This is a genomic window from Enterobacter hormaechei ATCC 49162 (assembly GCF_001875655.1).
GTDB lineage: Bacteria > Pseudomonadota > Gammaproteobacteria > Enterobacterales > Enterobacteriaceae > Enterobacter > Enterobacter hormaechei.
In genome coordinates, this window is sequence record NZ_MKEQ01000002.1 from 512,946 (window position 1) to 568,793 (window position 55,848).

At 56.3% G+C, this 55,848-nt stretch carries 61 protein-coding genes, 1 tRNA gene and 1 other RNA gene (2 of these 63 running past the window's edge); 38 read left to right on the top strand and 25 right to left on the bottom strand.

Annotated elements, in window-relative coordinates:
• The 4 genes in view from BH712_RS21520 to BH712_RS21535 are tightly spaced (at most 53 nt apart) and all read left to right on the top strand, a layout consistent with a single transcriptional unit that may run on beyond the window.
• Window positions 1-211: the 3' portion of a PTS sugar transporter subunit IIB gene (locus tag BH712_RS21520; protein WP_006811941.1), read on the top strand. It extends 101 nt beyond the left edge of the window; the window shows 211 of its 312 coding nt (coding positions 102-312); the start codon falls outside the window, past its left edge; the stop codon is at window positions 209-211.
• A 35-nt stretch (window positions 212-246) separates the two neighbouring features.
• Window positions 247-552 (top strand): PTS lactose/cellobiose transporter subunit IIA, encoded by a 306-nt coding sequence (locus tag BH712_RS21525; RefSeq protein WP_032674045.1) that lies wholly within the window; start codon window positions 247-249, stop codon window positions 550-552.
• 7 nt (window positions 553-559) lie between these two features.
• Window positions 560-1,417 carry a MurR/RpiR family transcriptional regulator gene (locus BH712_RS21530; RefSeq protein ID WP_006811940.1) on the top strand — a complete coding sequence of 286 codons (858 nt, stop codon included), beginning with the start codon at window positions 560-562 and terminating at the stop codon, window positions 1,415-1,417.
• Window positions 1,418-1,470: 53 nt separating this feature from the next.
• Entirely contained in the window at window positions 1,471-2,517 is a 1,047-nt protein-coding gene (locus BH712_RS21535) for a porin (RefSeq protein ID WP_006811939.1), read from the top strand.
• 317 nt (window positions 2,518-2,834) lie between these two features.
• On the opposite strand, the gene BH712_RS21540 is transcribed toward BH712_RS21535, so the two are convergent.
• Window positions 2,835-2,910 (bottom strand) — tRNA-Phe (locus tag BH712_RS21540).
• Between the two features lie 95 nt (window positions 2,911-3,005).
• Entirely contained in the window at window positions 3,006-3,719 is a 714-nt protein-coding gene (locus BH712_RS21545) for a DUF554 domain-containing protein (protein ID WP_006811938.1), read from the bottom strand.
• 181 nt (window positions 3,720-3,900) lie between these two features.
• Between BH712_RS21545 and BH712_RS21550 the strand changes: the two genes are divergently transcribed.
• On the top strand, window positions 3,901-6,036 hold the full coding sequence (locus BH712_RS21550; RefSeq protein ID WP_001303432.1) for an ornithine decarboxylase: 2,136 nt from the start codon (window positions 3,901-3,903) through the stop codon (window positions 6,034-6,036).
• Window positions 6,037-6,086: 50 nt separating this feature from the next.
• Here BH712_RS21550 and BH712_RS21555 read toward each other — a convergent pair whose 3' ends face one another.
• The 4 genes from BH712_RS21555 to mutY all read right to left on the bottom strand — a co-directional run bounded on the left by BH712_RS21555 (window position 6,087) and on the right by mutY (window position 10,182).
• Window positions 6,087-7,343 carry a nucleoside permease gene (locus BH712_RS21555; protein WP_006811937.1) on the bottom strand — a complete coding sequence of 419 codons (1,257 nt, stop codon included), beginning with the start codon at window positions 7,341-7,343 and terminating at the stop codon, window positions 6,087-6,089.
• A 286-nt stretch (window positions 7,344-7,629) separates the two neighbouring features.
• Window positions 7,630-8,706: a membrane-bound lytic murein transglycosylase MltC gene (mltC, locus tag BH712_RS21560; protein ID WP_003862427.1), complete on the bottom strand. Its 1,077-nt coding sequence runs from the start codon at window positions 8,704-8,706 to the stop codon at window positions 7,630-7,632.
• 124 nt (window positions 8,707-8,830) lie between these two features.
• The gene (locus BH712_RS21565; RefSeq protein ID WP_032674044.1) at window positions 8,831-9,103 is read right to left on the bottom strand and encodes an oxidative damage protection protein; all 273 of its coding nucleotides are present in this window, start codon (window positions 9,101-9,103) and stop codon (window positions 8,831-8,833) included.
• A 26-nt stretch (window positions 9,104-9,129) separates the two neighbouring features.
• The gene (mutY, locus tag BH712_RS21570; protein ID WP_169313206.1) at window positions 9,130-10,182 is read right to left on the bottom strand and encodes an A/G-specific adenine glycosylase; all 1,053 of its coding nucleotides are present in this window, start codon (window positions 10,180-10,182) and stop codon (window positions 9,130-9,132) included.
• 144 nt (window positions 10,183-10,326) lie between these two features.
• On the opposite strand from mutY, the gene trmB reads away from it, so the two are divergent.
• Genes trmB through BH712_RS21585 form a run of 3 tightly spaced genes read left to right on the top strand, consistent with a single transcriptional unit; the run spans window position 10,327 to window position 12,146 of the window.
• Window positions 10,327-11,046 carry a tRNA (guanosine(46)-N7)-methyltransferase TrmB gene (trmB, locus tag BH712_RS21575; protein WP_006811933.1) on the top strand — a complete coding sequence of 240 codons (720 nt, stop codon included), beginning with the start codon at window positions 10,327-10,329 and terminating at the stop codon, window positions 11,044-11,046.
• A complete protein-coding gene (locus tag BH712_RS21580; RefSeq protein ID WP_003862421.1) occupies window positions 11,046-11,372 on the top strand; it encodes a YggL family protein in 327 nt (108 codons plus the stop codon). The genes trmB and BH712_RS21580 overlap by 1 nt, the downstream gene beginning before the upstream one ends.
• 57 nt (window positions 11,373-11,429) lie before the next feature.
• Window positions 11,430-12,146: a YggN family protein gene (locus tag BH712_RS21585; RefSeq protein ID WP_006811932.1), complete on the top strand. Its 717-nt coding sequence runs from the start codon at window positions 11,430-11,432 to the stop codon at window positions 12,144-12,146.
• A gap of 173 nt (window positions 12,147-12,319) precedes the next feature.
• Here the strand turns inward: BH712_RS21585 and BH712_RS21590 are convergent, their stop codons facing one another.
• From BH712_RS21590 to BH712_RS21615, 6 genes are read right to left on the bottom strand one after another with little or no spacing between them, the layout of a single operon-like run.
• The gene (locus BH712_RS21590) at window positions 12,320-12,682 is read right to left on the bottom strand and encodes an endonuclease domain-containing protein (protein WP_006811931.1); all 363 of its coding nucleotides are present in this window, start codon (window positions 12,680-12,682) and stop codon (window positions 12,320-12,322) included.
• Between the two features lie 56 nt (window positions 12,683-12,738).
• Window positions 12,739-13,887, bottom strand: coding sequence for a radical SAM family heme chaperone HemW (gene hemW / locus BH712_RS21595; RefSeq protein WP_006811930.1), 1,149 nt, complete (start codon window positions 13,885-13,887; stop codon window positions 12,739-12,741).
• Window positions 13,880-14,473, bottom strand: a complete 594-nt coding sequence (locus tag BH712_RS21600) for an XTP/dITP diphosphatase (protein WP_006811929.1) — start codon at window positions 14,471-14,473, stop codon at window positions 13,880-13,882. Before BH712_RS21600 ends, hemW begins: the two co-directional genes overlap by 8 nt.
• 3 nt (window positions 14,474-14,476) lie before the next feature.
• A complete protein-coding gene (yggU, locus tag BH712_RS21605) occupies window positions 14,477-14,773 on the bottom strand; it encodes a DUF167 family protein YggU (protein WP_003860023.1) in 297 nt (98 codons plus the stop codon).
• Window positions 14,770-15,336 (bottom strand): YggT family protein, encoded by a 567-nt coding sequence (locus tag BH712_RS21610; RefSeq protein ID WP_006811928.1) that lies wholly within the window; start codon window positions 15,334-15,336, stop codon window positions 14,770-14,772. The genes yggU and BH712_RS21610 overlap by 4 nt, the downstream gene beginning before the upstream one ends.
• A gap of 21 nt (window positions 15,337-15,357) precedes the next feature.
• On the bottom strand, window positions 15,358-16,059 hold the full coding sequence (locus tag BH712_RS21615; protein WP_006811927.1) for a YggS family pyridoxal phosphate-dependent enzyme: 702 nt from the start codon (window positions 16,057-16,059) through the stop codon (window positions 15,358-15,360).
• A gap of 17 nt (window positions 16,060-16,076) precedes the next feature.
• Here BH712_RS21615 and BH712_RS21620 point away from each other — a divergent pair, with 17 nt between their 5' ends.
• Window positions 16,077-17,057, top strand: a complete 981-nt coding sequence (locus BH712_RS21620; protein ID WP_006811926.1) for a type IV pilus twitching motility protein PilT — start codon at window positions 16,077-16,079, stop codon at window positions 17,055-17,057.
• 10 nt (window positions 17,058-17,067) lie between these two features.
• Here the strand turns inward: BH712_RS21620 and ruvX are convergent, their stop codons facing one another.
• The 8 genes from ruvX to metK all read right to left on the bottom strand — a co-directional run bounded on the left by ruvX (window position 17,068) and on the right by metK (window position 24,208).
• Window positions 17,068-17,484 carry a Holliday junction resolvase RuvX gene (gene ruvX, locus BH712_RS21625; RefSeq protein ID WP_006811925.1) on the bottom strand — a complete coding sequence of 139 codons (417 nt, stop codon included), beginning with the start codon at window positions 17,482-17,484 and terminating at the stop codon, window positions 17,068-17,070.
• Entirely contained in the window at window positions 17,484-18,044 is a 561-nt protein-coding gene (locus BH712_RS21630) for a YqgE/AlgH family protein (RefSeq protein ID WP_006811924.1), read from the bottom strand. The genes ruvX and BH712_RS21630 overlap by 1 nt, the downstream gene beginning before the upstream one ends.
• A 74-nt stretch (window positions 18,045-18,118) precedes the next feature.
• Window positions 18,119-19,066 carry a glutathione synthase gene (gene gshB / locus BH712_RS21635; RefSeq protein ID WP_006811923.1) on the bottom strand — a complete coding sequence of 316 codons (948 nt, stop codon included), beginning with the start codon at window positions 19,064-19,066 and terminating at the stop codon, window positions 18,119-18,121.
• A 31-nt stretch (window positions 19,067-19,097) separates the two neighbouring features.
• The gene (gene rsmE, locus BH712_RS21640) at window positions 19,098-19,829 is read right to left on the bottom strand and encodes a 16S rRNA (uracil(1498)-N(3))-methyltransferase (RefSeq protein WP_017382923.1); all 732 of its coding nucleotides are present in this window, start codon (window positions 19,827-19,829) and stop codon (window positions 19,098-19,100) included.
• 51 nt (window positions 19,830-19,880) lie between these two features.
• A complete protein-coding gene (endA, locus tag BH712_RS21645) occupies window positions 19,881-20,588 on the bottom strand; it encodes a deoxyribonuclease I (protein ID WP_006811921.1) in 708 nt (235 codons plus the stop codon).
• 94 nt (window positions 20,589-20,682) lie between these two features.
• Entirely contained in the window at window positions 20,683-21,180 is a 498-nt protein-coding gene (locus BH712_RS21650) for a SprT family zinc-dependent metalloprotease (protein ID WP_006811920.1), read from the bottom strand.
• A 59-nt stretch (window positions 21,181-21,239) separates the two neighbouring features.
• Window positions 21,240-22,637, bottom strand: coding sequence for a galactose/proton symporter (gene galP, locus BH712_RS21655; RefSeq protein WP_006811919.1), 1,398 nt, complete (start codon window positions 22,635-22,637; stop codon window positions 21,240-21,242).
• A 416-nt stretch (window positions 22,638-23,053) separates the two neighbouring features.
• Window positions 23,054-24,208, bottom strand: coding sequence for a methionine adenosyltransferase (gene metK, locus BH712_RS21660; RefSeq protein WP_003860037.1), 1,155 nt, complete (start codon window positions 24,206-24,208; stop codon window positions 23,054-23,056).
• A gap of 425 nt (window positions 24,209-24,633) precedes the next feature.
• Here metK and BH712_RS25395 point away from each other — a divergent pair, with 425 nt between their 5' ends.
• The 19 genes from BH712_RS25395 (at window position 24,634) to BH712_RS21750 (ending at window position 41,470) form a co-directional block, all read left to right on the top strand.
• The gene (locus BH712_RS25395) at window positions 24,634-24,774 is read left to right on the top strand and encodes a hypothetical protein (protein ID WP_418757657.1); all 141 of its coding nucleotides are present in this window, start codon (window positions 24,634-24,636) and stop codon (window positions 24,772-24,774) included.
• A gap of 94 nt (window positions 24,775-24,868) precedes the next feature.
• Complete coding sequence (gene yqgB / locus BH712_RS21670) at window positions 24,869-25,000, top strand: acid stress response protein YqgB (protein ID WP_057979949.1); 132 nt, start codon at window positions 24,869-24,871, stop codon at window positions 24,998-25,000.
• Between the two features lie 8 nt (window positions 25,001-25,008).
• Entirely contained in the window at window positions 25,009-26,985 is a 1,977-nt protein-coding gene (speA, locus tag BH712_RS21675; protein ID WP_022649348.1) for a biosynthetic arginine decarboxylase, read from the top strand.
• 219 nt (window positions 26,986-27,204) lie between these two features.
• A complete protein-coding gene (speB, locus tag BH712_RS21680) occupies window positions 27,205-28,125 on the top strand; it encodes an agmatinase (protein WP_006811917.1) in 921 nt (306 codons plus the stop codon).
• Window positions 28,126-28,156: 31 nt separating this feature from the next.
• A complete protein-coding gene (locus tag BH712_RS25265) occupies window positions 28,157-28,288 on the top strand; it encodes a hypothetical protein (protein ID WP_006811916.1) in 132 nt (43 codons plus the stop codon).
• Window positions 28,289-28,774: 486 nt separating this feature from the next.
• Window positions 28,775-29,098 (top strand): Rieske (2Fe-2S) protein, encoded by a 324-nt coding sequence (locus BH712_RS21685; RefSeq protein WP_003860044.1) that lies wholly within the window; start codon window positions 28,775-28,777, stop codon window positions 29,096-29,098.
• Entirely contained in the window at window positions 29,095-29,403 is a 309-nt protein-coding gene (locus tag BH712_RS21690) for a recombinase-like helix-turn-helix domain-containing protein (RefSeq protein WP_006811914.1), read from the top strand. Before BH712_RS21685 ends, BH712_RS21690 begins: the two co-directional genes overlap by 4 nt.
• A gap of 10 nt (window positions 29,404-29,413) precedes the next feature.
• On the top strand, window positions 29,414-30,436 hold the full coding sequence (locus BH712_RS21695; RefSeq protein WP_006811913.1) for an aromatic ring-hydroxylating oxygenase subunit alpha: 1,023 nt from the start codon (window positions 29,414-29,416) through the stop codon (window positions 30,434-30,436).
• Entirely contained in the window at window positions 30,436-31,185 is a 750-nt protein-coding gene (locus BH712_RS21700; protein WP_006811912.1) for an SDR family oxidoreductase, read from the top strand. The genes BH712_RS21695 and BH712_RS21700 overlap by 1 nt, the downstream gene beginning before the upstream one ends.
• Before the next feature lie 12 nt (window positions 31,186-31,197).
• Entirely contained in the window at window positions 31,198-31,986 is a 789-nt protein-coding gene (locus tag BH712_RS21705) for an IclR family transcriptional regulator (protein ID WP_032674142.1), read from the top strand.
• Between the two features lie 78 nt (window positions 31,987-32,064).
• On the top strand, window positions 32,065-32,991 hold the full coding sequence (locus BH712_RS21710) for a VOC family protein (protein ID WP_006811910.1): 927 nt from the start codon (window positions 32,065-32,067) through the stop codon (window positions 32,989-32,991).
• Window positions 32,988-34,175 (top strand): NAD(P)/FAD-dependent oxidoreductase, encoded by a 1,188-nt coding sequence (locus BH712_RS21715; protein ID WP_006811909.1) that lies wholly within the window; start codon window positions 32,988-32,990, stop codon window positions 34,173-34,175. Before BH712_RS21710 ends, BH712_RS21715 begins: the two co-directional genes overlap by 4 nt.
• 25 nt (window positions 34,176-34,200) lie before the next feature.
• Window positions 34,201-35,457 carry an MFS transporter gene (locus tag BH712_RS21720; protein ID WP_006811908.1) on the top strand — a complete coding sequence of 419 codons (1,257 nt, stop codon included), beginning with the start codon at window positions 34,201-34,203 and terminating at the stop codon, window positions 35,455-35,457.
• A gap of 10 nt (window positions 35,458-35,467) precedes the next feature.
• Window positions 35,468-35,998, top strand: a complete 531-nt coding sequence (locus BH712_RS21725; RefSeq protein ID WP_006811907.1) for a cupin domain-containing protein — start codon at window positions 35,468-35,470, stop codon at window positions 35,996-35,998.
• A 10-nt stretch (window positions 35,999-36,008) separates the two neighbouring features.
• Entirely contained in the window at window positions 36,009-36,779 is a 771-nt protein-coding gene (locus BH712_RS21730; RefSeq protein ID WP_032674043.1) for an alpha/beta fold hydrolase, read from the top strand.
• A complete protein-coding gene (locus tag BH712_RS21735) occupies window positions 36,763-37,557 on the top strand; it encodes an SDR family oxidoreductase (protein ID WP_006811905.1) in 795 nt (264 codons plus the stop codon). The genes BH712_RS21730 and BH712_RS21735 overlap by 17 nt, the downstream gene beginning before the upstream one ends.
• Before the next feature lie 9 nt (window positions 37,558-37,566).
• Window positions 37,567-38,337 carry an aspartate dehydrogenase gene (locus BH712_RS21740; protein ID WP_006811904.1) on the top strand — a complete coding sequence of 257 codons (771 nt, stop codon included), beginning with the start codon at window positions 37,567-37,569 and terminating at the stop codon, window positions 38,335-38,337.
• A gap of 9 nt (window positions 38,338-38,346) precedes the next feature.
• Window positions 38,347-39,816: an aldehyde dehydrogenase gene (locus BH712_RS21745; protein ID WP_032674042.1), complete on the top strand. Its 1,470-nt coding sequence runs from the start codon at window positions 38,347-38,349 to the stop codon at window positions 39,814-39,816.
• Window positions 39,817-39,829: 13 nt separating this feature from the next.
• On the top strand, window positions 39,830-41,470 hold the full coding sequence (locus BH712_RS21750; protein ID WP_006811902.1) for a thiamine pyrophosphate-binding protein: 1,641 nt from the start codon (window positions 39,830-39,832) through the stop codon (window positions 41,468-41,470).
• A 45-nt stretch (window positions 41,471-41,515) separates the two neighbouring features.
• Here the strand turns inward: BH712_RS21750 and loiP are convergent, their stop codons facing one another.
• Window positions 41,516-42,274 carry a metalloprotease LoiP gene (gene loiP / locus BH712_RS21755; RefSeq protein WP_032674041.1) on the bottom strand — a complete coding sequence of 253 codons (759 nt, stop codon included), beginning with the start codon at window positions 42,272-42,274 and terminating at the stop codon, window positions 41,516-41,518.
• Between the two features lie 272 nt (window positions 42,275-42,546).
• On the opposite strand from loiP, the gene tkt reads away from it, so the two are divergent.
• The 7 genes from tkt (at window position 42,547) to BH712_RS21790 (ending at window position 50,946) form a co-directional block, all read left to right on the top strand.
• Window positions 42,547-44,538 carry a transketolase gene (gene tkt, locus BH712_RS21760; RefSeq protein ID WP_006811900.1) on the top strand — a complete coding sequence of 664 codons (1,992 nt, stop codon included), beginning with the start codon at window positions 42,547-42,549 and terminating at the stop codon, window positions 44,536-44,538.
• 366 nt (window positions 44,539-44,904) lie between these two features.
• Complete coding sequence (gene epd, locus BH712_RS21765; RefSeq protein ID WP_006811899.1) at window positions 44,905-45,924, top strand: erythrose-4-phosphate dehydrogenase; 1,020 nt, start codon at window positions 44,905-44,907, stop codon at window positions 45,922-45,924.
• 49 nt (window positions 45,925-45,973) lie between these two features.
• On the top strand, window positions 45,974-47,137 hold the full coding sequence (gene pgk / locus BH712_RS21770) for a phosphoglycerate kinase (RefSeq protein WP_003860077.1): 1,164 nt from the start codon (window positions 45,974-45,976) through the stop codon (window positions 47,135-47,137).
• Between the two features lie 92 nt (window positions 47,138-47,229).
• Window positions 47,230-48,309 (top strand): class II fructose-bisphosphate aldolase, encoded by a 1,080-nt coding sequence (fbaA, locus tag BH712_RS21775; protein ID WP_006811898.1) that lies wholly within the window; start codon window positions 47,230-47,232, stop codon window positions 48,307-48,309.
• 188 nt (window positions 48,310-48,497) lie between these two features.
• Window positions 48,498-49,352, top strand: a complete 855-nt coding sequence (mscS, locus tag BH712_RS21780) for a small-conductance mechanosensitive channel MscS (RefSeq protein WP_006811897.1) — start codon at window positions 48,498-48,500, stop codon at window positions 49,350-49,352.
• 143 nt (window positions 49,353-49,495) lie between these two features.
• On the top strand, window positions 49,496-50,131 hold the full coding sequence (gene argO, locus BH712_RS21785; RefSeq protein ID WP_006811896.1) for an arginine exporter ArgO: 636 nt from the start codon (window positions 49,496-49,498) through the stop codon (window positions 50,129-50,131).
• 92 nt (window positions 50,132-50,223) lie between these two features.
• A complete protein-coding gene (locus BH712_RS21790; RefSeq protein WP_032674040.1) occupies window positions 50,224-50,946 on the top strand; it encodes an oxidative stress defense protein in 723 nt (240 codons plus the stop codon).
• Between the two features lie 43 nt (window positions 50,947-50,989).
• Here the strand turns inward: BH712_RS21790 and argP are convergent, their stop codons facing one another.
• On the bottom strand, window positions 50,990-51,883 hold the full coding sequence (gene argP / locus BH712_RS21795; RefSeq protein ID WP_003860089.1) for a DNA-binding transcriptional regulator ArgP: 894 nt from the start codon (window positions 51,881-51,883) through the stop codon (window positions 50,990-50,992).
• Between the two features lie 127 nt (window positions 51,884-52,010).
• Between argP and rpiA the strand changes: the two genes are divergently transcribed.
• Window positions 52,011-52,670 (top strand): ribose-5-phosphate isomerase RpiA, encoded by a 660-nt coding sequence (gene rpiA, locus BH712_RS21800; RefSeq protein ID WP_006811894.1) that lies wholly within the window; start codon window positions 52,011-52,013, stop codon window positions 52,668-52,670.
• Window positions 52,671-52,936: 266 nt separating this feature from the next.
• Window positions 52,937-54,169, top strand: coding sequence for a phosphoglycerate dehydrogenase (serA, locus tag BH712_RS21805; RefSeq protein WP_032674039.1), 1,233 nt, complete (start codon window positions 52,937-52,939; stop codon window positions 54,167-54,169).
• A 153-nt stretch (window positions 54,170-54,322) separates the two neighbouring features.
• Here the strand turns inward: serA and BH712_RS21810 are convergent, their stop codons facing one another.
• From BH712_RS21810 to zapA, 3 genes are all read right to left on the bottom strand, one after another.
• The gene (locus BH712_RS21810) at window positions 54,323-54,919 is read right to left on the bottom strand and encodes a 5-formyltetrahydrofolate cyclo-ligase (protein WP_006811892.1); all 597 of its coding nucleotides are present in this window, start codon (window positions 54,917-54,919) and stop codon (window positions 54,323-54,325) included.
• Window positions 54,920-54,943: 24 nt separating this feature from the next.
• Window positions 54,944-55,127: non-coding RNA, 6S RNA (gene ssrS, locus BH712_RS21815), on the bottom strand.
• 41 nt (window positions 55,128-55,168) lie between these two features.
• Window positions 55,169-55,498, bottom strand: coding sequence for a cell division protein ZapA (gene zapA / locus BH712_RS21820; RefSeq protein WP_006811891.1), 330 nt, complete (start codon window positions 55,496-55,498; stop codon window positions 55,169-55,171).
• A gap of 167 nt (window positions 55,499-55,665) precedes the next feature.
• Between zapA and BH712_RS21830 the strand changes: the two genes are divergently transcribed.
• A protein-coding gene (locus BH712_RS21830) for a YecA/YgfB family protein (RefSeq protein ID WP_072265689.1) crosses the window boundary here: on the top strand, window positions 55,666-55,848 show its beginning. Its footprint extends 396 nt past the window's final position; 183 of the gene's 579 nt are visible here — the first part of the coding sequence; it begins with the start codon at window positions 55,666-55,668; the stop codon falls past the right edge of the window.

Consider the following 55,848-nt stretch of genomic DNA (forward strand, 5'->3'; position numbering starts at 1 on the left):
TGAAGCGCACGGCGTAGATGTTCTGAAAGATGTTATCGCAAAATATGATGTTGTCCTGGTTGCCCCACAGATCCGATTCAAGCTGGCTGAAATACAAAAGCTGGCGGAGATGCATGGCAAGAAATCAGACGCCATCAACCCATTACAGTATGGGGCGATGAATGGTGAAAAAGTGTATCAACAGGCCATTGATCTGATTTCTTCGAAATGAGTCGTATCCACTGAACCTGAAACGGGATGATAAAAATGAGCTATGAAGATGATGTTATGTCGCTGATTATTGCCGCGGGTGAAGGGCGTAGCTGTGCCATGGAGGCGCTCTGTTTTGCAAAAGCGGGTAATTTTGCAGAAGCGGAAGCTTCTTTGAGCGTTTCTGCGGATGCTTTCAGACAGGCCCACGAGATACAGACCCGGATCATTGGTCTGGATGAGGGCGTGGGTAAAGTACCCGTCACGCTGGTGATGGTGCATGCCCAGGATCACCTTATGACAGGTATGCTTTGCCGGGAACTTGTGACAGAATTGATAGAGATTTATAAAAAGATGGAGTGACTACTTAATGAAAACCCGAGTCGGCTTTAATACTTTAATTAACACCAGAATTAATGAATTAACCCAAACTGAAATACGAATTTATCAGTTTATTAAAAACAATCGTATGCGATTCATTGATATGAGCATTGCAAAGCTGGCTGATGCAATGAATGTTGGTGAGGCATCTATTATCCGGTTTTGTAAGAAACTGGGATATAAAGGGCTTTCGGAATTAAAGACGACTCTTCGCCTGGAAACAGATACAGACGATACATTGTTATCTAAAGTAACTTCTCTTGATGAGCAGACGAACTCCATGACAGGGATTGCACAGCAGCTGGCTAATAACAATTACTTTGCCATCAATGAAACGCTTGCTCTGCAAGATGAGCAGGCCCTGGTTCGTGCGGCTGATTATCTGAGCAATGCGGGGCAGGTGTATTTCTACGGAATTGGTATGTCGGCCATATCTGTTCTGTATGCCAAATATAGATTCATGAGAATTATGGCAAACGTCGATGCTCTGATCGATAACCACACAATGACCTTAAATTCCAATAACGTTGGGAAAAAGGATGTTGTGGTTGCCATCTCACACTCTGGTGAAACACGTGATGTTGTCGATGCGCTAAGAAGAGTGAAAGAGAAGGGGGCGGTGACTATTGTTATCAGTAAACTACAGCATTCCTCCTTAAGCCAGTATGCTGATGTTGTATTACTGACTGGAGGGACATCCAATCCCTATCAGTCAGATTCATCAACAATTACCGCTGCACAAAGTTTTATGGTTGATGTGTTATTCAATGCGTTATTGTTTATCAATCGGGGCGGTAATGTGGAGAAAATTATATCCTCACTGGATATTATCAATAAAACCAAATAATTTCATTTTCAATCCTTATTCTTTTCAGGTATGAAAATTACTGGGGGCAACTTATGAATAAAACAAGTAAAACCATTTTAATTTCTTTGCTTACGGCAGTGCCGACAATAGCAAATGCAATGTTGGTAGGAGGGCCAAAAGATTTTAATCTGGAAATCTACGGTAAACTCGCCATGTCCGTTTTTGCAACTCAGGCTAATGAGCGGAACTATGACTACACTCTTGATAATGAATCATACATTGGCTTTCGCGGCAATAAAGAAATAACCGAGGGAATAAATGTTATCTTTCAGATAGAAAGTGGCTATGTCGGTTATGAGGCCGAAGACTCTGGCCTGGGGAAGTTTGATACCTTCGTAGGATTCGAGGGTAAGTATGGCAAACTTCGCTTTGGTCGAATGAAGAGTGCGCTGTATGAAATCATTGACTGGCCTTATACCAACCCCGGCCTCGGTCGCGTTTTTGACTGGGGAGGGGACGTCAGATGGCATCAGAGTAATCGTATGTCGAATATGATGCGTTATGATGGCAGTCTGGTTACGGATGATTATGGAGCGTTTGATGTGGTGCTCAGCGTTAACCGGGACGACGCTACGATTTCGGGTTCAACAACCTACAGCTCGCGGATAACCTGGACGCCGTATTCGACGATAAAAGTCCATGCAGCATACGAGGAAACCCGCAACAAGTCCGATCAGCCAACTGATGATACGCTTAATAACAATCTGGAGGATGCCTCTGGCTATGTGCTGGGTCTCGAAGTACCCATTCCCGATCTTGGTCTACGGTTTTACGCAGGCTATAAAAATGGTCAAACGACCGATCTTAAAACCCATGTTAAAAGTACTCAGGATGCATATAGTTTAATTGGCGAATACTGGCACGGCATCTATGGAGCTAAGCTGGGATATGCCAAAAATAACGATTATAAAATTGATAATGTCGTACAGAAAGACACCGCCGATAAAGTCATATCGTTACAGCTAATGCTGAATATGGAAAACGGATTTCTGCCTTATATCCGTGTCGGTCGAACCGATGCCTATAACTCAACGAGCAACGACAACTTTTATCGCGCCGGTCTTGAATTCTGGTTTTAAATTTATTCAGTGAGTTTAATTTACTGTTCTGTTAAATAAGCTCGTTGTGGATTTTTAATTTATTTTTAATAGAAAATACATTCAGCGCATAACGATCTGAATCTTTTTTGTTTGACTAAAAAGACAGGATAGCTGCGTTCTGGTATTTAATTTAACGAAACTATAATACTGGACTATATCGGGTTTTATCTGCTTTCCGATACGGGGGCGTCTGCTCACCGTTGTATTGGTGTGAGCTACGCATGACCGGGTTGACCTGTGCAGGATGAGGTAACCGTAAAGCAAAAACCCGCCTCAAGGGCGGGTTTTCTGAATAGTGGTGCCCGGACTCGGAATCGAACCAAGGACACGGGGATTTTCAATCCCCTGCTCTACCGACTGAGCTATCCGGGCAACGGGGCGCATTAAACCCGATCCTCCCTCCGACGTCAACGAAATTTGTGGTTTTCGGTGCAGACTGCACACTCTCTCACCATTTCGCCGCAAACTTAAGCGAAAAAGTGCGTCCAGAGCGCGGAAAGCGGCATCGCGAGCAACAGGGCAGGGAGCATGTTCACCACTGCAAACATCTTGATGCCACAGATGCGCAGCCCTGTCGCCAGCAGCAGCAGGCCGCCGACGGCGGTAAAGTCTGCCATCATTGTTGGCGTTGTCAGTGGCAGGATGAGCGTGGCGCAGGTGGCCAGCGCTAGCTGAATAAGCAGCATTGGCACACATATCGCGGCGACAGCAATGCCGAGGGTGGTGGCAAAAATGGTGGCAGTAAAGAAATCCAGAAACGCTTTCGCAATCAATATGCTCGGATCACCGGTCATCCCTTCCTGCATCGAACCGAATATCCCCGTGCCGCTGGCGCAGAACAGAATAATGATCGCGACGTAATTCTGAATGAACGTTTCATGAGTGCCGTGCTTCGTCTTACCCGGTCGGGCAATCAGGTTTTTGGCTTTACCTACTGCGTTGTTGATGCCTTTTTCCAGGTAGCAGAACTCGCCGATCAGCGCGCCGAGCAGGGTCGCCAGTACCATCACCGGCAGGTTGGCGCATTTCACCACTAACAGGATACCAATCCCTAATGATGCCAGGCCAAAAATAGAGGGCATGGAGACACGAATACGCTCCGGCAAGCGCTGACTTAATACTGCACCAAGTACACCGCCCAGCAGTACGGCTCCCGCATTGATAAAGGGTCCAATCACCACGTTTAACTCCTGTTATTTAAGCACTGGCATTGCATGATTATGGCACGTCCGTCCCTGATTATGCTTAGCTTTGGGAGGCGTAACGCATACTGATTCCTTCTTGCACCTGAAAATAAAAGGTGACATGATTGCGCGAATTTTCTCCTTCCTGTCTCACCGTTCGGTGAGGGTATTTGCGCTTATGAAAACCATGAAAATTGCCGTCAGCCGTGAGCTGGTATCCAAAGTTTCGACGCATCGCGAAAAGGTTATGCTGGATAACACCGATTTCACCGATGTGGCGGCAGTCGTCATTACGGTTGTTGAAAGCTACAGCGGCATTCTCGCGTTGCTGAAGCGTACGGGCTTTCAGTTACCGGTATTTATGTTCTCAACAGAGCCTGGAGAAGTGCCCGAGGGTGTCACGGCGATCATCTCGGGTAAAGCACAGGAGTTCCTGGAACTGGAATCTGCCGCCTGTCGGTATGAAGAAAAGCTGCTGCCGCCCTTTTTTGACACCCTGAGTCAGTATGTTGCGATGGGAAACAGCACCTTTGCCTGTCCGGGACACCAGCACGGCGCCTTTTTCAAAAAACACCCGGCGGGGCGGCAGTTCTACGACTTCTTCGGTGAAAACGTGTTTCGTGCCGATATGTGCAATGCCGACGTGAAGCTCGGGGATTTGCTGATCCACGAAGGTTCTGCCAAGCACGCGCAAAAGTTCGCGGCCAAAGTGTTCAACGCGGACAAAACCTACTTCGTACTGAACGGTACGTCGGCGGCCAATAAGGTAGTGACCAACGCGCTGCTTACGCGCGGCGACCTGGTACTGTTCGACCGCAACAACCATAAGTCCAACCATCACGGGGCGCTGATCCAGGCCGGGGCAACGCCTGTCTATCTTGAGGCAGCGCGTAATCCGTTTGGTTTTATCGGCGGGATTGATGAACACTGCTTTGACGAGGCGTATCTCAGGAACCTGATCCGCGACGTCGCGCCGGATAAAGCCGCCGACGCGCGCCCGTTCCGCCTGGCCGTCATCCAGCTGGGCACCTACGACGGCACGATCTACAACGCCCGTCAGGTGATCGACAAGATCGGTCACCTTTGCGACTACGTCCTGTTTGACTCCGCCTGGGTCGGCTACGAGCAATTTATCCCGATGATGGCGGAAACGTCTCCGCTTTTGCTGGAACTGAACGAGAACGATCCGGGTATTTTCGTCACCCAGTCGGTCCACAAGCAGCAGGCCGGGTTCTCGCAAACGTCGCAGATCCATAAAAAAGATAACCATATTCGCGGTCAGTCGCGTTTCTGTCCCCACAAGCGGCTGAACAATGCGTTCATGCTGCATGCCTCCACCAGCCCGTTTTACCCGCTTTTTGCGGCGCTGGATGTGAACGCCAAGATCCACGAGGGTGAGAGCGGACGCAGGCTGTGGGCGGAGTGTGTCGAGCTGGGCATTGAAGCGCGCAAGGCCATCATCGCCAACTGCACTATGATCAAACCGTTTATCCCACCGGTGGTGGCGGGGCGGCCATGGCAGGATCACCCTACGCAGGCCATCGCCAGCGAGCGTCGCTTCTTTAGTTTTGAACCGGGTGCAAAATGGCACGGTTTTGAAGGCTATGCCCGCGAGCAGTATTTTGTCGATCCGTGCAAGCTGCTGCTGACCACGCCGGGCATTGATGCCGAAACAGGGCACTATACCGATTTCGGCATTCCGGCGACCATTCTCGCGCATTACCTGCGCGAAAACGGCATTGTGCCGGAGAAGTGCGATCTCAACTCCATCCTGTTCCTGCTGACACCTGCCGAAAGCAGCGAGAAGCTGGCGCAGCTGGTGGCAATGCTGGGGCAGTTTGAGCAGCATATTGAAGACGACACGCCGCTCGCGGACGTGCTGCCGACCATCTACCAGAAATACCCGGTGCGTTACCGCGACTACACGATCCGTCAGCTGTGCCAGGAGATGCACGATCTCTACGTCAGTTTTAACGTGAAGGACTTACAGAAGGCGATGTTCCGTCAGGAGAGCCTGCCCGCTGTGGTGATGAACCCGCAGGATGCCAACCAGGAGTACATTCGCGGGAACGTGGAACTGGTGCGAATTCGTGACGCCGAAGGGCGCATTGCCGCCGAAGGCGCGCTGCCATACCCGCCGGGTGTGCTGTGCGTGGTGCCGGGAGAAGTGTGGGGTGGTGCGGTGCAGCGCTACTTCCTGGCACTGGAAGAGGGCATTAATATGCTGCCAGGTTTCTCGCCAGAGTTGCAGGGCGTTTACAGCGAGAAAGATGCGGACGGGATTAAGCGGCTGTATGGATACGTGCTGAAATAACGCTTTTCCCAAACGTATGCCCGGTAAGCTTGCGCCACCGGGCACAACAATCAATGCGCGACTGGCTGCGCACCGTGTGGTTCGCGTACGTGCTTGTACTTGAACAGCGCGATGAACGCGAAGAACAGCACCAGCGAGTACCCGGCGAAGATCAGCCACACTGGCTGCCAGTTGGTAATGCCGTTGGTGGTATACATCTCAACCACTTTACCGCTCACCACGCCGCCCAGAATACAGCCGAAGCCGTTGGTCATCATCAGGAACATGCCCTGTGCGCTGGCGCGGATCTCTGGTTTTACCTCTTTTTCCACAAACACCGAACCGGAGATGTTGAAGAAGTCGAAGGCGCAGCCGTAAACGATCATCGACAGCACCAGCAGCACGGTGCCGAATGCGCTTGGGTCGCCGTAGGCAAACAGGCCGAAGCGCAGCATCCACGCGGCGATACTGATCAGCATGACGTTCTTGATACCGTAGCGGCTCAGGAAGAACGGAATGGTCAGGATGAACAGCGTCTCGGAGATCTGCGAGATGGACATCATCACCGACGCGTGTTCAACGATAAAGCTTCCGGCAAACAGCGGATCGTTATCGAAGCTGTGCAGGAAGGTATTACCGAACATGTTGGTGATTTGCAGTTCCGCGCCCAGCAGCATAGAGAAGATGAAGAAGATCGCCATACGCTTGTTTTTGAACAGCGCGAACGCGTCCAGGCCGAGCATGGTGCTCCAGCTCTGGTTTTTCTGCTGGTTAGACACCGGAATAGTAGGCAGCGTCAGGGTGAACAGCGCCAGCAGCACGGAGAGCGCGGCACCAATATACAGCTGCATGTGGCTCAGCTCGAAGCCCGCGAAACTCACGCCCCACATGGCCATGATAAAGCCGATGGTGCCCCAGATACGGATCGGCGGGAAGTCGGTGACGATATCCAGGCCCGCTGATTTCAGGCGGTAGTAGGAGATGGTGTTGATCAACCCAAGCGTTGGCATGTACGCCAGCGAGTTGAGCAGGATCACCATAAACATCGCCCCTGGCGTGGTCACTTCGGCCGCCATAAACAGCGTCCCCGCACCCACCAGATGGCAAAGCATATACAGCCATTTCGCGCTTAACCATTTATCCGCCACGATACCGAGCAGCGTTGGCATGAAAACAGCCGCAATACCCAGCGAGCTGTAAACGGCACCGATCGACGCACCATCGAACTTGAGCGTCACAAACATATAGGAGCCGAGTGTAGTCAGCCAGCTACCCCACAGGCAGAACTGCAGAAACGACAAGATTTTAAGCTGCAGCTTAAGGTTCATGTTACTTTCCTCACAAGTGAGCGGGAGATATGTTGTTATAGGAACATTCAGGGTTGTTATTTGATGCAATCTTATCAGTTGGCAACGATATGTTTTGTTACCTCCCGCAAAAAAATGCAATCCACATTAATTTGCAGTCTGGATTGTGATGCAAATAGCATTTTCGTATGGGTGGGGTGGGTGCGGTTTATTCCCCTCACCCTGCCCTCTCCCCAAAGGGGAGAGGGTGTTCAAGTTCCCTCTCCCCTTTGGGGAGAGGGTTAGGGTGAGGGGAAGATGTTGGTTTCTAGCGGCGACGATAGTTCTTCTGCGCCGTATTCACCTTATACAGATAGCGGCGGGATTCCGCAGACGGGTGGCGGGTGGTGAGGGTAGCGTACACATCGCCCGGCGCCATGCTGTTGATGATGTTCGCGGCCTGCACCTTATCGTTCGAGAAGACGCGCAGCACGCTGCCCGCCCCGCCGTTATAGGCGGTGATCACCGCATAGCGACGTGAGGTTGGGTTATCAATTCCGCCAAGATAGACATTGTTCAGCATCGCCAGATAGGCCGTGCCGGTATCAATGTTGCTTTGTGGGTCGAACAGGTAGCTACGGCTCGGCGTGCCGGATTTCCCCTGCGCGCGGAACACGTCTTTACCGGCGCTGTGCTGCACAACCTGCATCAGTCCCAGCGCGTCGGAACGGCTTACCGCGTAGGGGTTGAACGAGGATTCGGTCTGCATGATCGCCAGGATCAGCGACTCATCCACGCCATACTTACGCGATGCCTGACGCACCATGCCCAGATACTTATGCGCACGCTTGTCGAGGTGGTTCGGTACCAGGTTGATCGTGACGCTGTAGATCACCTTCAGGCCATTGGTGCGGCTTTTCAGGCGCGTTTGCAGCAGATAGTCGGCAAATTTCGTGGCGCGGCCTTCCCAGCGGATCGGCTGACCGGTCTGGTCTACGACCTGCCCATACAGGAATGGCTCTTTGGAGATGGTGATGTCATCGGCATCAGAGTAGAGGTCAATAGACCCTGGATCGTCGCCCATCAGCAGGGTTTTGATGATGGCCTGACGTAAATGCGCCGCAGGTTCAGTCCCCGCGATGGTTTCAACCGTAATCGTACCGTCATCGAAGTTGATGTGGCTACGGGTCTGATAGGCGTCGGTGTACTTAACGTAGTCCTTCGGTCCGGCAATCAGGACTTCGTTAAATCCCCATATATTCTCGATGTTGTGGGCAAACTGCCCCATCAAAATGTCAAAACCGTTGGTGTCCTTAACCCAGGCTTCGTTGTATTCATCGCCTTTTTTGGAAGAACAAGACACAAGCAACGGCGCAACAAGGGCTAGCGCTAAAAGTTTTTTCATCATTCCGGGAGTGCGTGTTGTGTTTGCTTTGGGGGTGCTGTTGCCCGGCGGCGCTGCGCTTGCACGGGCCTACGGTTTTGTAGGCCGGGTAAGCGCAGCGCCACCCGGCACCAGCAGCGCGATATTATTTTTCCGGTGGCGTATAGCCTTCGATGTGGACGTCTTTACCTTCGAACAGGAAGTTCACCATCTCCTGCTCCAGCAGTTTGCGGTGTTCCGGGTTCATCATGCTGAGCTTTTTCTCGTTGATCAGCATGGTCTGTTTTTTCTGCCACTGTCCCCAGGCGTCTTTGGAGATCTCGTTGTAAATGCGCTTACCCAGGTCGCCCGGGTAGAGCTGGAAATCCTGGCCTTCAGCGTCGCGCTGTAGGAAAGTACAAAAAATGGTTCTGGCCATACTCATTCCTCTTTGTCTTGCCGATGCTAAACCATTGCACCGACACGTAATTGCTGTAACAGGCGCTCCACGGGAGCCGCCAGCCCGACTGATGGCGGTTGCGCTAAGTTATACCAGAGAGCGGTGCCTTCATCCATGCACGACGTGAATGAGGACACGGGAAGCCACATCGGCACAATATCCAGATGGAAATGGCTGAAGGTATGACGGAACGCGTTGAGTTGCGTCAGGGTATCGGCCGCAATGCCGCGCTGTTCAAGCCATGCCCGAAGCGAGGCTTCATCCTCAAACTGTGGGAAGCAGTATAGACCACCCCACAGGCCACTCGGTGGTCGCTGGGCAAGAAACACCTCGTCACCATGCTGCATCAGGAGCATGTACCCGGTGCGTTCAGGCAGCGTCTGCTTCGGTTTTTTCCCCGGATACTGCGCCCAGGTGTGGTTCGCATAGGCCACGCAAAGGTTGTTTACCGGGCAGAGTTCGCACTTCGGTTTTGAACGGGTGCAGACCATCGCGCCCAGATCCATCATCGCCTGATTAAAACGCTCGACGCCTTTCGCCGGAGTGACCGCCTCACTGATCTCCCACAGGCGTTTCTCAACCTCTTTCTTGCCCGGCCAGCCCTCTACCGCGTAGCAGCGTGCGAGCACGCGTTTGACGTTGCCGTCGAGAATAGGGAAATGTTTGCCTAAGGACAGGGAGAGGATGGCGCCTGCGGTTGAACGCCCGACGCCGGGCAAATCCGCCACCTCGTCAAAGGTTTCCGGGAATTTACCGTTGTGGCGGGTGGCGACCTGCTGTGCGGCTTTGTGCAGGTTGCGCGCACGGGCGTAGTAGCCAAGCCCAGTCCACAGGTGCAGCACCTCGTCCAGCGGCGCGTTTGCCAGATCGGTGATTGTCGGGAAGCGCGCCATAAAACGCTCGAAGTAAGGAATGACCGTCGCGACCTGCGTTTGTTGCAACATCACCTCGGAGAGCCATACTTTGTAAGGCGTTTTTTCAATTTGCCAGGGCAGGGTTTTACGCCCGTATTTGTCGTACCAGTCCAGCACCTGGGCTGAAAATTGAGAGGCTTGCATGGTCATCGATTCGCTTAATCAGGGACGCAGATTGCAGCACAGCGTCAATCTGCTGTAAACCGGATCTTTCCCATGCTTGCATAGAAGCCTTAACTTTGGATAATGCCCGTTTCCCGAACACTCTCACAAGCAGACAACTCTTTTATGAAAAACGACGTCATTTCACCGGAATTTGATGAAAACGGTCGCCCGCTGCGCCGTATTCGCAGCTTTGTCCGCCGTCAGGGCCGCCTGACAAAAGGGCAGCAACACGCGCTGGACAACTACTGGCCGGTGATGGGCGTTGAGTTCAGCGAGCAGCCGCTCGACTTTACCGACCTGTTCGGTCGCGACGCGCCAGTGAAGCTGGAGATCGGTTTTGGTATGGGTACCTCGCTGGTGACCATGGCGAAAGCGTGCCCGGAGCAGAATTTCCTTGGCATTGAAGTGCATTCGCCGGGCGTCGGTGCCTGTCTCGCAACCGCTCATGAAGAGGGCGTTGAGAACCTGCGCGTGATGTGTCACGACGCGGTGGAAGTGCTGCACAAAATGATTCCTGACAATTCTTTGAACATGGTTCAGCTCTTTTTCCCTGACCCGTGGCACAAAGCACGTCATAATAAACGCCGTATCGTTCAGGCGCCGTTTGCCGAACTGGTGAAAAGCAAGCTGAAGCTGGGCGGCGTCTTCCACATGGCGACCGACTGGGAACCTTATGCGGAACATATGCTGGAAGTGATGTCGTCTCTGGACGGGTATAAAAACCAGTCTGAAAGCAACGACTACGTACCGCGTCCGGATTCACGTCCGGTGACAAAATTTGAACAGCGTGGCCATCGTCTTGGTCACGGCGTATGGGACTTAATGTTCGAGAGGGTGAAATAATGGCAAAGAATCGTAGCCGTCGTCTGCGTAAAAAGATGCACATCGAAGAATTCCAGGAAGTGGGTTTCTCCGTTGCCTGGCGTTTCCCGGAAGGCACCAGCGTTGAGCAGATCGATCAGGACGTTGATGCGTTCATCAACGAGGTGATCGAGCCAAACAAGCTGGCCTTCGACGGTAGCGGCTATCTGGCGTGGGAAGGTCTGATTTGCACCCAGGAAGTGGGTAAATGCACCGAAGAACATCAGGCGCTGGTACGCAAATGGCTTGAAGACCACAAACTGGAAGATGTCCGCGTCAGCGAACTTTTCGACGTTTGGTGGGACTAATAAAGCAAGAACGGGGCCAGCATTAGCTGGCCCATTTTGTCTGAGGGAGTGTTAACGATGCGCAAAACGTTGCTGGCTGTTGCTTTACTGGCAATCGGATCCACCGCTCATGCGGAGTATAAATGTAGCGTCACCCCGCGTGATGACGTGGTGCTGAGTCCGCAAACCGTGCAGGTTAAGGGCGAGAATGGCAATCTGGTGATTACGCCGGATGGCAACGTCACCTTTAACGGCAAACCACAAAACCTGACGGCCGCCCAGCGCGAGCAGGCGATGGACTACCAGGCCGAGTTGCGTACTGCACTGCCGTGGATCAACGACGGCGCGCTGACCCGCGTAGAGAAGGGACGTGTGGCGCTGGATAAAATCATCACCAAAGAGGTGGGTGAGAGCAGCAATATGCGCACCCGCCTGACGAAGCTGGATAAACAGCTGAAAGAGCAGATGAACCGTATTATCGAGACGCGCTCTGATGGCCTGACGTTCCACTATAAGGCTATCGATCAGGTGCGTGCCGACGGTCAACAGCTGGTGAACCAGGCGATGGGCGGCATTCTCCAGGACAGCATTAATGAGATGGGTGCTAAAGCCGTGCTGAAAGGCGGCGGTAATCCGTTGCAGGGCGTACTGGGTAGCCTGGGCGGACTGCAAACCTCGATTCAGAACGAGTGGAAGAATCAGGAAGCCGATTTCCAGCAGTTCGGCAAAGACGTGTGTAAACGCGTGGTGTCGCTGGAAGATAGCCGGAAGGCGCTGGTGGGGACGCTGAAGTAATTTACTTCGCCCCTCACCCTAACCCTCTCCCCAAAGGGGAGAGGGAATAGTTTGCGCCCTGTTCCCAAATGGGGGGAAGTATTGGTTTGCGCCCTGTTCCCAAATGGGGGGAAGTATTGGTTTGCTCCCTGTTCCCAAATGGGGGGGAAGTATTGGTTTGCTCCCTCTCCCTTTCAGGGAGAGGGCCGGGGTGAGGGTTGCAGCATTTGCAGCGTCTCAAGGATCCTCTCTAACACCGCCTCTTCATTATCCCAGAGTTCGTTGTTCCAGAAACGAATGACGTACCAGCCCTTTCGATTTAGCCAGAGCGTCCTTTGGCGATCGTACTCCTGATTCTCATCATGCTGTCCGCCATCCAGTTCAACGGCCAGACGAACCGCGCAGCAGGCGAAATCCAGAATGTAATTACCTAACGGATGCTGTCGACGAAATTTATAATTTTCGAAACGGCGGCTACGTAGTAAATACCAAAGCCGCCTTTCTTCTTTTGTCAGCTCGCGTCTGAGCTGTTTTGCGTAAGAACGAATAATTTCCATCCCCGTACTCTGCCAGCCTTTCCCTCAGTCGGCAGAACGGGATGCAAATTCCTGAATCAGCCTTCAGGATCTTCAGCGAGGAACAGCTCAAGAAGGGAGTTTAAGAACAGCTTGCCGTGCTCGGTGATCTGCCAGGACTCATCACTCTCGGTCAGATACCCCTGCGCCAGCGCTTCGTCAATCTGCGGACGAATCACCGACTCCGACAACCCGGTGTAAAGCGCAAACTCCGCGCGCGGCGCGGCTTCCAGCAGACGGAAGCGGTTCATAAAGAACTCAAACGGCTTATCCGCCGCCTCGACGTCGTGCTGACGCTCCAGGTAGCGGCCTTCCATATACCCACGCGGATGGCGGGTTTTGGCGGTACGCAGAATGCGCCCATCCGGGAAGGTCACTTTACCGTGCGCGCCGCAGCCAATGCCCAGATAATCACCAAAACGCCAGTAGTTCAGATTGTGCTGACACTGATAGCCCGGCTTCGCGTACGCCGAGGTTTCGTATTGCTTATACCCCGCAGCGGTCAAAAGCTGATGGCCCTGCTCGAAGATATCCCACAGCGCGTCATCGTCCGGCAGCACCGGAGGGCGTGATCCGAACAGGGTGTTCGGCTCAATGGTCAGCTGATACCACGACAGATGCGGCGGGTTCAGTTCAATCGCCTGACGCAAATCGTCCAGCGCTTCTTCGAGCGACTGATCCGGCAGGCCGTGCATTAAATCAAGGTTAAAGCTGCGTAGCCCAAGCCCCGTTGCCAGGTTCGCCGCGCGCTTTGCCTCTTCCGGGCCGTGGATGCGCCCCAGACGCTTCAGTTTTGGCTCGCTAAAGCTCTGCACGCCGATGGAGATACGGTTCACGCCCGCGCGCTGATACTCGACAAAACGGTCGGCCTCAACGGTGCCGGGGTTGGCTTCCATCGTAATTTCCGCATCTGCTGCCAGGTTCAGGCGTGCGCGCACGCCGTCCAGCAGGGTCTGCATCGCCGGGCCTGAAAGCAGGCTCGGCGTACCGCCACCAATAAAAATGGTCTTCACTTCACGTCCCTGTGCGTACGGGACATCGGCATCCAGATCGGCCAGCAGATGCGCGACGTAATCATCGTGCGGCACTTCGCCCTTCAGCGCGTGCGAGTTGAAATCGCAGTACGGGCATTTCTGCACACACCATGGGATATGAATATAAAGACTCAGAGGCGGCAAATTAGCCATTACGCAGTGCTTCCAGTAACAGTTTCAGGGCGCGTCCACGGTGGGAAATCGCGCTTTTCTCTTCGCGGGTCAGTTCCGCGGCGGTTTTGCCCTCGGTCGGGACAAAGAAAATCGGATCGTAGCCAAAGCCGCCGTTGCCCGCCGCTTCACGGGTGATCACGCCCGGCCAGCTGCCGTGACAAACAATCGGCGTGGGATCTTCCGCGTGACGCATGTAGACCAGCACGCAGTGGAACTGCGCGGTACGCTGATCGTCCGGTACGTCTTTCAGAGCAACAAGCAGCTTTTCCAGATTCTGCTGGTCGGTGGCGTCAACGCCGGAATAGCGGGCGGAGTAAATCCCCGGCGCACCGCCGAGAAAATCCACGGCCAGACCGGAGTCATCGGCAATCGCGGGCAGCCCGGTTACCTGCGCCGCATGGCGCGCTTTCAGAATGGCGTTTTCGATAAACGTCAGCCCCGTCTCTTCGGCGGACTCCACACCAAGGTCGGTCTGGGCCACTACATCCAGCCCAAAATCATTTAATAGCGAGGCCAGCTCGCGCACTTTTCCGGCGTTACCGGTGGCGAGAACAACTTTCTGCATGGTTTAGTCCTGTTCTGTCAGAGCCGCGACTTCCGTCGGGATAGATTGCGGATTGAGGATTTTTACCTGTTTATGCCGCCCAAGTTCACCTTTTTCTATGATGACCTGGCTTTTAGCGACGCGAAACTGTTTTGCCAGATATTTGGTCAGATGCGCGTTCGCCTGACCATCAACCGGCGGGGCGGTGATGGCGACTTTTAACTCGTCGCCATGCAGCCCAACAATGCTGTCGCGGCTGGCTTTCGGCTGAATATACAGCCGTAAAACCAGCCCGTCGGCGCAGGGGCTTACTGCACTCATAGCGCCATCCACAGCCCCGGCAGCAGCATATTACCCGTCGCCTGTAACAGCTCCGCGATACCCATGTTAAGCACGTACAGCAGCAGAACGAGGAGCATCGGGGAGAAGTCGATTCCGCCCATTGCCGGGAGCAGGCTGCGAATCGGACGCAGCAGCGGTTCCGTCAGCTGAATCAACGCGTATTCCACCGGGCTACGGCCCCGGCTTACCCAGCTCATGATTGCCATCACCAGCAGGACCCAGAAGATCAGCGAACCGACGGTTTTCACAAGGATCAGTACGGCGGCAATCCAGATAATCGGCTGGAAAGTGATGACCATAAACAGCACGATCGCTTTGATAACGCTAAGAATAAACGCCATCAGCAGAGATGAACTGTCAATCGGCCCCATTGCCGGAATAACGCGGCGAAGCGGCCCCACAACAGGCTGCGTGATTTTCACGATGAATTGTGAGAATGGGTTGTAAAAATCACAACGGGCCCACTGCATCCAGACGCGCAACAGCAGCGCCATCGTATACAGTTCAATGACCGTTGAAAGCAGGAAAGTCAACGTCTTCATGGCGTTCCTCAGGTTTCCTTATTATTGGGTGTAATCGCGCGCACCGAAAATTGCCGTGCCGATGCGCACCATGGTACTGCCTGCCGCGATGGCGGCTTCCATATCGTCCGACATGCCCAGAGAAAGCGTGTCTACCGTGTCATAGCGCGCTTTAAGCGCCTCAAATGCTACAGCCATTTGCTGTGCCACGGCAAACTGCCTTTCATAACTTGACTCTGGTGCCGGAATGGCCATCAGCCCGCGCAGGGTTAAGCGCGGCAGCGCCGCCACGTCAGCCGCCAGCTGATCCAGTTCGCTCAGCCTAATGCCGGACTTGCTGTTTTCATCACTGATGTTGATTTGAATCAGCACGTTAAGCGCTGGCATCTCCATAGGACGCTGGTCGCTCAGACGGGTAGCAATGCGCAGACGATCGAGGGTGTGACACCAGTCGAAGTGCTCTGCGACCAGTCGGCTTTTGTTCGACTGTAGCGGACCGATAAAGTGCCATTGCAGATCTGTATTTCCCCGCTCCCGGAAAGCACGGATCTTATCCACGCCTTCCTGCACATAGTTTTCACCAAAGGCGCGATGACCGGCGACTATCGCTTCTGCGATGGCGCTCGCAGGCTTGGTTTTGCTGACTGCAAGCAACGTAACTTCTTCTGAAGCACGGCCGCAACGCGTTGCTGCGGCTGAGATTTTGTCCCGGACCTGTGCCAGGTTATGCGCAATGTCGTTCATTTTCCGAGGAGTAGTCTATGGATGTGGAAGAAATTGTGGCCCTTAGTGTAAAGCATAACGTCTCCGATCTACACCTGTGCAGTGATTCGCCGCCGCGCTGGCGCAGGTCAGGCCGTCTTGAACCAGCGCCGTTTCCGCCCCCGGATGTGGAGGCGTTATTAAAAGCGTGGCTCAACGACGAACAGCAGGGCGCATGGTGGGCAAACGGGCAGGTGGATTTTGCCGTTACCCTCGCAGGCCGTCAGCGGCTGCGCGGCAGTGCGTTTAAGCATATGCACGGCGTTTCGATCGCGCTGCGGCTGTTGCCGCTGACGTGCCCGCAGCTCTCTGCGTTAGGTGTGCCGCGAGCGATCCCGGAACTGCTGTCCAATGACAATGGCCTGATTCTGGTCACCGGCGCCACCGGCAGCGGGAAATCGACCACTCTGGCCGCGATGGTGGATTTCCTCAATCACCACACGGACGGGCATATTCTGACCCTGGAAGATCCGGTGGAGTTTATGTACCAGAGCGAACGGTGTCTGATCCAGCAGCGGGAAATTGGCCAGCACAGCCCCTCCTTTGCCGAGGCCCTGCGCAGCGCGCTGCGTGAAGATCCGGATGTGATTCTGCTGGGTGAGTTGCGCGACAGCGAAACAATACGCCTGGCACTGACGGCGGCGGAAACCGGCCATCTGGTGTTAGCCACGCTGCACACGCGCGGTGCAGCGCAGGCGATTGAGCGCCTGGTCGATACCTTCCCGGCGCAGGAGAAAGATCCGGTGCGCAATCAGCTGGCGGGAAGCCTACGTGCGGTACTGGCGCAAAAACTGCGTCAGGATGTCCAGGGCGGGCGCGTGGCGCTGTATGAGCTACTGGTGAATACGTCGGCGGCGGCAAACCTGATCCGCGAAGGCAAAACCTGGCAACTACCGGGCATTGTTCAAACGGGGCAGCAGGCGGGGATGCAGAACTTTGAGCAGAGTCTGGCGGAGCGACGGGCGCAGGGGCGGCTGTAGGCCCCGGCGCTCAGTAACCCTGTTCGAAATAGCTTTCGAGGATAATAACGGCTGACGCTGAATCCACGCTGCCTTTGTTCAGCGCCCGGAAGCCACCGTGCTCGAACAGGCCAGCGCGCGCTTCAACGGTGCTCAGACGTTCATCGTGCAGCTTAACGGAGACGCCAAAGCGGCCATGGATTTTGTTCGCGAACTTGCGCGCGCGGGCGGTAAGCGGCTGCTCGGTGCCGTCCATGTTCAGCGGCAGGCCGACAATCACGTCGTCCGGCTGCCACTCTTTGAGCAAGCGCTCAATAAGGTTCCAGTCTGGCGTGCCGTCATTGGCTTTCAGCGCCGTGAGTGGGCGAGCGGTGCCGGTGATCCGTTGACCTACGGCGACGCCGATGCTTTTGGTGCCGAAGTCGAAGGCGAGAAGGGTGCCGCTCATTACGCGTGCCCCGCCACGCCAGGCATGGTCAGGATATCAATGCCAATCAGTTTTGCCGCGTCACGCCAGCGATCGGCGATAGGGGTTTTAAAGAGGATATTCATATCCGCAGGGGCTGTCAGCCAGGCGTTGTCCAGAATTTCTTGTTCCAGCTGCCCTTTTTCCCAGGAGGCGTAGCCGAGCGCAACCAGCACTTCAGAAGGCTGACTGGCAGTGCCCAGCGTTTCAAGCACGTCGCGAGAGGTGGTGACAACGGTGTTATCGGAGATTCGAATGCTGGACGAGAAAACCGGTGGGGTATGCAGGATAAAGCCACGATCTTCTGCAAGCGGGCCGCCGAGCATCACCGGTTTATCGAGGCGGATTTCCGGCAGTCGCGCTTCCGCAGGGATTTTCAGCTTGTCCAGAATCCCTTCCACCTGGAGGTTTTCCAGCGGTTTATTGATGATAATCCCCATCGCGCCGTCTTCGTTGTACTCGCAAATATAGACCACGGAGCGGCGGAAAATCGGATCCTGGAGAGCAGGCATGGCAATAAGAAAGTGATGCTGTAAATTCATTGTCAGAGGTACTGTTTCCTGGTTTAAAAAGCGACAGCGCCCAGTATGGGGATAAACACAGGCGCTGTCACAGGTTATTTCTGTAAACGTTTTTCGATAGCGTCCATCAGCATTCCGGTGATCGAGATCGGGAATTCCGCTTCGATTTCACGAATGCAGGTCGGGCTGGTGACGTTCACTTCGGTCAGACGATCGCCGATGATATCGAGGCCAACAAAGATCAGGCCTTTGGCTTTCAGCGTAGGGCCGACGCGGCGGGCAATTTCCCAGTCGCTTTCGCTTAACGGACGCGGCTCGCCACGGCCACCGGCGGCCAGGTTACCACGGGTTTCACCCCCCTGTGGGATACGCGCCAGGCAGTAAGGCACCGGCTCGCCGTCTACGACCAGCACACGCTTGTCACCGTCTTTAATGGCTGGCAGATAGTTCTGCGCCATGCAGTAGCGGGTTCCCAGTTCGGTCAGCGTTTCGGCAATTACGCCAATGTTCGGGTCGCCCTCTTTCACGCGGAAGATCGACGCGCCACCCATGCCGTCCAGCGGCTTCATGATGATGTCGCCGTGCTTCTGCCAGAACGCTTTCAGCTGCGTTTTGCTGCGGGTGACCAGCGTTTCTGGCGTCAGGTCAGAGAACCATGCGGTGTAGAGCTTCTCGTTACAGTCGCGCAGGCTCTGCGGTTTATTGACGATCAGCGTCCCTTTCTCTTCGGCACGCTCAAGGATATAGGTGGAGTAAATGTATTCGGTATCGAACGGCGGATCTTTACGCATCAGGATCACGTTGAGGTCGGCCAGGGCAATGTCCTGTTCGGTGCCGAATTCGTACCATTTTTCGTAGTTCTGCTCGACGTTAACGATGCGGGTGCGTGCGCGGGCTTCACCGTTGATCAGGTAAAGATCGTTCATCTCCATATAGTGGAGTTCATAGCCGCGACGCTGCGCTTCCAGCAGCATAGCGAAGCTGGAGTCTTTCTTGATGTTAATGTTTGCGATGGGGTCCATCACGATGCCGAGCTTAATCATCTTCTTCTCCGGTTATGGGTCAGGCTTTGCTTCAACCCAGATCGCCAAATCGCACCTGTAGCGCGGTAATGGCGGTGAGTGCCGTTGTCTCAGTGCGCAGAACGCGAGGTCCCAACAGAATATCAGTAAACTGGTAACGCGCCGTCATGGCAATTTCGTCAGCCGACAGACCGCCTTCCGGGCCAATCAGCAGGCGTACACGCTCAACGGGCAGCGGCAGCGTATTGATGCTGGCGCTGGCGCGCGGATGAAGATTGAGCTTAAGTCCGCTTTCTTCTTCTGCACACCAGTCCTCCAGATCCATCGCCGGGCGGATCTCCGGGATACGGTTGCGGCCACTCTGTTCGCAGGCCGCAATGGCAATTTTTTGCCACTGCTGGATCTTTTTGTTCAGACGTTCCGCATCCAGTTTAACGCCGCAGCGCTCAGAAAAAAGTGGCGTAATGAGGCTTACACCCAGTTCAATGGATTTCTGAATGGTGAACTCCATCTTTTCCCCACGCGACATCACCTGGCCCAGGTGAATGTGCAGCGGGGATTCCCGGTCATCCACGTCGCCACGCAGCACCTTCACGTGCACGCTTTTTTTGTCGGCGCGCGTAATTTCAGCGTCGAAAACCTGATTAGAACCGTCAAAGAGTTGAATCGCCTGGCCTGCGCCCATGCGCAGCACGCGGCCTACGTGGTTTGCAGCATCATCAGACAGGGCGATTTCGCCGCCTGGGGTAATCAGTTCAGGGTGATAGATGCGAGGGATGCGCATAGTCAGAAATTCCATGTGTCATGCGATATAAGCGAATTGCCGTAGTGTAGGTTAGCTCTTTTGCGCCTGGCAAGCCCGCTGGACGTACGGGTTGTGATTTCCCTGGACTTTGGCGATACGTTCGTCGCGCTGGCATTCCCAGTCCGTCACCGGGTAGAGCTTGTCCCAGGCATTGAAGAGCTGCGTCTGCTGGCGGGAAAGGTTGAGATCGTATCGGTCGCGCATATAGAAATAGGTACGGGCGATGCTGCCGCGCGCGCGGGCAGGCGGTTCGGCGACTTTCTCTTTGAAATCAACCTTCATGGCGCACTGACCGTACTGGCCTTCGCCTCCGTTCCACTGGCTGTACATGAAGTTACCGCGATCGCCATTGACTTCACCCACGGCGGGTTGCAGGTTGTGCATATCGCTTTCCATCTGGCGATAGACCGGATCTTTGGCGCAATTTTTACGTCCACCGTCCTGCCAGCACTGGCGCTGGTGACCAAACTGCCAGGCCGGAACCACGTGTTCCCATTCGATTCGGCTGGCGCGGTTCTCGTTCTTGCGCACCTTATAGCCGCAGGATGCCAGGTCCACGACCCCTTTTTTACCCTGCCAGTTAATTTTGCAGCCGCAGTAAAAATCACCCGGCACGTCGGCGTTAATCTTTACGCCTGCGGTTTTTGCCTGAGAAAAACTGTGAATACCGTCGGCCAGAGCATGGCCGGAGAGCGCTGTCGCCAGAAAAGCGACCGCGAGAGAAACATTACGGGACATCTTACACTCCGTGTCAAAACGAGCCCGCAACGTAACGAATGTTGTTCCCGTATGCAATCAGTCAGATCAGGAAAGTTCCTGATAGTTCAATTGATTATTCCGCAACCAGCGGTTCGCCGCACTTTACGCAGCGGTAGGTGGCCTCGCCACGCACCACGCGGTTGTGGCGGCGGACGGTAAGCTGGTGTTGCTGGCACTGGCAGCGATAGGGAAACGTATTGCGGCGCACCGATTCCAGCTCGAACTGATGGGTGCGACGTGCCGGAACGCCGAGCACCGCCTCCATCATCCACTTCCACTCTTTGCCGTGCGACGCGACGCGGCCAAAGTGTTTCCACACCAGAAGGTGGGCCAGCTCGTGCGGCACCACTTCTTCGACAAACGCCTGCTGATTTTCCATCATCAGTACCGGATTCAGGCGGATCTCGTAGGCTTCCAGCCAGGCGGTGCCTGCTGCGGTGCCTCGCTGCTGATACACCAGCTTCGGTTCAGGATAATTACGGCCAAGCTTCAGGTTGGCCTGGGCGAGTTTTTCCCGCAGGCTGCGCATAACGGCTTGCTGAATGGCGATGGGGAGACGGGGAGCTTTCATAGGGGCAGAGCATAAAGCGGGAAGCGGGGAGGCGCAAGAGGCGCCTCCCCGCAGGAGGATCAGTCGTGTGCGCCGATTTCGCGCAGAGGACGACCTTTCATCAGGTTACGTTCAATGTGTTCCAGTGAAACGTGTTTGGTTTCAGGAACCAGCCAGATCGTGAGAACAATAAAGAACAGGTTCAGACCGGCGTAGACCCAGAAGGTATTGGCGTTACCCAGGGTATTGAGCATGGTCAGGAACGTTGCGCCGACGATCATGTTGGCAATCCAGTTGGTCGCGGTAGAGCAGGTGATACCAAAATCACGCCCTTTCAGCGGCTGGATCTCAGAGCACAGCACCCAAATCAGCGGACCGGCGCTCATCGCGAAACCGATGATAAACATCAGCAGCATCGCCACGGCGAAGTATTGTGCCGTTGGGGAGTGAATGCCCATGTGCATCATAGTACCCAGTACGCCCATACCGACAGCCATGACCAGGAAGCCCAGCGTCAGGGTTGGCTTACGTCCCCAGCGGTCTACCAGACCGATGGCGATAAAGGTTGCCAGCACGTTGGTCAGACCGACGATCACGGTGCCCCACATCTGCTCGGTGGTGTTGGTGTAACCCGCCAGTTCGAAGATTTTTGGCGCGTAATACATGATGACGTTCATCCCGGTGAACTGCTGCATGATCTGTAACAGCACGCCGAGGAATACCGCGCGGCGGAAGTTGCTGTTCTCTTTGAACAGCGCCCAGCCGGACTGTTTCACCTTCAGGCTTTCGCGGATCTCTTCCAGCTCGTTTTTGGCTTCGGCGCTGGTATCACGCAGGCGTAAGAGCACGCGTTCGGCATCATGGAAGCGGCGTTTGGCGGCAAACCAGCGCGGGCTGTCCGGCAGGAAGAAGACGCCGATCAGCAGCAGAACGGCAGGAATGATGATCACACCCAGCATCCAGCGCCACGCGCCGCTGTAGCTGAACGCGGTATCGGAGAGATAAGCCCCCAGAATACCGATGGTGATCATCAGCTGATACATGGAAATCATGCTGCCGCGGATTTTTTCCGGCGCGATTTCGGACAGGTACAGCGGAGCAGTATAAGACGCCACGCCCACCGCCAGACCCAGCAGCACGCGGGAGAGGATCAGCACTTCAACGTTAGGCGCAGCAGCCGAGAACAGTGAACCGGCAACGAACAGGATCGCGCCGATCATCAGGCTCTTTTTACGCCCGAGCTTGAAGGAGAGCCAGCCGCTGCCGACCGCACCGACGGCGGCGCCGAACATCATGGAGCTAACCACCCATTCCTGAGTGTGTGCGCTAATCTGGAACTCATCGGTGATGAACGGTAATGCACCGGCAATTACGCCAATATCCAGGCCAAAGAGTAATCCTGCCAGAGCGGCAAGGAAGCAGACGAAGAACGTCATTGCCTTATTGGACGTACGCCCCTGTTTATTATTGTCAGGCATTATGCCCTCCAGTTGAGTTATCAGTTTTTACGATATTAAGGGTAGGTGAGCGACTCATAAAAATATGTGAGTCAAATCACAACGGTGTAATCGGTTACACTAGCCTGTAACCGTAAAAATAATTAAAGCTTTGAAAATATAGAGGTAAATTAATTGATGTGCATCGCGTTTGCACAAATTTCAGACTTAACTGAAAGGGAATGTAACAGCAGAAGAAATGCGATCATGCAAAGGGATTATTCTGAAAGCGAAGTATAGAGGGTGAGGTGTAAGCGGTTCCAAATATTGCCGGGTGGCGGCTGCGCCTTACCCGGCCTACAAAAACTCACTACTCGTAGGTCGGGTAAGGCATAGCCGCCACCCGACATAAAAAAGGCCAGCACAAAGGCTGGCCTGTTTAAGCTACTGTCAGTCGATTATTTCAGACCGGCAGCATCACGCAGCAGGGCGGCTTTGTCGGTTTTTTCCCATGGGAAATGTTCGCGACCAAAGTGACCGTACGCCGCGGTTTCCTGGTAGATTGGGTGCAGCAGATCCAGCATCTGAATCAGACCGTATGGACGCAGGTCGAAGAACTCACGCACCAGCAGGGTCAGCTGTTCTGAAGGCACTTTTTCAGTCCCGAAGGTTTCAACCATGATCGAGGTTGGCTCAGCCACGCCGATAGCGTAGGAAACCTGAATCTCACAGCGGTCAGCCAGGCCCGCAGCAACGATGTTTTTCGCCACATAACGTGCAGCGTACGCAGCAGAACGGTCAACTTTAGACGGATCTTTACCGGAGAATGCACCGCCGCCGTGACGGGCCATGCCGCCGTAGGTATCAACGATGATTTTACGACCGGTCAGACCGCAGTCACCCATTGGGCCGCCGATAACAAAGCGTCCGGTTGGGTTGATGAAGAATTTGGTCGCAGAGCTCAGCCATTCAGTTGGCAGAACCGGCTTGATGATCTCTTCCATCACCGCTTCTTGCAGGGATTTCTGGTCAATCTCTTCAGCATGCTGCGTGGAGAGAACCACGGCATCGATACCGACGATTTTCCCGTCGTCATACTGGAAGGTCACCTGGCTTTTCGCATCCGGACGCAGCCACGGCAGGGTGCCGTTTTTACGCACTTCAGCCTGACGCTGCACCAGACGGTGTGCGTAGGTCACAGGGGCTGGCATCAGCACGTCGGTTTCGTTGGTTGCATAACCGAACATCAGGCCCTGGTCGCCCGCGCCCTGTTCCAGCGGATCGGCACGATCAACGCCCTGGTTGATGTCGGGAGACTGTTTGCCAATCGCGCTCAGTACCGCGCAGGAGTTGGCATCAAAGCCCATATCAGAATGCACATAGCCGATCTCACGCACCGTGTTACGGGTGATCTCTTCGATATCAACCCATGCGCTGGTGGTGATCTCACCGCCAACCAGAACCATGCCGGTTTTGACATAGGTTTCACACGCTACGCGCGCCTTTGGATCCTGCGCGAGGATCGCATCCAGCACCGCATCGGAGATTTGGTCAGCAATTTTATCAGGATGTCCTTCTGATACGGACTCGGACGTAAACAGGTGTTTTGCCATGTTTTATTTCACCTAAGAGGAATTTGGTTAGCTCAAGCTGCTGTGTGGAATAGCCAAAGGAGATAATTCTACCAAGGCCTACAGGATTTTGACACTGGCAGTCTGAGTGTTAATCGGTATGGATGGATTAACATCTGGACGTCTATTTTAGGTCACTTCTTCACCCGATTTCCAGTTTTTTTTGATTCACCTCTCACTGCGTTGAAAACACGGCTGGAAATTTTTCCTGACGACGCTGGCAACCTGCGCATTTTTGTTTTGCTTTTTAGCGACCTTCTCGGTATAAAACGCGGCGCGCGGCTCATATAAAATAAGCGCTCGATGAACACATCGTGTCGCCACTTCCAGCCGGGTTAAGCAGTGAACTTTTAGCTTTGGCTTGTGGTCCGTTTCAACAGAGGCGGCCGTGGAGGTGATACGAGATAATGAACCATCGTTTTCCGCTCATTCAGCGTAGCCGTTCTGGCGCGCATGTGATTCCCACCCGCACTTCTGGTCTAAACACCTGCCGATGTTATACCCATCTCGGTGCTTCTCAGGATTCCAGAGCCGGTCACGCTTTGTGAAAACTGAACAAGGGCGCTCTTGTTAATACAGGAGTTTTCTCGTGGTTTCGCCGAACCTTGTCATACAGAGTTCGGATACGTGTTTTACAATGATATGAATAAGAAACCGGTCGCACGGTCTGGATTTCAGCATACTCTGCTGGGAAATGGAGCCGTTAATGGGTTGTTATCGCCGTATAACGCTGCGATAGTAGTCAACTGTTTTACACTTAATACAAAGAGTTGAGGTTCGCTATGTCTGACGACATGTCTTCGCTTTCGCCTTCGTCAGCAGGCGAACAGGGTGTACTACGTTCTATGCAGGAGGTTGCGATGAGCTCCCAGGAAGCCAGCAAGATGCTGCGTACTTACAATATTGCCTGGTGGGGCAATAACTACTACGACGTCAACGAGCTGGGTCACATCAGTGTCTGCCCGGATCCGGACGTCCCGGAAGCGCGCGTGGATCTCGCTAAACTGGTGAAAGCCCGTGAAGCGCAGGGCCAGCGCTTGCCTGCACTGTTCTGCTTCCCGCAGATCCTGCAACATCGCCTGCGTTCTATTAACGCCGCGTTTAAACGCGCGCGCGAATCGTATGGTTATAACGGCGACTATTTCCTCGTTTACCCGATCAAGGTAAACCAGCACCGCCGCGTAATTGAGTCCCTGATCCACTCCGGCGAACCGCTGGGCCTGGAAGCAGGCTCTAAAGCGGAGCTGATGGCGGTCCTGGCCCACGCGGGCATGACCCGGTCGGTGATCGTCTGTAACGGCTATAAGGACCGCGAATACATTCGTCTGGCGCTGATTGGCGAGAAGATGGGCCATAAGGTCTATCTGGTGATCGAGAAGATGACCGAAATCGCGATCGTGCTGGAAGAGGCCGAGCGTCTGAACGTGATCCCACGCCTTGGCGTACGTGCGCGTCTGGCCTCGCAGGGGTCCGGTAAGTGGCAGTCTTCCGGCGGTGAAAAATCCAAGTTCGGCCTCGCGGCGAACCAGGTGCTGCAACTGGTGGAAATCCTGCGCGAGCGCGGTCGTCTGGACAGCATTCAGCTGCTGCACTTCCACCTCGGCTCGCAGATGGCCAATATCCGCGACATCGCCACCGGCGTGCGTGAATCCGCGCGTTTCTACGTTGAGCTGCATAAGCTTGGCGTGAATATTCAGTGCTTTGACGTGGGCGGCGGCCTGGGCGTGGACTACGAAGGGACCCGCTCACAGTCTGACTGCTCGGTCAACTACGGCCTGAACGAATACGCCAATAACATCATCTGGGCGATTGGCGATGCCTGCGAAGAGCACGGCCTGCCGCATCCGACGGTGATCACCGAATCTGGACGCGCGGTTACCGCGCACCATACGGTGCTGGTTTCTAACATCATCGGCGTTGAGCGTAGCGAAATCACCGAAGCCACGCCTCCGGCAGACGATGCCCCGCGTTCTCTGCAAAGCATGTGGGAAACCTGGCAGGAGATGCACGAGCCGGGCACGCGCCGTTCCCTGCGCGAATGGCTACACGACAGCCAGATGGACCTGCACGATATTCACGTCGGCTATTCTTCGGGCACCTTTAGCCTGCAAGAGCGCGCATGGGCCGAGCAGCTCTATCTGAATATGTGCCATGAGGTGCAGAAGCAGCTCGACCCGAGCAACCGTGCGCACCGTCCGATTATCGACGAGTTGCAGGAGCGTATGGCGGACAAAATGTACGTCAACTTCTCCCTGTTCCAGTCGATGCCGGATGCCTGGGGTATCGACCAGCTGTTCCCGGTTCTGCCGCTGGAAGGGCTGAATCATGCGCCGGAACGTCGCGCGGTGCTGCTGGACATCACCTGTGACTCCGATGGCGCGATTGACCACTACGTCGACGGTGACGGTATTGCGACGACCATGCCGATGCCGGAGTACGATCCAGAGAACCCGCCAATGCTGGGCTTCTTTATGGTGGGGGCGTATCAGGAGATCCTGGGCAATATGCACAACCTGTTCGGCGATACCGAAGCGGTTGACGTGTTTGTCTTCCCTGACGGCAGCGTGGAGGTTGAGCTGTCCGACGAAGGGGACACGGTGGCAGACATGCTCGAATACGTTCAGCTGGATCCGAAAAAACTGCTCACCCAGTTCCGCGATCAGGTCAAAAACACCGGTCTGGACGATGCCTTGCAGCAGCAGTTCCTCGAAGAGTTTGAAGCGGGTCTGTACGGGTACACCTACCTGGAAGACGAGTAAGGCATTCGCCTTTCCCCTCTCCCCTTTGGGGAGAGGGTTAGGGTGAGGGGCAAAGACCGCACGATGCCCTATACTCACTTGAACCCGTATGAATTAACGGCGATAATTCGCCCCACTATGCGATTTACGAATCAATCCCTTCCTCGTCGGGTTTAACGACGCGGAGGGGATTTTTTTTTCATCTGTTTTTAATGTATCGACTTTATAAGAGGTCAGGACATGAGCACTCTAGGTCATCAGTACGATAACTCTCTGGTATCTAACGCGTTTGGTTTTTTACGCCTTCCGATGAACTTCCAGCCGTACGACAGCGATGCGGACTGGGTGATCACCGGCGTACCGTTCGACATGGCTACGTCCGGTCGCGCAGGTGGACGTCATGGCCCGGCGGCGATCCGTCAGGTCTCCACCAACCTGGCCTGGGAGCACAACCGCTTCCCGTGGAACTTCGACATGCGCGAGCGCCTGAACGTGGTGGACTGCGGTGACCTGGTGTACGCCTTCGGCGACGCCCGCGAAATGAGCGAAAAATTACAGGCGCACGCCGAGAAGCTGCTGGCGGCCGGTAAACGCATGCTCTCCTTCGGCGGTGACCACTTCGTCACTCTGCCGCTGCTGCGCGCCCACGCGAAGCACTTCGGTAAAATGGCGCTGGTGCACTTCGATGCGCACACCGACACCTACGCGAACGGCTGCGAGTTCGACCACGGCACCATGTTCTACACCGCGCCAAACGAAGGTCTGATCGACCCGAACCACTCCGTGCAGATCGGTATCCGTACCGAATTCGACAAAGACAACGGCTTCACCGTGCTCGACGCGGGCCAGGTGAACGATCGCGGCGTGGACGATATTCTGGCTCAGGTTAAGCAGATCGTAGGCGATATGCCTGTTTACCTGACCTTCGATATCGACTGCCTGGATCCGGCATTTGCGCCAGGTACCGGTACGCCGGTGATTGGCGGCCTGACGTCAGACCGCGCCATCAAACTGGTGCGCGGCCTGAAGGATCTGAACATCGTCGGGATGGACGTGGTGGAAGTGGCTCCGGCCTATGACCAGTCCGAGATCACCGCGCTGGCCGCGGCGACCCTGGCGCTGGAAATGCTCTACATCCAGGCGGCGAAAAAGGGCGAATAAGCCTTACGCGCTGATTGCTGCTGCGCGACGCATGCGCAGCAGCAATATTTTCTCCGGCCAGCAGGACGATCGCCTGCAACGTTACGTGCGTCAAAAAGACCCTACCGCTATCATCACCTTCGCCACCCGCATTCCTTGTAACATTCTGTTTTCATTTGGCTGAAAATCCCCGACCTATTTCCCGTTTAAAAATTATGGAAATGATATTTATCCATTCAGCGCAGAAAATAATAATGAGGAATAACAGTGCAAATGTACCTTCTCCTTTTGCCTGCCTTATGTATTATCCAGTGTGTTTTTTTATCAGTGTGATTGTCACGCAACTAAAATGGTTTACCTGTGAAACTCGTTGTTTAATAAGGATAAAATAAAGCATTGTTTCACAGGTGAAACAGCAAGGCTTTTGCCTTTTTATTTTTAAGGAATAAAAATAAAAGCCATCGATAAATCGTATTCTTTCACGCCGCAATAATGAAAATTTCATATCGCTGCATTTTTTCGTGATCCCTTGCACACTTAGTTAATTAATTGCCGATCAATTAACAAATTCGTCACATTGCCGCTTGACGAAACATTCACCGCTTTTATATTGACCGTATTAAATAAGAAACAGAGTTTCATATATGAAACAAAGGCCTGGAGGATCGTGATGAGCTGGATAGGCGTATGTGACGCAGAGCAAGTACAGGAAGATTTCCCTTTTAGTGGCAACGTCGACGGGAAAGAGATCGGCGTGTATTTGATTGACGGTGAATATTACGCGCTGGAAGACGTATGCCCACACGCTTACGCCCTGCTGAGCCAGGGCTTCGTGGAAGATGGCAAAGTGGAATGTCCGCTGCATGAGGCGGTGTTCGACGTCAAAACCGGCCAGTGTCTGCACGGCCCCGGGGGTCGCAACCTCAACCGTTACCCGGTTCGGGTCTTTGAAAACCAGATTCAGATTACCTTCGTTGAGGAGACCGTGGCATGAGCGACACGCTGAACTACAACCCGGCGCTGCCGGAAAGCCGCCAGTTTACCCCGCCGGCAGAAGGCGGTAATGGCGCCATTCACAAGCCGGGTGATTACCAGAATCTCATTTGGCAGACCCGCAGCCGCGAGCCGGAAAGCTGGGAAATGAACCTGATTGCGACGCTCGAAGATCTCTTCGAACAGGGCGTTGAAACCCTGCCGGAGCTGGTGAGCGGGCTGAACGCAGTGCGTATGCACGACCAGCAGGGCGAGCCGTGGAGCGACGCCAGCTTCCAGGCATTCTTACAGGTTAACGGCTACTGAGGGCAACGCGATGACGACTACCGTACAAAACTATCTGGATAAAGGTCTGCGCGGCCTCTGGTATCCGGTGCTGGCGAGCTGGGAAGTGCAGTCTGCGCCGGTGGGCATCACCCGCCTGGGTGAACAGATTGTGGTCTGGCGCAACAAAGACGGGCAGGTGCAGGCGCTGGAGGACCGCTGTCCGCACCGCGGCGCGCGTCTGTCGATGGGCTGGAATCTCGGGGACCGCATCGCCTGCTGGTATCACGGGGTGGAAGTGGCGGGTAACGGCGAAGTGAAAGACGTGCCCGCCGTGGACAAATGTCCGCTGGTCGGCCAGCAGTGCGTGCGCAGCTATAACGTGCAGGAGGCGCACGGCGCCATTTTCCTCTGGTTTGGCGTCACCGCGGACCAGCAGCCGGACGAGCTGACCTTCCCGGACGAACTGGCCGACACGGAAAACTTCAGCAATTTCCTCTGCACCGCCGCGTGGAAATGCAATTACCAGTACGCGCTGGAAAACGTGATGGATCCGATGCACGGCACTTATCTGCACTCCTCCTCACACTCGATGGCGGAAGGGGACCGCAAGGCCGACATGGTGCTCCAGCCGACGAAAACCGGCTTTATTTTCGAGAAGAAGGGGCAGAGCGGCGTCAACTTCGACTGGGTAGAGCTGGGCAACAGCGGCACCTGCTGGATGCGCCTCTCCATTCCGTATAAGAAGCGTTTCGGACCGGGCGGCCACTTCTTTATCGTCGGCATGGTGGTGCCGGAAGATAACGACAACTGCCGCGTTTTCTTCTGGCGCATACGCCGCGTACAGGGCTGGCAGCGTGATATGTGGCGCTTCATGTACCGCAACCGCCTGGAAAAACTGCACTGGGAAGTGCTGGAGCAGGACCGCGTGGTGCTGGAGAGCCTGGCGCCCAACGCGCGCGACCATGAATACCTGTATCAGCACGACGTTGGCCTCTCTCGCCTGCGCCGCATGATGCAAAAGGCCGCCAAAGAGCAGCTGGCGATGCGCGAAGCACAGCAGGGAGCCGCCTGATGAACGGGCTGCTGAGTGGCAAACGCATTGTAGTGACCGGCGCCGCGCGCGGGCTGGGCTACCACTTTGCCAGAGCCTGCGCGGAGCAAGGCGCGGCGGTGGTGATGTGCGACATCCTCAAAGGCGAACTGGCCGAGAGCGCCCACCGGCTGCGCGAACAGGGCTATGCGATCGAATCGCACGTTATCGATCTGGCCGATCCGCACTCCATCGAGCAGGTGTTCAGCAGCGTTGGCGAGCAGGGGCAGATTGACGGTCTGGTGAACAACGCGGCGATGGCGACGGGCGTGGGCGGCAAAAACATGCTCGATTACGACCCGGATCTCTGGGATCGGGTGATGAGCGTCAACGTCAAAGGCACCTGGCTGGTGACGCGCGCCGCCGTGCCGCTGCTGCGTGAAGGGGCAGGCATTGTGAACGTGGCGTCTGACACCGCGCTGTGGGGCGCGCCGCGCCTGATGGCCTACGTCGCCAGCAAGGGGGCAGTCATTGCCATGACCCGCTCCATGGCGCGCGAGCTGGGTGAAAAACGGATTCGCATCAACGCCATCGCACCGGGGCTGACCCGCGTCGAGGCCACCGAATATGTGCCCGCCGAACGACATCAGCTCTACGAGAACGGACGCGCGTTAACCGGGGCACAGCAGCCGGAAGATGTCACCGGCAGCGTGGTCTGGCTGTTAAGCGATTTGTCGCGGTTTATTACCGGACAGCTGATCCCGGTCAACGGCGGTTTTGTCTTTAACTAAGGTAGGGCGATGATGGCAAACGATCAGGAAGTGAAGTATCTGGTGCCGGGGCTGGAGCGCGGTTTACAGCTGCTGTTGGCCTTTGGCGAGCAGCATCGCGATCTGACCTTTGCCGAACTGCACCGGCTGGTGGATATGCCGAAGGCCACTGCCTATCGCGTGGTGCAGACCCTGGAGTACATGGGATTTCTGGAGCGCAACACGCGCACCAATACCTTTTCACTGGGCATGAATGTGCTGCGTCTCGGCTTTGAGTACATCGCTTCGCTGGACGTGGCGCAGGTCGGCCAGCCGGTGATCGAGCAATTGCGCGACGTGAGCCAGTGCAGCAGCCATCTGGCGATCCGCGACGGGCGCGACATTATCTACATCGCCCGCGTCAGCGCCGCCGGGTCGCGCATCAACCAGGTCAGCATTGGCACCCGCCTGCCGGTGCACTGCACCTCGCTCGGTCGCATGCTGCTGACCGATATTTCCCACGCTGATTTTGAACAATTGTTCCCGCATGAGCGTCTGCCGGGCAACACGCCGGGGCAGCTTCATGATCGTGAAGCTCTGTGGCAGATGGTGCAGCAGGACAAAGCACGCGGGTTTGTCATCGGTGAATCCTTCTTCCGTCACGGCATCTCTTCCATCGTCTACCCGGTGTATGACCGAAGCGGACGCGTGGCGGCGGTGGTCAGCATTCTGGTGCCGTCCGAGGAGATCCCGCAGAGCGACCGCGAGCGCCTGCAAAACGAGGTTCGCCTCGCGGCGGATAAAATTTCTGGCTTCTTAGGGTATTTGTCACAGGCCAGTTAAATCAGTGAGTTAACGTCAGGCGCTTAACTGCGTCGGGCATGTTTTACGCCCAATTTGGGCCAGATGAGGCAACGAACGATGAGTGTAACCGGAATTGAAAAGCTGGAATTTGGCGTGGAAGACCTGACGCACTGCGCCAAATTTATGCGTGATTTTGGCCTGACGGGCGATGCCAGCGGCCAGCGTTTCACCACCCTGAGCGGCGCGCGCGTGGAGCTTAACCCCATCGACAGCCCCGACCTGCCGCCCGCGTTTGAAGCGGGCAACACCATGCGCCGAATGACCTGGGCGGTTGCCGCACAGTCAGATCTGGACGCGCTGCGCCCGAAGCTGGCGCAACAGCCTGGCTTTCGCGAAGTGGGCGACGCGCTGGAGTGCCTGGATCCGAACGGCATGACGCTGCGCGTGCAGGTCAGCCAGCAGACCGAGGTGGAGCTGAACGTCGAGCCGATAAACCAGTGGGGCGACGCCCGCCGTATCGATACCCCCAGCCCGGTTTACGATCGCGCCCAGCCGATCAACGTCGGGCACGTGGTGTTCTTCGTGGAAGAGCTGGCGGCAGTGGAGAAATTCTACCGCGAGGTGCTCGGCTTTCAGGTCTCGGACCGCTATATCAACCGCGCCGTGTTCCTGCGCTGTGGCGCGCGCGGCGGTCATCACAACCTGTTCCTGCTGCAACTGCCGAACCGCAAGCGCGGCCTTAACCACGTGGCCTTTACCGTACGCGACATCCACGAGGTGATCGGCGGCGGTATCGCGATGAATAAACATGACTGGAGCACCTTTATCGGGCCGGGCCGTCATCCGGTGTCGTCGGCGTACTTCTGGTACGTCAACAGCCCGACCGGCGGGGCGTTTGAGTATTACACCAACGACGATTACCTGACGGAAAACTGGCAGCCGCGCGAGCTGGAGCATTCGCTGGTCTCCTTTACCGAGTGGGCGGTGGAAGGCGGGATTGACCACGACACGCGCCGCCAGCAGAAAAAGCCGGAGGCGGTATGACGTCGCGCATTGTCATTATCGGCGGCGGTCAGGCGGGCGGCTGGGCAGCGAAAACCCTGCGCGATGAGGGCTTCGACGGCGAAATTTGCGTGGTGGCGGAAGAGGAATGGGATTTCTACGAGCGCCCTCAGCTGTCGAAAGCGTCTCTGCTGGAGCCGGACGCGGGGCTTCCGCGCCTGTTTAGCGACGAGGCACAGCAGGCCCTGAACCTGACCTGGTACCGGCCGCTGCGTGCTGAAGCGGTCGATCGCGATGAGAAAAAAGTCGTTCTTAGCAACGGCGAACAGCTTAGTTACAACATCCTTTTAATCGCTACCGGCGGGCGGGCGCGCCTGCCTTCGCAGGCGTGGGCCAGCCATCCGCAGGTCTATACCCTGCGCCACTGGCAGGACGCGCAGCGCCTGAAAGCGCGTCTCGCGGAAAGTCAAAAGCTGGCGATTGTCGGCGGCGGCTGGATCGGGCTTGAGATTGCCGCCTCCGCGCGCAAAAGCGGCGTGGCGGTCACCCTGTTCGAGCAGCAGCCTGCGCTGTGCATGCGCTCGGTGAGCGGCGAGGTTTCAAAGCGCCTGGAGGCCATCCACCGCGAACAGGGCGTGGAGATCCGTACCGGCTGCGGCGCGCTGGAGCTGGAGGACGATAACGGCCTGCCGGTCATCCACTGCGACGGCAACCGCGAAACCTTTGACGCGGTGGTGGTGGGGATCGGCGTCGATCTTAATCTTGAGCTGGCGCGCGACGCGGGGCTGAAAACCGGACGCGGGATCGTGGTGGATGCTCAGGGCCACACGTCGGATCCGTTCATCTTTGCCGCAGGCGATGTCGCCCAGCACCATCACTACGGCCTGTGCATCCAGTCCTGGGCCTTCGCCCAGAATCAGGCGGTGGCAACGGCGAAAGCGATGCTCAACCCGGATGCGCCAGGCTACGACGACGCGCCGTGGCTGTGGTCGGATCAATACCAGCACAATATTCAGATCCTCGGTATACCGCAGCCGGGAGGTAAAACGCTGGTGCGTGAAGATTCGCTGTTCTTCTCGCTGGACGAAAACGGGCGGCTGACGCAGCTGGTGGCGTTCAACGATGCGCGCACCGTGAAGCTGGCGAAGCGCTGGATGGCGGCGGGGCGGGATCTGTCGGACGTACCGCTTGCCGACCCGACTTTTTCACTGATGTCACTGCGATAGCTAACCCGCACCCGTAGGGGGAGAGATGACCACACTAGAGACTAACACCGCGCCCGTTGAGGCGAGCGGTGAGGGGACCTGCACGCCCGAAAAAGCGGTGCGCTGGGCCATCCCGCTGTCGCTGCTGGCCTGTGTGCTGCTGGCGTTTTTCGACAAAATCAGCATCGCGGCGCTCTTTTCTGATACCCATTTCCAGCAGGCGATGGGCATCGATTTCGATACCACGCGCCTCGGCATTCTGATGAGCGCCTTCCTGCTGAGCTACGGCTTCTCGTCGGTGTTTTTAAGCGGTTTAGGCGACAAAATCGCGCCGCTGCGTCTGCTCACCGGGATGATGGTGGTGTGGTGCGTGCTGATGGTGGCGATGGGCTTTACCCATAACTACACGCTGATGATCGTCCTGCGTATTCTGCTGGGCGTGGCAGAAGGACCGCTCTTCCCGCTGGCTTTCGCCATCGTGCGTCACAACTTCCCGCAGCATTTGCAGGCGCGCGCCACCATGCTGTGGCTGTTGGGCACCCCGGTGGGCGCGGCGATTGGTTTCCCGCTCTCCCTCTGGCTGCTGAACACCTTTGGCTGGCAGAGCACTTTCTTTGTGATGGCCATGCTTACCGTGCCGGTGCTTATCTTCGTGCGCATCGGTCTGCGCGGGATCCGCCTGGAGGCAAAACCCGGCACTTCACAGGCGTCTCAGGACGAGCGGCGCGCGGCACGGCGCGAGCTGTTTGTCAGCCCGCACTTCTGGATCATCTGCATCTTTAACATCGCGTTCCTGACCTACCTGTGGGGCATCAACGGCTGGCTGCCTGGCTACCTGATCAAAGGCAAAGGCATTCATCTGGAGCATGCAGGCTGGCTGTCGTCGATGCCGTTTATCGCCATGCTGGCGGGGGAAGTGATTGGCGCGTGGCTTTCGGACAGGGTCGATAAGCGCGCGGCGGCCTGCTTTATCTCGATGGCGGGGGCGGCGGTGGGGCTGGCGGCGGTAATGCACCTTGATACCCCGCTCGCCATCATCGCGGCGATGAGCTTCAGCACCTTTATGTGGGGCACCGGCGCACCTAACATTTTCGCCCTGCTGGCGAAGGCCACCCATCCCCGGGTGAGCGCTACGGCGGGCGGCATCTTCAACGGGCTGGGAAACTTTGCGGGCGCACTGTCGCCAGCGGTGATGGGCGCGCTTATCGCCTTCACCCACAGCATGGATTCCGGGCTGATTTTTCTGGCGGTGATGGCGGCGGTGGGCTGCGTCCTGTTACTGCCGCTGCTGAGACGTTACTGAGGAGAGTGTCATGACTGATTCAACCGTAACCCACAAAACCGGCATTAAACCTGACCATCTGACGATGGAAGAGTGGGTCGAGTCGCGCATCGCGCGCTTCGAAGGCCGGAAATACGACTGGAACGCGCTGAAGTTCCAGGCCGATTTTGACCCAAAATACCGCCGGGCGCAGATGCGCTACATCGGCACCGGCGCAACGGGCGTGGCGAACGACACCAACACCGTGCAGGCGGATCACTTTACCTTCTCCACCATGGTGCTGCCGTCGAAGTGCGAAGGGCCGCTGCACCTGCACGACGACGTGGAAGAGGTGTTCTTTATGCTCAAGGGGCAGATCACGCTGATGATCCAGGACGGCGACTGCTACACCGAAACCGTGCTGCGCGAGCGTGACCTGATCTCCGTCCCGCCGGGTATCTATCGCGGGCTGTTTAACCACGGGGAAGAAGAGGCGCTGATGTGCGTCATGCTGGGGACCAACAAGCCGGAAATCCCGACCTATCCGTCCGACCATCCGCTCTCGAAAGTGAAGCGGAACTAAGGGGGGCATGATGACGGGTTTTCGTGAACAGGGAAGCGGTATTCCGCTGATGCTGCTGCACGGGATCAGCTCCGGCGCGGCCTCCTGGCATAAGCAGATGGTGCTGAACGGTTTTCGCGTGCTGGCGTGGGACATGCCCGGTTATGGCGAAAGCCCGATGCTGGCCGTCGAGCGGGCGAACGCGGGGGATTACGCCGACGCGCTGGCAGCCATGCTTGACCGCGCGGGCGTCTGGCAGGCGGTGCTGGTTGGCCACTCGCTCGGCGCGCTGGTGGCCAGCGCCTTTGCCGCGAAATTCCCTGAGCGCGTCATCCATCTGGTGCTGGCGGATGCCGCGCAGGGTTACGGGCAGGCCGCGCCGGAGCAGCGGGAGCAGGTCTGGCGCAACCGCGAGCAGCAGATGGCGCTGGGTGGCGAGATCCTTGCCCAGACCCGCGCCGCGAAGCTGCTGCGCCCCGGCGCGCGCGCGGAAGATATCGCCACCGTCGCGGCGGGCATGCGCGCGCTGCGTTCCGAGGGCTACCTTGCCGCCGCGTGGATGCTGGCACACGACGACATCCACGGCTGGTTGAAGCGCTACTCCGGCACGTTTGAAGTCTGGTGCGGCGAGCAGGATGCCATCACACAGCCCGAGCTGGTACAGGGGCTGGCGCTGCGCTACGGCATGCCGTTTACCGCCATTCCGCAGGCCGGGCACGCCAGCTATCTCGATAACGACGCGTTTTTTAACCAACAGCTTTTACGCATTAACGAAGAGGTGCGCGATGAATGCACAAATTGACGGGCGTGTAGCGGTAGTCACCGGCGGATCTTCCGGCATTGGCTTTGAAACGCTGCGCCTGCTGCTGGGTGACGGGGCGAAAGTCGCCTTCTGCGGCCGTGACCCGGACCGGCTCGCCAGCGCTCATGCGACGCTGCAAAACGAATTCCCCCACGGGGAGATTTTCTCTTACCGCTGCGACGTGCTGAACGCCGACGACGTGCAGGCCTTTGCGGATGCGGTACAGGCGCGCTTTGGCGCGGCGGATATGCTGATCAATAACGCCGGGCAGGGCTATGTGGCGCACTTCCAGGACACCCCGCGCGAGGCGTGGCTACACGAAGCCGAACTCAAACTGTTTGGGGTGATTAACCCGGTCCAGGCGTTTCAGCCTCTGCTGGAGCAGTCCGACATCGCCTCTGTTACCTGCGTGAACTCCCTGCTGGCGCTACAGCCGGAGGAGCACATGATCGCCACCTCCGCCGCCCGTGCCGCACTGCTGAACATGACGCTGACGCTCTCGAAAGAGCTGGTAGGCAAAGGCATTCGCGTCAACTCCATACTGCTTGGCATGGTGGAATCCGGCCAGTGGCAGCGCCGCTTTGAAACGCGGGCGGACAAAAACCAGAGCTGGCCGGAGTGGACGGCGGACATCGCGCGCAAGCGCGGCATTCCGATGGCGCGCCTCGGCAAGCCGCAGGAGCCAGCGCAGGCGCTGCTGTTCCTCGCTTCGCCGCTGGCCTCGTTTACCACCGGCGCGGCGCTGGACGTTTCCGGCGGCTTCTGCCGCCATCTGTAAGGACACATCATGAAAAAGGTAATGTTGATTGGTTTTGGCGCCATGGCGCAGGCGGTGATTGAGCGCCTGCCTGCTGGCGTGGCTATCGGCTGGATCGTGGCGCGAGACTCTCACCATGCCGCCATTCACGACCAGTTTGGCGATGCGGTCGAGGCGCTGACGTCACCGACGGCGTGCGCACAAACGCCCGATCTGGTGCTGGAGTGCGCCAGCCAGCAGGCGGTGGCCCAGTACGGGGAAGAGATCCTGCGTCGCGGCTGGCATCTGGCCGTTATTTCCACTGGCGCGCTGGCGGACAGCGCGCTGGAGCAGCGCCTGCTCGCGGCGGGCGGCAAACTGACCCTGCTTTCCGGTGCGGTGGCCGGTATCGACGGTCTGGCAGCGGCGAAGGAGGGTGGGCTTGAGCGCGTCACCTATCAGTCGCGCAAAAGCCCGGCCAGCTGGCGCGGCAGCTATGCCGAGCAGCTTATCGATCTGAATTTGGTGTCAGAGGCAAAGGTCTTTTTTGAAGGCAGCGCCCGCGAGGCGGCGCGGCTGTTCCCGGCGAACGCCAACGTGGCGGCGACCGTGGCGCTCGGCGGCGTGGGGATGGATGAGACCCGCGTACAGCTGATGGTTGACCCGGCAACGAAACGTAACACCCACACGCTGCACGTGGAAGGATTGTTCGGCGAGTTCCATCTGGAGCTGAGCGGCCTGCCGCTGGCATCCAATCCTAAAACCTCCACCCTGGCGGCACTGAGCGCGGTGCGCGCCTGCCGCGAGCTGGCCCTGAGCTGAGGAGTGATGATGGACAATCTGAAGATTTTTATTGGCGGACAGTGGCGACACGGCGGCGGGAACCCGATGCAGAGCCACTTCCCGGCAGACGGAACAATCAACGCGACGCTGAACGCCGCCAGTCTGGATGATCTGGAGGAGGCGATAGCGGCAGGAGCGCGCGCCTGGCGCGAACCCGCATGGCGTAACAGCCTGCCGCATATGCGGGCGAAGATCCTGCATAAGGTTGCCGATCTCATTGAATCCCGCGTCGACGTGCTGGCGCAGATGCAGAGCCGCGATAACGGCAAGCCGCTGGCGGAAGCGCGCGGGCTGGTGATGAGCGCGGCGGGAACGGCGCGCTACTTTGCCGCCGCCTGCGAGCTGCTGGAAGGGGAACTCCCGACGCCGCGCCAGGCGGATCTGCTGACGCTGAGCCGCTACGAGCCGCTCGGCGTGGTGGCGGCCATCACGCCGTGGAACTCGCCGATTGCCAGCGAAATGCAGAAGGTCGCGCCAGCCATTGCCGCCGGGAACGCGGTGATCCTCAAGCCCGCCGAAGCCACGCCGCTGATGGCGCTGGAGCTGGCGCGGATATTTGAACAGGCCGGGCTGCCCGCCGGGCTGCTGAGCGTCCTGCCGGGCAAAGGCTCGGTAATTGGCGATGCGCTGGTGCGCCACCCTGAGGTGCGCAAAATTTCCTTTACCGGCGGCACCACCACGGGCCGTCATCTGGCGCACGTGGCGGCGGAAAAACTGATCCCGGCCTCGCTTGAGCTGGGCGGAAAATCCCCGACCATCGTGATGGAGGATGCCGATATCGAACAGGCCGCGCGCGGGATCTGCTACGGCATTTTCAGCTCGGCGGGGCAGGCGTGTATCGCCGGGTCGCGGCTGTTTATCCACGAAAGCCTGTACGCGCCGCTGATGGCGCGGCTGCTGGAGTTAACCCGCGGGCTGCGCGTCGGACACCCGTTTACCGACGGCGTTCATGTAGGACCGCTAATCAACGAGAAACATCGTCAGAGCGTGATCGAGTACGTCGAACTGGCGAAACGTGAAGGGGGCCGGGTGCTGTGCGGCGGCGAGATCCCCGCCGATCCCGCGCTGGCAAACGGCAGTTTCTTCCAGCCAACCATCATTGAAGGGCTGACCAACCGCGCCCGCGCCTGTCAGGAAGAGATCTTCGGCCCGGTGCTGGTGGCCATGCCGTTTCGCGATGAAGCCACGCTTATCCGCGAGGCGAACGACTCGGTTTACGGCCTGGCGGCGGGGATCTGGACGCGCGATACCGGACGCGCCCTGCGTCTCAGCGAGCAGCTGGAGGCAGGCACGGTGTGGATTAACACCTACAAAGTGTTTGCGATTTCGACCCCGTTCGGGGGCTTAAAAGAGAGCGGTCTGGGCCGCGAGAAGGGCATTCAGGGGCTGAAGGCCTGGATGCAACAAAAGAGCATTTATCTGGCGACGGGTAACAGCGTCAACCACTGGTGCGACTGAGAAAGGGTGAGCAATGAGCGAAATGATAACCGTCGGCGACGCCATCGCCAGAACGCTGGAGCAGTATCAGGTTGAGGCCATCTACGGCGTCATCTCCATTCACAACCTGCCGATCGCGGATGCGGTTGGGCAGCGGGGCACCATCCGCTTTGTGCCCGCGCGCGGCGAAGCCGGTTCCGTCACCATGGCCGATGCCCACGGACGTTTTTCCGGCCTCGGCGTGGCGCTGACCAGCACCGGCGCCGGGGCAGGTAACGCGGTAGGCGCGCTGGTAGAGGCGATGAACGCCTGCACGCCGCTGCTGCATTTAACCGGGCAGGTGGAGAAAGCCTGGCTGGACGCCGACACCGGGTTTATCCATGAGACCCGCGACCAGTTGACCTTCCTGAAAGCCAGCTCAAAACGGGCGTACCGGATCAGCAACGCGAATCAGGCGATAGCGATTCTGCATAAAGCCATCCAGGACGCGCAGACCCCACCGTGCGGGCCGGTCTCTGTGGAAATCCCGATTGATATTCAGGGGGCCAAAATTCCGCTGTCGCTGGTGACGAAGCCGGTGAAACCGGCTTCGGTTGCAGCTGTAGATCCCGCGACGGTTGACGCACTGTGGGCACAGCTCAAGCAGGCGAAACAGCCGCTGCTGTGGCTGGGGGGCGGGGCGCTGGGAAGCGCTGGTGCTGTGAAAACGCTGGCGGATGCAGGCGTGACGGTGATCTCCAGTACCCACGCGCGCGGCGTGCTGCCGGACGACCATCGCGCCAGCCTGCGCGCGTTCCACAATTCGCCGTCGGTGGAAGCGCTGATGGCGCAGTGTGATTTTACCCTGGTGGCCGGTTCACGCCTGCGCAGCAACGAAACCCGCTCCTGGACGCTGGAACTGCCGTCTCCGCGGGTGCAGATCGATATCGACCCGGCGGCAGCAAGCCGTAACTACCTGATGGATAGCACGTTGATAGCCGATTGTTCAGCGTTGCTTGGCGCGCTGGCTGAAAAAGCCCAGGGCCGGGAATGGGGCAACGCCCAGTGGGACGCGCAGGTACAGCAGGCGGTCGGGCAAGCTGAACAGGGGTTGCGCGAGCAGTGCGGCGTCTATGCGAAGCTTAACGACGCCATAGAAAAAGCGCTGCCGAAAGACGGCCTGCTGGTGCGCGATATCACCGTGTCCGGCAGCCTGTGGGGGAGCCGCCTGTTGAGGGCTAACGGTCCGCTGATGAACATACACTCTCTCGCCGGGGCGATTGGCATGGGGCTGCCGATGGCCATCGGCACCGCGATTGCCAACCCGCAGCGCAAGGTGGTGGGGCTGGTGGGCGACGGCGGCCTGAGCCTGAATTTAGGCGAACTGGCGACGCTGGCGCAGGAGAAAGCCAATGTGACGCTGCTGATCATGAACGACGGGGGCTACGGCGTAATGCGCGGCATTCAGGATAAATATTTTGGCGGACGGCAGTATTATAACGCGCTGCATACGCCGGACTTTACCCTGCTGGCGCAGGCGATTGGCCTTCAGGCCTGGAGCGTTGAGCGGGCCGAGGACTTTGATGCGGTCATGACAGAGGCGCTGGCGATGCCGGGGCCGTCGGTGGTGGAGGTGCGGATGGGGCAGATTGGCGCCCTTAAGTTTGCCGGGCCGCCACAGAAAACGCTGTACTGATTGAGCTTTGTTGCCCGGTAGCGCGGCGCGCACCGGGCCAGCGTATTATTTAATTCCGTCTGCCGCCATGCGGTCACGGATATGCTGCGCACGTTCAACGGAGGCCGGGTGATCGTCAAACATGGAACTCTGACGGCCTTCTTCCAGTTTCGCCAGTTTTTCGAAGCTGGTGGCTAAACCCGATGGATTGATGCCGCGTTTGCGCAACAGATCGTAAGAGTAGTCATCCGCTTCCGACTCCTGACGCTGGGAGAACTGGGAGTTCACCAGTTTCTCGCCCACATCGCCAAGCTGCGACTGGGACAGGCTGCCGACAATGCCACCCGCAGAGGCTGCCGCGGCACGCACGGCATTGGTGCCCAGCGCAACCTGCATCCCTTTCTTCACGTGACCCAGAGCAACGTGACCCATTTCGTGGCCGATTACCGCTTCCACTTCGTTGTCGGTCATCATGTCCATCAGGCCGCTGTAAACGCGGATACAGCCGTTCGCCATTGCGAAGGCGTTGACGTCTTTCGCCATGTACACCTTGTAGTTCACCGGCTGGCCGTTAATGTTGTCGCCCAGCGCGGAAGCAATCTTGTTCAGACGCTGCGTATAGGTGCTGTTAGCCGGGGCAAGCGTAGCTTTTCCATCCATATCCTTACAGGCCTGATCGCTCAGCGCTATGACCTGCGCATCGCTCAATGAGTAGGCCTGAAAAGCTTCTGCGCCTGAGGTCATCAGGCCGTTAGAATCCATATTCTGACAGCCGCTTAGCAGGAGCGTTGTTCCCACAGCCAGCCCGATTGCACGCATTTTCATGATGTTGCTTCCGTACTCGTTAATCTGAATTAATTCCGAAAAATGCACCGTCAACGAAGCCGGTGTCGGGCTAAGTATAAGGAATATCTACAGGGGCGGGCGAGCAGATTGCGCAACATGCGAGCATGATCCAGAGATTTCTTAAGCTGCAAAAGAATGCTCCATGTACATGCCCTGCGGCTTGGGTTACATTGTTGGCACTTTTTTCCGGCGTAGCCCAAAACGCGCTGTCGTCAAGGGCATGGCCTTTAACAGTCCGATCTGGAGTTAAAATGTCCTCACGTAAAGAGCTTGCTAATGCTATTCGTGCGCTGAGCATGGATGCAGTACAGAAAGCCAAATCCGGCCACCCGGGTGCCCCTATGGGTATGGCTGACATCGCCGAAGTCCTGTGGCGTGATTTCCTTAACCACAACCCTCAGAACCCGGCATGGGCTGACCGCGACCGTTTCGTGCTGTCTAACGGCCACGGCTCTATGCTGATCTACAGCCTGCTGCACCTCACTGGCTACGATCTGCCTATCGAAGAGCTGAAAAACTTCCGTCAGCTGCACTCCAAAACTCCAGGTCACCCGGAAGTGGACTACACCGCTGGCGTTGAAACCACCACCGGTCCGCTGGGTCAGGGCATCGCTAACGCTGTAGGTATGGCGATTGCAGAGAAGACTCTGGCGGCGCAGTTCAACCGTCCAGGCCACGACATCGTTGACCACTTCACCTACGCCTTCCTGGGCGACGGCTGCATGATGGAAGGCATTTCTCACGAAGTGTGCTCCCTGGCAGGTACCCTGAAGCTGGGCAAACTGGTTGCGTTCTATGACGACAACGGCATCTCCATCGATGGTCACGTTGAAGGCTGGTTCACTGACGACACCGCCGCACGTTTCGAAGCCTACGGCTGGCACGTTGTGCGCGGCGTTGATGGCCACGATGCTGACTCGATTAAACGTGCAGTAGAAGAAGCGCGCGCCGTGACCGACAAACCGTCCCTGCTGATGTGCAAAACCATCATCGGCTTCGGTTCTCCGAACAAAGCGGGTACTCACGACTCCCACGGCGCACCGCTGGGCGACGCGGAAATCGCACTGACCCGTGAAGCACTTGGCTGGAAACACCCTGCCTTCGAAATCCCGTCTGAAATCTACGCGCAGTGGGATGCGAAAGAAGTGGGCCAGGCGAAAGAAGCGGCCTGGAATGAGAAATTCGCGGCATACGCGAAAGCCTTCCCTCAGGAAGCCGCTGAATTCACCCGTCGTATGAAAGGTGACATGCCGTCCGACTTCGACGCGAAAGCGAACGAGTTCATCGCGAAGTTGCAGGCGAATCCATCTAAGATCGCCAGCCGTAAAGCATCGCAGAATGCGATCGAAGCGTTTGGTCCTCTGCTTCCAGAATTCCTCGGCGGTTCCGCTGACCTGGCGCCATCTAACCTGACCCTGTGGTCTGGCTCTAAGCCAATCAATGAAGATGCTGCCGGTAACTACATCCATTACGGTGTACGTGAATTCGGTATGACCGCGATTGCCAACGGTATCGCTCTGCACGGTGGTTTCCTGCCGTACACCTCTACCTTCCTGATGTTTGTTGAATATGCACGTAACGCCGTGCGTATGGCTGCGCTGATGAAACAGCGTCAGGTGATGGTCTACACCCACGACTCCATCGGTCTGGGCGAAGATGGTCCAACTCACCAGCCGGTAGAGCAGGTGGCTTCCCTGCGCGTGACCCCGAACATGAGCACATGGCGTCCATGTGACCAGGTTGAATCTGCGGTGGCGTGGAAATACGGCGTTGAGCGTCAGGACGGTCCAACCGCGCTGATCCTCTCCCGTCAGAACCTGGCACAGCAGGAGCGTACCCCAGAACAGCTGGCAAACATCGCGCGCGGTGGTTACGTGCTGAAAGATTGCGCAGGCCAGCCGGAGCTGATCTTCATCGCAACCGGTTCTGAAGTTGAACTGGCTGTAGCAGCATGGGAAAAACTGACTGCCGAAGGCGTGAAAGCGCGCGTGGTCTCCATGCCGTCTACCGATGCGTTCGACAAGCAGGATGCGGCTTACCGCGAATCTGTACTGCCTAAAGCGGTTTCCGCGCGTGTGGCAGTGGAAGCGGGTATCGCTGACTACTGGTTCAAATACGTGGGTCTGAACGGCGCTATCGTCGGCATGACCACGTTTGGTGAGTCTGCTCCGGCGGAACAGCTGTTTGAAGAGTTTGGCTTCACCGTTGAGAACGTTCTCGCTAAGGCGAAAGAACTGCTGTAATTGTTTGTCCGGTGCGGGCTGATGCCCTCACCCCGGCCCTCTCCCACAGGGAGAGGGAGTATAAAGTAGGCCGGGTAAGCGCTAGCGCCACCCGGCTTTTTTGTATGCACGATTCCTCAGACATGTAACTGCTCTGTAAATTATTCCACCCAAAATGTGACGCAAGTCATATAGCTCGCTTATTCATCTGGACAGAGATTCCTTTTATTCCCCGATTCGCTTATTCTTGCTGAAGCGTTTCAGTCGATTAAATGTTCGACAATTGACCAATCAATCGCAGTTTGTGACAGCAAGGATTCCCCTTCGGGCGTCGCTGGATTACTCTTTCAGCCACCTCAAACTCAGGGATAGCTTTGCAGGAGATCTATGACCGTACGCGTAGCGATTAATGGCTTCGGTCGCATCGGGCGCAACGTGGTTCGTGCTTTATATGAATCCGGGCGTCGGGCGGAAATCACCGTGGTGGCAATCAATGAACTGGCGGATGCTGCGGGTATGGCGCATTTGTTGAAATATGACACCAGCCACGGTCGCTTTGCCTGGGACGTTCGCCAGGAAAGGGAACAGCTGTTTGTCGGTGACGATGCTATCCGCGTGCTGCATGAGAACAGTATTGAAGGGCTGCCCTGGCGCGAACTGGGTGTGGATGTGGTGCTGGACTGTACCGGCGTGTACGGTAACCGTGAACATGGCGAAGCGCATCTGAATGCCGGCGCGAAAAAAGTGCTGTTCTCCCATCCCGGCAGTCACGACCTCGACGCTACCGTCGTATTTGGCGTCAACCAGCACGAGCTGAAAGCTGAACACCGCATTGTCTCCAACGCCTCCTGCACCACCAACTGCATTATTCCGGTCATTAAACTGTTAGACGATGCGTATGGCATTGAATCCGGCACGGTGACCACGATTCACTCCGCCATGCACGATCAGCAGGTTATCGACGCCTACCATCCGGATTTACGACGCACTCGCGCGGCGAGCCAGTCCATCATTCCGGTGGATACGAAACTGGCTGCCGGGATCACCCGTATTTTCCCGCAGTTTAACGACCGTTTCGAAGCGATTGCCGTGCGCGTGCCAACGATAAACGTCACCGCGATCGATCTTAGCGTGACGGTGAAAAAACCGGTAAAAGCCTGTGAAGTCAACCTGTTGCTGCAAAAAGCGGCACAGGGAGCATTTCATGGTATAGTTGACTATACGGAATTACCGTTGGTCTCAGTAGATTTTAACCACGACCCGCACAGCGCCATCGTGGATGGCACGCAGACGCGAGTCAGTGGTGCACACCTCATCAAGACGCTGGTCTGGTGTGATAACGAATGGGGCTTTGCTAACCGAATGCTCGACACCACGTTAGCCATGGCCGCAAAAGGTTTCAGGTAGAGCGCACCTTGCGCTTGCAAAACTTTAAGAATCAACGAGAGGATTCACCATGTCTGTAATTAAGATGACCGATCTGGATCTGGCAGGTAAACGCGTTTTCATCCGTGCCGATCTGAACGTACCGGTTAAAGATGGCAAAGTGACCAGCGACGCACGTATTCGTGCATCTCTGCCAACCATTGAACTGGCTCTGAAGCAGGGCGCTAAAGTGATGGTCACCTCCCACCTGGGCCGTCCAACTGAAGGCGAGTACAACGAAGAGTTCTCTCTGCTGCCGGTTGTTAATTACCTGAAAGACAAACTGTCCAGCCCGGTTCGCCTGGTGAAAGATTACCTGGATGGCGTGGAAGTTGCCGAAGGTGAGCTGGTTGTTCTGGAAAACGTTCGCTTCAACAAAGGCGAAAAGAAAGACGACGAAACTCTGTCCAAAAAATACGCTGCCCTGTGCGACGTATTCGTCATGGATGCATTTGGTACGGCTCACCGTGCGCAGGCCTCTACCCACGGTATCGGTAAATTCGCAGACGTCGCCTGTGCAGGTCCACTGCTGGCTGACGAACTGGAAGCACTGGGTAAAGCACTGAAAGAACCTGCTCGTCCAATGGTCGCTATCGTGGGTGGTTCTAAAGTTTCCACCAAACTGACCGTACTGGATTCTCTGTCCAAAATCGCTGACCAGCTGATCGTTGGCGGTGGTATTGCGAACACCTTCGTTGCTGCTCAAGGCCACAACGTCGGTAAATCCCTGTACGAAGCAGACCTGGTTGACGAAGCCAAACGCCTGCTGGGCACCTGTGATATCCCGGTACCAACTGACGTTCGCGTAGCAACCGAGTTCTCCGAAACCGCTACCGCAACCCTGAAATCTGTTAACGACATCAAAGATGAAGAGCAGATCCTGGACCTGGGCGACGTTTCTGCACAGAAACTGGCTGAAATCCTGAAAAACGCAAAAACTATCCTGTGGAACGGTCCTGTCGGCGTGTTCGAATTCCCGAACTTCCGCAAAGGGACTGAAATCGTTGCTAACGCTATTGCAGACAGCGAAGCGTTCTCTATCGCAGGCGGTGGTGACACCCTGGCAGCAATCGACCTGTTCGGTATCGCTGACAAGATCTCCTACATCTCCACTGGTGGCGGCGCATTCCTTGAATTCGTGGAAGGTAAAGTCCTGCCAGCAGTAGCAATGCTCGAAGAGCGCGCTAAGAAGTAAGCCATTCAGGGGCAGGGAAACCTGCCCAATTTTCAGCGCGCTTATCAGAGCACGCACCTTTTCTAACGGCCGAAGATACAGGACTAAGCAACATGTCTAAAATTTTTGATTTCGTAAAACCTGGCGTTATCACTGGTGATGACGTACAGAAAGTGTTCCAGGTAGCTAAAGAAAACAACTTCGCTCTGCCAGCAGTTAACTGCGTAGGTACCGACTCCATCAACGCCGTACTGGAAACCGCTGCAAAAGTTAAAGCACCGGTTATCGTTCAGTTCTCTAACGGCGGCGCTGCGTTCATCGCAGGTAAAGGCGTGAAAACTGACATTCCTCAGGGCGCTGCTATCCTGGGTGCTATCTCTGGTGCGCACCACGTTCATCAGATGGCTGAACACTACGGTGTTCCGGTTATCCTGCACACTGACCACTGCGCGAAGAAACTGCTGCCGTGGATCGACGGTCTGCTGGACGCAGGTGAAAAACACTTTGCAGCAACCGGTAAGCCACTGTTCTCTTCTCACATGATCGACCTGTCCGAAGAGTCTCTGGAAGAAAACATCGAGATCTGCTCTAAGTACCTGGCGCGTATGTCCAAAATGGGCATGACCCTGGAAATCGAACTGGGTTGCACCGGTGGTGAAGAAGACGGTGTGGACAACAGCCACATGGACGCTTCTGCTCTGTACACTCAGCCAGAAGACGTTGATTACGCTTACACCGAGCTGAGCAAAATCAGCCCACGTTTCACCATCGCAGCGTCCTTCGGTAACGTGCACGGCGTGTACAAGCCAGGTAACGTGGTTCTGACCCCGACCATCCTGCGTGATTCTCAGGAATACGTGTCTAAGAAACACAACCTGCCGCACAACAGCCTGAACTTCGTCTTCCACGGCGGTTCCGGTTCTTCTGCTCAGGAAATCAAAGATTCCGTAAGCTACGGCGTAGTGAAAATGAACATCGATACCGACACCCAATGGGCAACCTGGGACGGTATCCTGCAATACTACAAAACCAACGAAGCTTACCTGCAAGGTCAGCTGGGCAACCCGAAAGGCGAAGACCAGCCGAACAAGAAATACTACGATCCACGCGTATGGCTGCGCGCTGCACAGACGTCCATGGTGACTCGTCTGGAGCAGGCATTCAAAGAACTGAACGCGATCGACGTTCTGTAATTTGCGCTGCTGACAGCACATCAGAAGGCCCGCAGATGCGGGCCTTTTTTTATGCTTTTTCAATATCCTGCAATACCTGATTTTGTGATCTGTTTGGCATTACCCGCTCTTTTTGTTTACCCTTTACTGACCTGCCTGTCCCCTTAAGGGATAGATTTTGTGTTTTGGTTTAGCAAAAGGAAGAACAAATGGAACAACTTGATGTTGTAGACAGCATCAATCACGCGGGTAACTGGCTGGTGCGCAACCAGGCGCTACTGCTGAGCTACGCCGTGAATATTGTTGCCGCTATTGCCATCATCATTGTCGGGATGATCGTGGCGCGTATCGTATCCAACGCGGTCAACCGGGTGATGGTCGCACGACACATTGACGCCACGGTCGCCGATTTCCTCTCCGCACTGGTGCGTTACGGCATCATCGCTTTTACGCTGATTGCGGCGCTGGGGCGCGTAGGTGTGCAGACGGCATCCGTTATCGCTGTGCTCGGTGCTGCCGGTCTGGCCATTGGTCTTGCATTGCAGGGGTCGCTTTCGAACCTGGCGGCGGGCGTTCTGTTGGTCACCTTCCGTCCGTTCCGTTCCGGTGAATATGTGGATTTAGGCGGGATCGCCGGTACCGTGTTGCAGGTACAGATTTTCTCCACGACCCTGCGTACCGTCGATGGTCGTATTGTGGTGGTGCCGAACGGGAAAATCATTGCGGGCAATATCATTAACTTCTCCCGCGAGCCGGTGCGTCGTAACGAGCTGATCGTCAGCGTGGCGTACGATTCCGATATCGACCAGGTGAAGTCGCTGATCGCCAACATCATCGCTTCTGACGACCGCATTCTGAAGGACCGCGAGCAGACCATTCGTCTGAACGAACTGGGCGCGTCATCCATTAATTTTGTGGTGCGCATCTGGAGCAAAAGCAGCGATCTGCAAAACGTGTACTGGGATGTGCTGGAGCGCATTAAGCGCGACTTCGACGCCAACGGCATAAGCTTCCCATACCCGCAGATGGACGTAAACGTCAAAAAAGTCAAAGAAGCCGAGTAACGTCACCCGTAGGCCCGGTAAGCGCTAGCGCCACCGGGCTTTTTTGTATTAGCCATATTAATCGCCAATTAATATTATCAATTTCCTCTAATGTCATTCCCGCAGTATAGTCTGCCTCCAGGAAACTCTGCGAGAATTACGTTATGTTATCTTATTATTTTCAAGGGCTTGCGTTAGGTGCGGCCATGATCCTCCCTCTCGGTCCACAAAATGCGTTCGTGATGAACCAGGGTATTCGCCGCCAGTACCATCTGATGATTGCCCTGCTGTGCGCGGTGAGCGATCTGCTGCTGATTTGCGCCGGGATTTTTGGCGGTAGCGCCCTGTTGATGCAGTCCCCGTGGCTACTGGCGCTGGTGACCTGGGGCGGCGTGGCGTTTCTGTTATGGTACGGATTCGGCGCTCTGAAAACCGCCATGAGCAGCAATCTTGAGCTGGCCAGCGCCGAAGTGATGAAGCAGGGACGCTGGAAGATTATCGTCACCATGCTCGCCGTGACGTGGCTTAACCCGCATGTTTATCTTGATACCTTCGTGGTGCTCGGCAGCCTGGGGGGACAGCTGGACGTTGAGCCGAAACGCTGGTTTGCGCTCGGTACGGTCAGCGCCTCCTTCCTGTGGTTCTTCGGACTTGCGATCCTGGCAGCGTGGCTGGCGCCGCGACTGCGTACCGCCAAAGCGCAGCGCATCATCAATACCCTGGTGGGGCTGGTGATGTGGTTTATTGCCTTCCAGCTGGCTAAAGAGGGGATCCATCACGTACAGGGATTGCTCAACTAAGCGTTGTCTTATGGACATCTGAACAAGACCCGCTAAGCTTGCTGGCATGAGCCCTGTTAACAGGGCACTCTTCGCAACATGGAGGAATGACAGTGAAGTTTAAGGTGATGGCCCTGGCGGCATTAGTAAGTTTAGGTGCGGTGTCGGTGCAGGCGAATGAACTGCCAAACGGCCCGCACATTGTCACTTCAGGTACGGCAAGCGTGGATGCGGTACCGGATGTTGCAACCCTGGCAATTGAAGTGAACGTGGCGGCGAAAGATGCTGCTTCCGCCAAGAAACAGGCAGACGATCGTGTTGCGCAATACCTCTCTTTCCTGGAACAGAACGGTGTCGCGAAAAAAGACATCAGCTCTGCGAACCTGCGTACCCAACCGGATTACGACTACCAGAACGGCAAAAGCATCCTGAAAGGCTATCGCGCCGTGCGTACTGTTGAAGTGACTTTACGCCAGCTTGATAAGCTCAACTCATTGCTGGATGGTGCGCTGAAGGCAGGGCTGAACGAAATCCGTTCCGTCTCGCTGGGCGTTGCGCAACCGGAGAAATATAAAGACGAAGCGCGTAAAGCGGCGATTGATGATGCCATTCATCAGGCGCAGCAGCTGGCATCCGGCTTCAAGAGCAAGCTCGGTCCGGTTTACAGCGTGCGTTACCACGTTTCAAACTACCAGCCAAGCCCGATGGTGCGGATGATGAAAGCGGACGCCGCGCCGGTTTCTGCTCAGGAAACCTATGAGCAGCCAACCATTCAGTTCGACGATCAGGTGGATGTGGTGTTCCAGCTGGAGCCGACTGAAAAGCCAGCTCAGTAACCCGTAGGCCGGGTAAGGCGTAGCCGCCACCCGGCTTTTCTTTTTAATCCTGCCTCAAAACCTTATGCCCAAATGCCAGCAGCGCGTCAGTGACGTTGCGCATCATACGGCTTTCCGGCGCAAAACGGTGCCAGTACAGCATCCGGCGCTGATACAGCCCCGGGGTTAAATCAATCAGCTCACCGCTTTTCAACTCTTTCTCAATCTGCAAATGCGGGATCATGCAGCAGGTGGTTCCCTGACGTGCAAGCTGCACAAAGGCTTCGGACGAGTTAACGATATGACACGGCACGCTGCCCGGCGGCAGATCGAAGTTTTGTTGCAGGAAGGCCTGATGCATATCGTCCAGATGATCGAATGCGACGGCAGGCGCTTTAAGCAGCGCGGCGCGGGTCACACCGTTCGGGAAGTAGCGCTCGGCAAAAGCTTTTGAACCGACAAACAGGTAATCCAGCGCGCCCAGTTGATCCACCAGACAGCTTGGCAGCGCCTGAGGCTGAATACTGACGGCACCAACCACTTCGCCGCGGCGCAGGCGTTCCTGGGTGCGGGTTTCATCTTCAACCTGGAGATTCAGGCGGATAGGGGAGTCGGCCAGCACCGGCGCAAGGGCTGGCAGCAGCCAGGTCGCCAGACTGTCGGCGTTCACCGCCAGCGACAGCAGCAGCGGCGTGGAGCCGGTCTGTTCATCACCCAGCCATTCATCTTCCAGCAGTTCAACCTGGCGCAGCAGGGCGAGGAGCTTTTGTCCTTGCTCCGTTGGACGCGGCGGCACGGTACGCACCAGCAGCGGCTGCCCGAACATGTTTTCAAGCTGTTTGATACGCTGTGATACGGCGGACTGGGTGATGCACAGCTTTTGCGCCGCGCGCTCAAAACCGCGTTCACGAATAACTGCATCAAGTGCCTGTAGTGTTCTGTAGTCCGGACGTTTCATTGCTCTGGCTGACTCCTTAATTTTGCTTAATCTGCACTATGACACAATTTTCCCTTCGTGGCAGACGAAATCCATTCGACGTGTTCTATAATGCGCCCTGAGTTTTCACACCACAGGCAAAACGATCATGACGCAGGATGAACTGAAAAAAGCAGTAGGATGGGCCGCTCTCCAGTACGTACAGCCAGGTACCATTGTCGGTGTTGGTACGGGGTCGACGGCGGCGCACTTTATCGATGCGCTGGGCACGATGAAGGGGCAGATCGAGGGCGCGGTTTCCAGCTCCGATGCTTCCACGGAAAAGCTGAAAAGCCTTGGCATTACCGTTTTCGACCTTAACGAAGTGGACCGTCTGGGCATTTACGTTGATGGTGCGGATGAAATCAACGGCCACATGCAGATGATCAAAGGCGGCGGCGCGGCGCTGACCCGTGAAAAAATTATCGCTTCCGTCGCGGACAAGTTCATCTGCATCGCGGACGCCTCCAAGCAGGTTGAGATTCTGGGTAATTTCCCGCTGCCGGTCGAAGTGATCCCGATGGCGCGCAGCGCGGTGGCTCGACAGCTGGTTAAGCTGGGTGGCCGTCCGGAATACCGTCAGGGTGTGGTGACCGATAATGGCAACGTGATCCTCGACGTTCACGGCCTTGAGATCCTCGATGCAGTCGCGCTGGAAAATGCGATCAATGGTATTCCAGGCGTCGTTACCGTAGGGTTATTTGCCAACCGTGGCGCGGACGTGGCGCTGATCGGTACGGCTGACGGTGTGAAAACCATCGTAAAATGATCTGACGGGGGGAGCGCTCCCCCCGCTAAAAAAATTTTGAAAAGCTAAATTCGGTGACTTGTGTCACGTTTTTCCGCCTCTTTTGCCGATCCTGCCACGTTCGTAAATTTCCGCAGCATTTTCCTCTGCCATTTTGCCTTGTATGACTTTTCTTCAGAGTACCGACGCAAACGTTCATATTGCTGCAATAGTTTTTTTTGATATGTTGGCTGCACGAGATTTATATCCAGCACAACATCAGTTCAGATAAAAACAGGGTCGGGGAAATGGCAAAGGTATCACTGGAGAAAGACAAAATTAAATTCCTGCTGGTCGAGGGCGTGCATCAAAAAGCAATCGATAGCCTTCGCGCAGCAGGTTACACCAACATCGAATTTCACAAAGGCGCGCTGGACACTGAAGAGCTGAAAGCGTCCATCCGTGATGCCCATTTCATTGGCCTGCGATCCCGTACCCAACTGACTGAAGACGTTATTGCTGCGGCAGAAAAGCTGGTGGCGATCGGCTGTTTCTGCATCGGCACCAACCAGGTCGACCTGAATGCCGCCGCAAAACGCGGTATCCCGGTCTTTAACGCCCCGTTCTCTAACACCCGTTCCGTGGCGGAGCTGGTGATTGGCGAGCTGCTGCTGCTGCTGCGCGGCATTCCGGAAGCTAACGCCAAAGCGCACCGTGGCGTGTGGAATAAGCTGGCCGCTGGCTCCTACGAAGCGCGTGGTAAAAAACTGGGTATCATCGGCTACGGCCACATCGGTACGCAGCTTGGTATTCTGGCGGAATCCCTCGGTATGCACGTGTTTTTCTACGATATCGAAAGCAAGCTGCCGCTGGGTAACGCGACGCAGGTGCAGCATCTTTCTGACCTGCTGAACATGAGCGACGTGGTCAGCCTGCACGTGCCGGAAAACGCGTCCACCAAAAACATGATGGGGGCGGAAGAGCTGGCGCTGATGAAGCCAGGCTCACTGCTGATCAACGCCGCGCGTGGTACGGTGGTCGATATCCCTGCGCTGTGCGACGCGCTGAAGCGTAAGCATCTGGCGGGGGCGGCCATCGACGTATTCCCGACGGAGCCTGCTACCAACAGCGATCCGTTCACCTCTCCGCTGTGCGAGTTCGACAACGTGATCCTGACGCCGCACATCGGCGGTTCTACGCAGGAAGCGCAGGAGAATATCGGCCTGGAAGTGGCGGGTAAGCTGAGCAAATACTCCGACAACGGTTCTACGCTCTCTGCGGTGAACTTCCCGGAAGTCTCTCTGCCGCTGCACGGTGGTCGCCGTCTGCTGCATATCCACGAGAACCGTCCGGGTGTACTGACTGCCATCAACCAGATCTTTGCCGAGCAGAGCGTTAACATCGCCGCGCAGTATCTGCAAACCAACTCGCAGATGGGTTATGTGGTCATTGATATTGAAGCGGATGAAGACATTGCCGAGAAAGCATTGCAGAGCATGAAGGCCATTCCGGGGACGATTCGCGCGCGCCTGTTGTACTGATGGTGCGGTTTGTGGTGTCGGGTGGCGCGTACGCTTACCCGACCTACAATTTTCGTGCGGTCTGTGTGTCGGGTGGCGCTTACGCTTACCCGACCTACAATGGTCGAGAATTTATGTAGGCCGGGTAAGGCGTAGCCGCCACCCGGCTTTGTTCTACCAGAGCCAGATTTTGCCGGGCGTCACCACCGCTGGCAACGGCACATCCCACTTCTCTACCGGCAAGGCTTCTACAGCCTGGCAATCATGCGCATAGCCCACCGGCTGCAACCCGTACTGCTGCCAGTTTTGCAGCGTTCTGTCATAGAAACCCCCGCCCATGCCTAATCGCTGACCCTGCTCATCAAACGCCACCAGCGGCGTAATCAGCACATCCAGCTCAGAAAGCGGCAGCACGTCACGCACGTCGAGTTTCGGCTCGGTGATTTTCAGACGATTCACCACCAGTTCGCTGTGCGGATGGTAGTGCAGAAACAGCAGATTGCCTGGGCTAAATGGATGCAGCACCGGCAGATAAACCTTTTTCCCCGCGCGCCAGAGCTGGTCGATAAGGGGTTGGGTATCCAGTTCGCCATCAAACGACAGAAACAGTGCGACGGTGTTGGCCATCACTACAGGCGGATAGGCCATCATGCGGGCGGCGGCCTGCTGCGCAAAGTGGGCTTGTTGTTCGGCACTTAAGGCGCGACGACGCTGGCGAATAAGCTGACGGATGTCCTGGCGTGAGGCAGAAACTTCAGGGAATTGAGTCATGGTAGTGGGTAGAAGAAGAAAGAGGGAATCTCCGAGATGCCGCCGCAGGCTGTAACCCTTGAACCCTTGGTTCAAGGTGAATGTGTCGTCATAGTTTTAAGGCTTCTCGGACGAACCGAGCATGCTCACCAACCATGGAGCGCCACATTCTTGTGGTATGAAATATCGGCTCAGGGGACTGGCCCGCTTGCGAACATCTCAGAGAAATTTTGTCTTCACAGTTACTCTACCATAGTCAACTGCGAAGTGTTATTCAAACTTTGGTCCCGGTCTTTCGGGATTGCGACCTTGATCAAGCAATGCCTGTTCTATGGTCTGCTGGAGCATTTTAATGCGCTGCTCCATGCTAGCCGCGTAGTCGCGGGTCTTCGCTTTTTCCTGAGTCAGTTCATAGCTGATGTTCAACGCGGCGATGAAAACCAGCTGCTCAGTATTTGTGACTCTAGTGCGTTCTTTTAGATCTTGCAACCGCTGATTCAAATCGTCCGCAGCCTGATTCAAGGCATCCCTTTGTTCAGGCGGACAATTCACTCGCAGTGAACGGCCAAAAATCTGGAGATCGACGGGTTGTGCAGACATGCCACCTTCCTGCTGATTGACTGCGCTGCCTTCGCATACTGCCCCGGGGGCTGCGAAGGGGCGACACTATAGCTACCCTGATGTGAAGATACAAGCCCTTTTCTGGTATCACCAGGGTCCAAAGTGGTAGCATATCATGAATATCCTCCCTTTGATGACGAATGCGTATGTCTATACAGAACGAAATGCCTGGTTACAAGGATTTAAACCAGTTACTGAACCAGCAGGGAGTCGGTTTAACCCCTGCCGAAATGCACGGTCTGATCAGCGGCATACTGTGCGGCGGAAACAGCGACAGCTCATGGCAGCCGCTGATCCACGACCTCACCAACGAAGGGCTGGCGTTTGGC

Coding starts and splice junctions, on each gene's coding strand:
- BH712_RS21525 (WP_032674045.1), top strand. CDS start 247: ATGAGCTATGAAGATGATGTTATGTCGCTGATTATTGCCGCGGGTGAA.
- BH712_RS21530 (WP_006811940.1), top strand. CDS start 560: ATGAAAACCCGAGTCGGCTTTAATACTTTAATTAACACCAGAATTAAT.
- BH712_RS21535 (WP_006811939.1), top strand. CDS start 1,471: ATGAATAAAACAAGTAAAACCATTTTAATTTCTTTGCTTACGGCAGTG.
- BH712_RS21550 (WP_001303432.1), top strand. CDS start 3,901: ATGAAAACCATGAAAATTGCCGTCAGCCGTGAGCTGGTATCCAAAGTT.
- BH712_RS21555 (WP_006811937.1), bottom strand. CDS start 7,343: ATGAACCTTAAGCTGCAGCTTAAAATCTTGTCGTTTCTGCAGTTCTGC.
- mltC (WP_003862427.1), bottom strand. CDS start 8,706: ATGAAAAAACTTTTAGCGCTAGCCCTTGTTGCGCCGTTGCTTGTGTCT.
- BH712_RS21565 (WP_032674044.1), bottom strand. CDS start 9,103: ATGGCCAGAACCATTTTTTGTACTTTCCTACAGCGCGACGCTGAAGGC.
- mutY (WP_169313206.1), bottom strand. CDS start 10,182: ATGCAAGCCTCTCAATTTTCAGCCCAGGTGCTGGACTGGTACGACAAA.
- trmB (WP_006811933.1), top strand. CDS start 10,327: ATGAAAAACGACGTCATTTCACCGGAATTTGATGAAAACGGTCGCCCG.
- BH712_RS21580 (WP_003862421.1), top strand. CDS start 11,046: ATGGCAAAGAATCGTAGCCGTCGTCTGCGTAAAAAGATGCACATCGAA.
- BH712_RS21585 (WP_006811932.1), top strand. CDS start 11,430: ATGCGCAAAACGTTGCTGGCTGTTGCTTTACTGGCAATCGGATCCACC.
- BH712_RS21590 (WP_006811931.1), bottom strand. CDS start 12,682: ATGGAAATTATTCGTTCTTACGCAAAACAGCTCAGACGCGAGCTGACA.
- hemW (WP_006811930.1), bottom strand. CDS start 13,887: ATGGCTAATTTGCCGCCTCTGAGTCTTTATATTCATATCCCATGGTGT.
- BH712_RS21600 (WP_006811929.1), bottom strand. CDS start 14,473: ATGCAGAAAGTTGTTCTCGCCACCGGTAACGCCGGAAAAGTGCGCGAG.
- yggU (WP_003860023.1), bottom strand. CDS start 14,773: ATGAGTGCAGTAAGCCCCTGCGCCGACGGGCTGGTTTTACGGCTGTAT.
- BH712_RS21610 (WP_006811928.1), bottom strand. CDS start 15,336: ATGAAGACGTTGACTTTCCTGCTTTCAACGGTCATTGAACTGTATACG.
- BH712_RS21615 (WP_006811927.1), bottom strand. CDS start 16,059: ATGAACGACATTGCGCATAACCTGGCACAGGTCCGGGACAAAATCTCA.
- BH712_RS21620 (WP_006811926.1), top strand. CDS start 16,077: ATGGATGTGGAAGAAATTGTGGCCCTTAGTGTAAAGCATAACGTCTCC.
- ruvX (WP_006811925.1), bottom strand. CDS start 17,484: ATGAGCGGCACCCTTCTCGCCTTCGACTTCGGCACCAAAAGCATCGGC.
- BH712_RS21630 (WP_006811924.1), bottom strand. CDS start 18,044: ATGAATTTACAGCATCACTTTCTTATTGCCATGCCTGCTCTCCAGGAT.
- gshB (WP_006811923.1), bottom strand. CDS start 19,066: ATGATTAAGCTCGGCATCGTGATGGACCCCATCGCAAACATTAACATC.
- rsmE (WP_017382923.1), bottom strand. CDS start 19,829: ATGCGCATCCCTCGCATCTATCACCCTGAACTGATTACCCCAGGCGGC.
- endA (WP_006811921.1), bottom strand. CDS start 20,588: ATGTCCCGTAATGTTTCTCTCGCGGTCGCTTTTCTGGCGACAGCGCTC.
- BH712_RS21650 (WP_006811920.1), bottom strand. CDS start 21,180: ATGAAAGCTCCCCGTCTCCCCATCGCCATTCAGCAAGCCGTTATGCGC.
- galP (WP_006811919.1), bottom strand. CDS start 22,637: ATGCCTGACAATAATAAACAGGGGCGTACGTCCAATAAGGCAATGACG.
- metK (WP_003860037.1), bottom strand. CDS start 24,208: ATGGCAAAACACCTGTTTACGTCCGAGTCCGTATCAGAAGGACATCCT.
- BH712_RS25395 (WP_418757657.1), top strand. CDS start 24,634: ATGAACCATCGTTTTCCGCTCATTCAGCGTAGCCGTTCTGGCGCGCAT.
- yqgB (WP_057979949.1), top strand. CDS start 24,869: ATGAATAAGAAACCGGTCGCACGGTCTGGATTTCAGCATACTCTGCTG.
- speA (WP_022649348.1), top strand. CDS start 25,009: ATGTCTGACGACATGTCTTCGCTTTCGCCTTCGTCAGCAGGCGAACAG.
- speB (WP_006811917.1), top strand. CDS start 27,205: ATGAGCACTCTAGGTCATCAGTACGATAACTCTCTGGTATCTAACGCG.
- BH712_RS25265 (WP_006811916.1), top strand. CDS start 28,157: ATGCGCAGCAGCAATATTTTCTCCGGCCAGCAGGACGATCGCCTGCAA.
- BH712_RS21685 (WP_003860044.1), top strand. CDS start 28,775: ATGAGCTGGATAGGCGTATGTGACGCAGAGCAAGTACAGGAAGATTTC.
- BH712_RS21690 (WP_006811914.1), top strand. CDS start 29,095: ATGAGCGACACGCTGAACTACAACCCGGCGCTGCCGGAAAGCCGCCAG.
- BH712_RS21695 (WP_006811913.1), top strand. CDS start 29,414: ATGACGACTACCGTACAAAACTATCTGGATAAAGGTCTGCGCGGCCTC.
- BH712_RS21700 (WP_006811912.1), top strand. CDS start 30,436: ATGAACGGGCTGCTGAGTGGCAAACGCATTGTAGTGACCGGCGCCGCG.
- BH712_RS21705 (WP_032674142.1), top strand. CDS start 31,198: ATGGCAAACGATCAGGAAGTGAAGTATCTGGTGCCGGGGCTGGAGCGC.
- BH712_RS21710 (WP_006811910.1), top strand. CDS start 32,065: ATGAGTGTAACCGGAATTGAAAAGCTGGAATTTGGCGTGGAAGACCTG.
- BH712_RS21715 (WP_006811909.1), top strand. CDS start 32,988: ATGACGTCGCGCATTGTCATTATCGGCGGCGGTCAGGCGGGCGGCTGG.
- BH712_RS21720 (WP_006811908.1), top strand. CDS start 34,201: ATGACCACACTAGAGACTAACACCGCGCCCGTTGAGGCGAGCGGTGAG.
- BH712_RS21725 (WP_006811907.1), top strand. CDS start 35,468: ATGACTGATTCAACCGTAACCCACAAAACCGGCATTAAACCTGACCAT.
- BH712_RS21730 (WP_032674043.1), top strand. CDS start 36,009: ATGACGGGTTTTCGTGAACAGGGAAGCGGTATTCCGCTGATGCTGCTG.
- BH712_RS21735 (WP_006811905.1), top strand. CDS start 36,763: ATGAATGCACAAATTGACGGGCGTGTAGCGGTAGTCACCGGCGGATCT.
- BH712_RS21740 (WP_006811904.1), top strand. CDS start 37,567: ATGAAAAAGGTAATGTTGATTGGTTTTGGCGCCATGGCGCAGGCGGTG.
- BH712_RS21745 (WP_032674042.1), top strand. CDS start 38,347: ATGGACAATCTGAAGATTTTTATTGGCGGACAGTGGCGACACGGCGGC.
- BH712_RS21750 (WP_006811902.1), top strand. CDS start 39,830: ATGAGCGAAATGATAACCGTCGGCGACGCCATCGCCAGAACGCTGGAG.
- loiP (WP_032674041.1), bottom strand. CDS start 42,274: ATGAAAATGCGTGCAATCGGGCTGGCTGTGGGAACAACGCTCCTGCTA.
- tkt (WP_006811900.1), top strand. CDS start 42,547: ATGTCCTCACGTAAAGAGCTTGCTAATGCTATTCGTGCGCTGAGCATG.
- epd (WP_006811899.1), top strand. CDS start 44,905: ATGACCGTACGCGTAGCGATTAATGGCTTCGGTCGCATCGGGCGCAAC.
- pgk (WP_003860077.1), top strand. CDS start 45,974: ATGTCTGTAATTAAGATGACCGATCTGGATCTGGCAGGTAAACGCGTT.
- fbaA (WP_006811898.1), top strand. CDS start 47,230: ATGTCTAAAATTTTTGATTTCGTAAAACCTGGCGTTATCACTGGTGAT.
- mscS (WP_006811897.1), top strand. CDS start 48,498: ATGGAACAACTTGATGTTGTAGACAGCATCAATCACGCGGGTAACTGG.
- argO (WP_006811896.1), top strand. CDS start 49,496: ATGTTATCTTATTATTTTCAAGGGCTTGCGTTAGGTGCGGCCATGATC.
- argP (WP_003860089.1), bottom strand. CDS start 51,883: ATGAAACGTCCGGACTACAGAACACTACAGGCACTTGATGCAGTTATT.
- rpiA (WP_006811894.1), top strand. CDS start 52,011: ATGACGCAGGATGAACTGAAAAAAGCAGTAGGATGGGCCGCTCTCCAG.
- serA (WP_032674039.1), top strand. CDS start 52,937: ATGGCAAAGGTATCACTGGAGAAAGACAAAATTAAATTCCTGCTGGTC.
- BH712_RS21810 (WP_006811892.1), bottom strand. CDS start 54,919: ATGACTCAATTCCCTGAAGTTTCTGCCTCACGCCAGGACATCCGTCAG.
- zapA (WP_006811891.1), bottom strand. CDS start 55,498: ATGTCTGCACAACCCGTCGATCTCCAGATTTTTGGCCGTTCACTGCGA.